Origin of the sequence: Streptomyces sp. WM6378 (assembly GCF_001279695.1) — a bacterium.
GTDB lineage: Bacteria > Actinomycetota > Actinomycetes > Streptomycetales > Streptomycetaceae > Streptomyces.
The window spans coordinates 1-42,376 of sequence record NZ_LGDD01000329.1; the positions used below are offsets into that span (position 1 = coordinate 1).

General features: G+C 72.3%; 38 protein-coding genes. 24 read left to right on the plus strand and 14 right to left on the minus strand.

The window, feature by feature from the left end; genetic code table 11:
- The 7 genes from ADK54_RS47010 to ADK54_RS36210 form a co-directional block, all read left to right on the plus strand.
- Nucleotides 1–1,783 (plus strand): hypothetical protein (locus ADK54_RS47010; RefSeq protein WP_199827108.1); only part of this gene is annotated, 1,783 nt, incomplete at its 5' end.
- Complete coding sequence (locus ADK54_RS44205) at nucleotides 1,767–2,660, plus strand: pentapeptide repeat-containing protein (RefSeq protein WP_234392351.1); 894 nt, start codon at nucleotides 1,767–1,769, stop codon at nucleotides 2,658–2,660. The genes ADK54_RS47010 and ADK54_RS44205, both read left to right, overlap by 17 nt.
- 64 nt (nucleotides 2,661–2,724) lie before the next feature.
- Complete coding sequence (locus ADK54_RS44210) at nucleotides 2,725–3,033, plus strand: hypothetical protein (RefSeq protein WP_078966891.1); 309 nt, start codon at nucleotides 2,725–2,727, stop codon at nucleotides 3,031–3,033.
- 13 nt (nucleotides 3,034–3,046) lie between these two features.
- Nucleotides 3,047–4,411, plus strand: coding sequence for a type VII secretion integral membrane protein EccD (gene eccD, locus ADK54_RS36195; protein ID WP_053730055.1), 1,365 nt, complete (start codon nucleotides 3,047–3,049; stop codon nucleotides 4,409–4,411).
- A 20-nt stretch (nucleotides 4,412–4,431) separates the two neighbouring features.
- Nucleotides 4,432–6,030, plus strand: coding sequence for a hypothetical protein (locus ADK54_RS48420; RefSeq protein WP_267887068.1), 1,599 nt, complete (start codon nucleotides 4,432–4,434; stop codon nucleotides 6,028–6,030).
- Nucleotides 6,027–10,034, plus strand: a complete 4,008-nt coding sequence (eccCa, locus tag ADK54_RS36205) for a type VII secretion protein EccCa (RefSeq protein WP_053730056.1) — start codon at nucleotides 6,027–6,029, stop codon at nucleotides 10,032–10,034. The genes ADK54_RS48420 and eccCa overlap by 4 nt, the downstream gene beginning before the upstream one ends.
- Nucleotides 10,031–11,449: a DUF6177 family protein gene (locus ADK54_RS36210; RefSeq protein ID WP_053730057.1), complete on the plus strand. Its 1,419-nt coding sequence runs from the start codon at nucleotides 10,031–10,033 to the stop codon at nucleotides 11,447–11,449. Before eccCa ends, ADK54_RS36210 begins: the two co-directional genes overlap by 4 nt.
- Nucleotides 11,450–11,490: 41 nt before the next feature.
- Here ADK54_RS36210 and ADK54_RS36215 read toward each other — a convergent pair whose 3' ends face one another.
- Complete coding sequence (locus ADK54_RS36215) at nucleotides 11,491–12,489, minus strand: PP2C family protein-serine/threonine phosphatase (protein ID WP_053730087.1); 999 nt, start codon at nucleotides 12,487–12,489, stop codon at nucleotides 11,491–11,493.
- A gap of 190 nt (nucleotides 12,490–12,679) precedes the next feature.
- Nucleotides 12,680–13,735, minus strand: coding sequence for a Ku protein (locus ADK54_RS36220; protein ID WP_053730058.1), 1,056 nt, complete (start codon nucleotides 13,733–13,735; stop codon nucleotides 12,680–12,682).
- 59 nt (nucleotides 13,736–13,794) lie between these two features.
- Between ADK54_RS36220 and ligD the strand changes: the two genes are divergently transcribed.
- Nucleotides 13,795–14,679 carry a non-homologous end-joining DNA ligase gene (ligD, locus tag ADK54_RS36225; protein WP_053730059.1) on the plus strand — a complete coding sequence of 295 codons (885 nt, stop codon included), beginning with the start codon at nucleotides 13,795–13,797 and terminating at the stop codon, nucleotides 14,677–14,679.
- Nucleotides 14,676–15,581, plus strand: coding sequence for an ATP-dependent DNA ligase (locus ADK54_RS36230; protein ID WP_053730060.1), 906 nt, complete (start codon nucleotides 14,676–14,678; stop codon nucleotides 15,579–15,581). Before ligD ends, ADK54_RS36230 begins: the two co-directional genes overlap by 4 nt.
- Nucleotides 15,582–15,597: 16 nt before the next feature.
- Here ADK54_RS36230 and ADK54_RS36235 read toward each other — a convergent pair whose 3' ends face one another.
- Entirely contained in the window at nucleotides 15,598–16,401 is an 804-nt protein-coding gene (locus ADK54_RS36235; RefSeq protein ID WP_053730061.1) for a nuclease-related domain-containing protein, read from the minus strand.
- Nucleotides 16,402–16,554: 153 nt separating this feature from the next.
- On the opposite strand from ADK54_RS36235, the gene ADK54_RS36240 reads away from it, so the two are divergent.
- The 5 genes from ADK54_RS36240 (at nucleotide 16,555) to ADK54_RS36260 (ending at nucleotide 20,228) form a co-directional block, all read left to right on the plus strand.
- Nucleotides 16,555–16,857, plus strand: a complete 303-nt coding sequence (locus ADK54_RS36240; RefSeq protein ID WP_053730062.1) for a zinc-ribbon domain-containing protein — start codon at nucleotides 16,555–16,557, stop codon at nucleotides 16,855–16,857.
- Between the two features lie 98 nt (nucleotides 16,858–16,955).
- Nucleotides 16,956–17,600: a class F sortase gene (locus tag ADK54_RS36245; protein WP_053730063.1), complete on the plus strand. Its 645-nt coding sequence runs from the start codon at nucleotides 16,956–16,958 to the stop codon at nucleotides 17,598–17,600.
- 73 nt (nucleotides 17,601–17,673) lie between these two features.
- A complete protein-coding gene (locus ADK54_RS36250) occupies nucleotides 17,674–18,462 on the plus strand; it encodes a hypothetical protein (RefSeq protein ID WP_234392353.1) in 789 nt (262 codons plus the stop codon).
- On the plus strand, nucleotides 18,459–19,787 hold the full coding sequence (locus ADK54_RS36255) for a sensor histidine kinase (protein WP_053730065.1): 1,329 nt from the start codon (nucleotides 18,459–18,461) through the stop codon (nucleotides 19,785–19,787). The genes ADK54_RS36250 and ADK54_RS36255 overlap by 4 nt, the downstream gene beginning before the upstream one ends.
- 99 nt (nucleotides 19,788–19,886) lie before the next feature.
- On the plus strand, nucleotides 19,887–20,228 hold the full coding sequence (locus ADK54_RS36260; RefSeq protein WP_053730066.1) for an SH3 domain-containing protein: 342 nt from the start codon (nucleotides 19,887–19,889) through the stop codon (nucleotides 20,226–20,228).
- 9 nt (nucleotides 20,229–20,237) lie between these two features.
- On the opposite strand, the gene ADK54_RS36265 is transcribed toward ADK54_RS36260, so the two are convergent.
- Both ADK54_RS36265 and ADK54_RS36270 read right to left on the minus strand, forming a co-directional pair.
- Complete coding sequence (locus ADK54_RS36265) at nucleotides 20,238–20,495, minus strand: SHOCT domain-containing protein (protein ID WP_053730067.1); 258 nt, start codon at nucleotides 20,493–20,495, stop codon at nucleotides 20,238–20,240.
- 3 nt (nucleotides 20,496–20,498) lie between these two features.
- Nucleotides 20,499–20,948, minus strand: coding sequence for a DUF6325 family protein (locus ADK54_RS36270; RefSeq protein ID WP_053730068.1), 450 nt, complete (start codon nucleotides 20,946–20,948; stop codon nucleotides 20,499–20,501).
- Between the two features lie 95 nt (nucleotides 20,949–21,043).
- On the opposite strand from ADK54_RS36270, the gene ADK54_RS36275 reads away from it, so the two are divergent.
- The 3 genes from ADK54_RS36275 (at nucleotide 21,044) to ADK54_RS36285 (ending at nucleotide 24,435) form a co-directional block, all read left to right on the plus strand.
- On the plus strand, nucleotides 21,044–22,435 hold the full coding sequence (locus ADK54_RS36275) for an FtsW/RodA/SpoVE family cell cycle protein (protein WP_053730069.1): 1,392 nt from the start codon (nucleotides 21,044–21,046) through the stop codon (nucleotides 22,433–22,435).
- Complete coding sequence (locus ADK54_RS36280; RefSeq protein WP_053730070.1) at nucleotides 22,432–23,895, plus strand: penicillin-binding transpeptidase domain-containing protein; 1,464 nt, start codon at nucleotides 22,432–22,434, stop codon at nucleotides 23,893–23,895. Before ADK54_RS36275 ends, ADK54_RS36280 begins: the two co-directional genes overlap by 4 nt.
- Before the next feature lie 72 nt (nucleotides 23,896–23,967).
- Nucleotides 23,968–24,435, plus strand: coding sequence for a DUF3291 domain-containing protein (locus tag ADK54_RS36285; protein ID WP_053730071.1), 468 nt, complete (start codon nucleotides 23,968–23,970; stop codon nucleotides 24,433–24,435).
- 499 nt (nucleotides 24,436–24,934) lie between these two features.
- Here the strand turns inward: ADK54_RS36285 and ADK54_RS36295 are convergent, their stop codons facing one another.
- Nucleotides 24,935–26,038, minus strand: coding sequence for a ferritin-like domain-containing protein (locus ADK54_RS36295; RefSeq protein ID WP_053730088.1), 1,104 nt, complete (start codon nucleotides 26,036–26,038; stop codon nucleotides 24,935–24,937).
- Nucleotides 26,039–26,228: 190 nt separating this feature from the next.
- Here ADK54_RS36295 and ADK54_RS36300 point away from each other — a divergent pair, with 190 nt between their 5' ends.
- The 4 genes from ADK54_RS36300 to ADK54_RS36315 all read left to right on the plus strand — a co-directional run bounded on the left by ADK54_RS36300 (nucleotide 26,229) and on the right by ADK54_RS36315 (nucleotide 29,489).
- A complete protein-coding gene (locus tag ADK54_RS36300) occupies nucleotides 26,229–27,158 on the plus strand; it encodes an AurF N-oxygenase family protein (RefSeq protein WP_053730072.1) in 930 nt (309 codons plus the stop codon).
- A gap of 29 nt (nucleotides 27,159–27,187) precedes the next feature.
- Nucleotides 27,188–27,913 carry a TetR/AcrR family transcriptional regulator gene (locus ADK54_RS36305; RefSeq protein ID WP_053730073.1) on the plus strand — a complete coding sequence of 242 codons (726 nt, stop codon included), beginning with the start codon at nucleotides 27,188–27,190 and terminating at the stop codon, nucleotides 27,911–27,913.
- 10 nt (nucleotides 27,914–27,923) lie between these two features.
- Entirely contained in the window at nucleotides 27,924–28,223 is a 300-nt protein-coding gene (locus tag ADK54_RS36310; protein WP_053730074.1) for a hypothetical protein, read from the plus strand.
- Between the two features lie 105 nt (nucleotides 28,224–28,328).
- Complete coding sequence (locus tag ADK54_RS36315) at nucleotides 28,329–29,489, plus strand: C40 family peptidase (protein WP_053730075.1); 1,161 nt, start codon at nucleotides 28,329–28,331, stop codon at nucleotides 29,487–29,489.
- Here the strand turns inward: ADK54_RS36315 and ADK54_RS36320 are convergent.
- From ADK54_RS36320 to ADK54_RS36340, 5 genes are read right to left on the minus strand one after another with little or no spacing between them, the layout of a single operon-like run.
- Nucleotides 29,486–30,727, minus strand: coding sequence for a styrene monooxygenase/indole monooxygenase family protein (locus tag ADK54_RS36320; protein WP_053730076.1), 1,242 nt, complete (start codon nucleotides 30,725–30,727; stop codon nucleotides 29,486–29,488). The two genes, ADK54_RS36315 and ADK54_RS36320, sit on opposite strands and share 4 nt — an antisense overlap.
- Before the next feature lie 48 nt (nucleotides 30,728–30,775).
- Nucleotides 30,776–31,393: a GTP-binding protein gene (locus ADK54_RS36325; protein WP_053730077.1), complete on the minus strand. Its 618-nt coding sequence runs from the start codon at nucleotides 31,391–31,393 to the stop codon at nucleotides 30,776–30,778.
- Complete coding sequence (locus tag ADK54_RS36330; RefSeq protein ID WP_053730078.1) at nucleotides 31,374–31,772, minus strand: DUF742 domain-containing protein; 399 nt, start codon at nucleotides 31,770–31,772, stop codon at nucleotides 31,374–31,376. Before ADK54_RS36330 ends, ADK54_RS36325 begins: the two co-directional genes overlap by 20 nt.
- Complete coding sequence (locus tag ADK54_RS36335) at nucleotides 31,769–32,302, minus strand: roadblock/LC7 domain-containing protein (protein ID WP_078966894.1); 534 nt, start codon at nucleotides 32,300–32,302, stop codon at nucleotides 31,769–31,771. Before ADK54_RS36335 ends, ADK54_RS36330 begins: the two co-directional genes overlap by 4 nt.
- A complete protein-coding gene (locus ADK54_RS36340) occupies nucleotides 32,299–34,863 on the minus strand; it encodes a nitrate- and nitrite sensing domain-containing protein (RefSeq protein WP_078966895.1) in 2,565 nt (854 codons plus the stop codon). Before ADK54_RS36340 ends, ADK54_RS36335 begins: the two co-directional genes overlap by 4 nt.
- A gap of 340 nt (nucleotides 34,864–35,203) precedes the next feature.
- Between ADK54_RS36340 and ADK54_RS36345 the strand changes: the two genes are divergently transcribed.
- Nucleotides 35,204–35,989, plus strand: a complete 786-nt coding sequence (locus ADK54_RS36345) for a hypothetical protein (protein WP_053730080.1) — start codon at nucleotides 35,204–35,206, stop codon at nucleotides 35,987–35,989.
- Between the two features lie 26 nt (nucleotides 35,990–36,015).
- Here the strand turns inward: ADK54_RS36345 and ADK54_RS36350 are convergent, their stop codons facing one another.
- Nucleotides 36,016–36,468, minus strand: coding sequence for a MarR family winged helix-turn-helix transcriptional regulator (locus ADK54_RS36350; RefSeq protein WP_107090701.1), 453 nt, complete (start codon nucleotides 36,466–36,468; stop codon nucleotides 36,016–36,018).
- 309 nt (nucleotides 36,469–36,777) lie between these two features.
- Here ADK54_RS36350 and ADK54_RS36355 point away from each other — a divergent pair, with 309 nt between their 5' ends.
- Nucleotides 36,778–37,620: a lysozyme gene (locus ADK54_RS36355; protein WP_053730082.1), complete on the plus strand. Its 843-nt coding sequence runs from the start codon at nucleotides 36,778–36,780 to the stop codon at nucleotides 37,618–37,620.
- A 127-nt stretch (nucleotides 37,621–37,747) separates the two neighbouring features.
- Nucleotides 37,748–38,554: a trypsin-like serine peptidase gene (locus ADK54_RS36360; RefSeq protein ID WP_107090702.1), complete on the plus strand. Its 807-nt coding sequence runs from the start codon at nucleotides 37,748–37,750 to the stop codon at nucleotides 38,552–38,554.
- A 7-nt stretch (nucleotides 38,555–38,561) separates the two neighbouring features.
- Here the strand turns inward: ADK54_RS36360 and lon are convergent, their stop codons facing one another.
- Both lon and ADK54_RS36370 read right to left on the minus strand, forming a co-directional pair.
- Nucleotides 38,562–40,976: an endopeptidase La gene (lon, locus tag ADK54_RS36365; RefSeq protein ID WP_053730084.1), complete on the minus strand. Its 2,415-nt coding sequence runs from the start codon at nucleotides 40,974–40,976 to the stop codon at nucleotides 38,562–38,564.
- Between the two features lie 127 nt (nucleotides 40,977–41,103).
- Complete coding sequence (locus ADK54_RS36370) at nucleotides 41,104–42,288, minus strand: MFS transporter (RefSeq protein ID WP_234392352.1); 1,185 nt, start codon at nucleotides 42,286–42,288, stop codon at nucleotides 41,104–41,106.
- Between the last annotated feature and the right edge of the window lie 88 nt (nucleotides 42,289–42,376).

Genomic DNA, 42,376 nt, shown 5'->3' on the forward strand with positions numbered 1-42,376 from the left:
GAACACCGACGTCCCCGTCGTCAAGGGCAACTACATCGAATGGCCCGGCGGCAGCCGCCTCAACCTCGACGACGGCAAGGTCTACAAACCCGACGGCACCATATCGACGGCCAAGGTCGAACTCAGCGCCGACGACATCACCCGCCTCAAAAGCTCCCTCCCCCACGTCGACGAACCAGTAAAGATCGGCGCAGACGTCAAAGAACCGGCCATGGCCGGAGCACACGACCCAGCACACACACCGGGCGGCATGGCGCATGACCCGGTGCGCACGCCCGGCGGCACCGCCCACGACCTCAGGCCCTCTGCCAGTCACGAAACCCCGGCCGGGCCCTCGCACAATTCCGTACCGCCGACTCACAACTCCGTGCCGACGTCGCACGACCTCCCCGGTTCGGGAGGTTCGGGATCGCACGGCGACCTCCCCACCGGGGGTCACGGCGGCGGTACGCACCCGGGCGAGCCCGGGTCGGCCGGAGGCGCGGGTACGGGGGGTGGCGATGTCGGAGGTCCGCCCGGCACCGGCGGTTCGCATCTTCCGGACGGGCCCGGGGAGCCGCGGGGCAATCTGCCCGACGGGTCCTGGGAGGGGCCGCAGGGGCTGCACCTCGATCCGCACGCGAACGCTGCGGCCGACCAGTTCATGCACCGGGCCGAGTCGGCCGAGCCGGGCATCACCGACGCGGTGAAGTCCGCCGCCGACCGAGTGGACCACGGCAAGCTCAACGGCCTGGAGTACCGCCTCAAGGGCGAGGACTCGCTCAAGCGCAAGATCGCGACGGCGCTGCACGACGACCCGATGCTGCGGCCCGAGGACGCGCTCGGGAACATCAAGGACTCGCTGCGCTACACCGTCGAGCTGCCCTCCAAGGACTACGCGCACGGCGTGCAGCAGGCCGTCGACGACTTCCGGAGCCGCGGGTTCGAGAACGTCACGTTCAAGAACACCTGGGACAGCGCGGGCTACAAGGGCATCAACTCGACCTGGCGGGACCCGGTTTCGGGCCAGGTCTTCGAGGTGCAGTTCCACACCCCGGAGAGCTTCACGGCCAAGATGGACGGCCATGTGCTCTACGAGAAGGAACGCCTTCCCGGAATTTCCCACGACGACCTCGCGGCCATCCGGGCCGAGCAGAGCGACTTGTTCGGAAAGGTGCCGGTGCCGCACGGCGCCGGGGATCTGCATATCGATCTCGGTCACGAGTCGCACGGTTCGGCATTGCCCGAGGCTCCGCACGTCGACCACGGTCAGCACGGAACCGCCTCCGTGCACGGCAATGGGCCGCCGGCCGAGCTCTCTCCGGCCGAGCGCGCGGTGCACGATTCGCATCTCCAGGCGATCGAGAAGAAGTACGCCGACGATTTCGACGTCTTGAAGCAGGACCCCGATCACAAGGGGAAGGTCAAGCCGTCGGAGATGGACGAGGCGCGGATCGCTCTCGACATGCGCGAGAGCGGGAAGGTGCCGTCCGACATTCAGCGTCCGCCGGGTGCGAATCAGGGTGATCTGTACTCGCCGAGCATCGGGGAGTACTACGACATCAAGGGCGTACACTCCGACTGGCCTCCGCTCAATAACGTTCGCGACAAGTCGCTGCCGTTCAAGGGCGCGTACGACCCCGCGAACAACGGGAGCTGGGTGCGCAAACTGGAGGACCAGATCGTGAACAGGAAGCGCGTGGTCATTCTGGACATGCGCAATGCCGATCAGGCCGCTATTGACGATGTCAGGGCAATTGTCGAAGACCATGGGTGGAGTGATCGGGTTGTCTGGTATCCGTGACGAAGGCGAGCGGCGGATCGTCCGGGCCATGCCGAAGGACGCCGAGGCCGCGGCCGCGCTCCGCGAGTGGGTCGAGCAGCCGGGCTCGCTGCTCGGTGTCGACGGGCTCGACCTGACCGCTGCCGATCTGTCCGGTGCGGATCTCGGCGGCGGCATGCTGACCGGGACCGTGCTCAGGGACGCCGTGCTCGTGGGCACCGACTTCTACCGGTGCCACATGGAAGGCGCGGTGCTCGACGGCGCTGACCTGACCGACGCCGGCCTGATCAAGGCCGTACTGGACGAGGCCTCCCTGCGCGGCGCCAAGCTGGACCGCGCGGATCTGGGCAGCGCCGAGCTGGCCGACACCGATGTGCGGGGCGGCTCGCTGCGCGGCGCCCGGCTCAACGCCGCCGCGCTGCTCGGCACCCTGTTGCAGGGCGCCGACCTCACCGGCGCCTCAGTGAAGGAGACCTCGTTCGGCGTCGTCGTCGACGAACACACCGTCGTCCAGGGCCTGTCGGGCTCGGTGTACGGGCCGATGGTCGTGGAGAGCGGCGAGCAGCGCCGCGAAGTCGGCGGCCGCGAGCTGGAGTTGTGGCTGAACGGCCGGGGCGCCGATGTGCGGGTGATCGACCCCGCGTCGCGGGAGATCACGTACTTCGCGAAGATCGGCGACGGATATCCGCGGAGCAGCCCGCGCGGAATCGTCCGGCGGCGTTTTCTCCACGGGGTCGCCTACGACGAGGCTTTCACCCGGAATCTGCGCTGGGAGCCGACCGAATACCTCCGGCTCTACGAACTCGGCCACAACGAGGTCGACCATGTGGAGATCACCGAGGAGGAGGCGGACGCTTTTGTCGCGGCCGTCACCGCGAAGCTCCGCGAACGGCCTTGATTCCCCACGTCACGGTTTCACCGCCGTACGGCATTGAGCAGGATCCGAAGGAGATTGCCCGGGCATGACTGCCGCGCAGGACTATGACAGCCAATTGCTGGAGTCGGTTTCGGTACGGCGCCGGCGGCTTCGCGATGCCCTTCTGTTCGGGGGGCAGCGCGGGCGGCGGTCGGTCGACGAACGCCTCGGCAAGCTGTTCGCCGGAATTGTGATTGCGGCAGTGCTCTGCGCGGGTTGTGTGGGCTGGTCGTTCATTTCGCACAAGCTCATCGGCAAGACCCCGTACGGGACTTCGGTTCAGCCGACTTCGGCACCCTCTTCGCCCCCTTCTTCCCCCAGTTCTTCGCCCGCCGTGAAGTCTTCGGCCCGATGATAGGTTCGCACGCGTGATAGCTACGGGATCGGTGAGCCGTACGGCATTGAGCCGGGTCACTCTGGTCGGTGAACAGCGTCGGGTCGATCTCGTTCTGCCGTCCGAAGAGCCAATTGGGCTGCTGCTGCCCGAAATCATGCGGCTGCTCGGCGACGGTCCGGGCGGCCGCCCGATGCTGCGCCATCTGACGACGGCCGACGGATCGGCGCTCGCCCAGGATTCGACGCTGGCGTCGGCGGGCGTGCCCGACGGCGCGGTGCTGCGTCTGGTGCGGGTCGAGGACGCGCCTTCGGCGCCCGTCGTGCACGACGTCACCGACGAGGCCGCGGACGATCTCGACGTACGGGCCTGGCGCTGGCGGCCCGCCGCGCGGCGCGCGGTCGCGGGGCTCGCCACGGTCTGCTGGGCGCTGGCGGCCGGGGTGCTCGCGCGCGACGAGTTCGCGCTGTCCGCGGTCGGCACGGTGCTGCTCGCGGTGGCCGGGGTCTGCGCGATCGCCGGGCCGGTGATCGGCCGGGCCGGGCAGCGCGGGCCCGCGACCACGTTGATCGTCACGGCCGGAGTGCTCGCCGTGCTCGGCGCGTGGACGCTGGCCGACGCGTACGGCTGGCCGGGCGGCGCACGGCTCGGCGCGGTCGGCGCCGCCCTCGCGGTGGCGCTGCTGCTGCTCGGCATGTTCTCGCCGCTCGGGCGGGGCGGGCTCATCGGGGCCGGGGCGGTCGCCGGGGCCGGGGCGTGCTGGGAGGCCGTGATCGCGCTGCAGTCCGGGGCCGGCTCGGCGGTCGGGCAGGCGCGGGCCGGGGCGATCGTGGTGGTCGTGTCGGTGCTGCTGCTCGGGGTGCTGCCGCGTCTCGCCCTGATGGCGTCCGGGCTCTCGGGGCTCGACGACCGGCGCTCCGGCGGGACTTCCGTCAGCCGCTATCAGGTGTCGACCGCGCTCGCGGCCACCCACCGCGGGCTCGCCCTCGCCACCGTCGTCATGGCCGCCTGCGCGGCGGTCGCCGGGATCCTGGTGCTGCGTACGCCGACGGTGTGGACGGTGCCGCTCGCCTCGGTACTCGCTGTGGTGCTCGCCCTGCGCGCGCGTGCGTATCCGCTGGTCGCCGAGGTGGTCGGCCTTTTCGCGGCCGCGGCCGCGGTGGCCGGGCGGCTCGCCTGGGTCTGGTGGGAGCGCACCGGCGCGGTCGGCCCGCTGGCCCTGCTCGTGGTGCTCGCACTGGCCCCGGTCGCGGTGCTCGTCATCCAGCCCGCGGACCATGTGCGGGTCCGGCTGCGACGGTTCGGCGACGCGCTGGAATCGATCGGTGTGATCGCGCTGTTCCCGCTGGTGCTCGGGGTGTTCGGGGTGTACGGGCGTCTGCTCGGCACGTTCGCGTAGGTATGCGTAGAGGTCGGGATATGGCTGTGGGCGAGGACTGGCAGCGCGATGTGCTGCGCGAGCTGAACGGGGGTGACTCGGCATCGGGTGCACCGCGGGGTACGGGTGCCTTCGGCTCTGCGTCGGCCGCACCGCAGGGTGTGGGCCCGGCGGAAGGTTCCTTCGGCTCGGCCGCGTCGGCCGCACAGCCCGGTGCCAGCGACTCTGCCGCACAGTCTGATGCGGGCAACCCCGCGGCGCCGTCCGGCCGGCCGTACACCGGCCCGGCGGAGGGCACGTTCCGGATACGTCCGCTGGAACCCCGCCAGGCCGACGCCTCCCCGGACGGATCAACTACCGCTCCTTCGGCGGGAGTTGGGGCACTCAGTGCCGCGAACGCCGACGCCGGCCCCACTCCGGGCTCCCAGCACCCCAACCCCGGCAACGCCGGGTTCCCCACCTCCGGCCCTCGCCAAGCCTCCGCCGCTCCCCACCCCCACACCGCCGGGACCCTCGACGCCGTCGCCGCCGCCCGCGCCGCCGCCCAGTACGGATCCCCCGCCCCGGATGCCGCTTCCGCCGCCCCGCACGGAGCCGGAGCCCCGGAGCCCCAGCCCGCCGGGCTGCCCATGCCCACCCCCCACAACGCACCCGCCGACCGCCCCGCCACCCTCCCCGAGCTCCGCATCCCCGGCGGGCGGGACGCCGCGGTGCCCATGGCCACGCCCGAGTCCGTGCCCACCGTCGATCCCCGGCTCGCCGTGGCGCTCGGGCGGCCGGTGCACGGGGACTCCGTGGCCAAGCGGGCCGGGCGGTCCGTGCGCAAGCTCGGGTCGTCCGCCGCGCAGGACGTGGCCGAGGAGAGCCGGATCGGGCGGGAGTTGCAGCAGCCCGTGACGACCGGGCGGGTCATCGCGGTCACCTCGATCCGGGGCGGCGTGGGGAAGACCACCGTCGCAGCCCTGCTAGCGCGGAGCTTCAATCACTACCGGCACGATCCCGTGCTCGCCCTGGAGGCGGACGGTGCGCTCGGCACGCTCCCGGTCCGGCTCGGGGCCGAGTCGGTGCGCTGGTCCTGCGCGGACCTCGCCGACATCCTCACCCCCGCCATGCAGCTGACCGACGTCACCGGCTATCTCGTGCCGATCACGGACGGCGGCTGGCTGCTGCCCGCGAGCCAGGGCCGGCTCGGCGCGCCGCTGAGCATGCGGACGTACCGCACCGTGACGCTCGCGCTGCGGCGGTACTTCGCGGTGACCGTGGTCGACTGCGAGACGCTGCCCGGCGAGGTGGCGCGTACCGCGATGGACACCGCGCACGCCCGGATCGTGGTCGCCCCGATGACCGCGGAGGGCGTCGGCGGCACCCGGGTCGTCCTTGACTGGCTCGCCCATCTGCCGCACTCGGCGCTGGCCACCACCGTGGTGGCGCTCACCGCCAACTCACCCGACATGACACTGGACTTGAAGGCCGCCACCGCGCATCTGCGGGAGGCGGGCGTCACCGTGCTCCCGGTCCCCTACGACCGGCATCTGGCCCAGGGAGGCCCCATCCAGACCGCACTGCTCGGCCGGGCCACCCGGCAGGCCGCCGTCGCGCTGGCCGCCGAGGCGATGGAGCGGGCGGTGAGGGTGCGATGACGCTGCACCAGGTCCACCGCCCGGCCCGCTCGACCCGGCCGGCCGCCGCCGCGGCGCCGCGCGCCATCGAGCCGCCGCCGAACCTGCCCGAGGGCAAGACCGGCACGGCCGCGACCGCGCTGCTCCCGATGGCCGGCGTGATGAGCTCCGTGATCATGATGACGGTGATCCGCAACAGCCAGTTCGCGGGCCTCGGCGCCATCGTCCTGGTCGTGGCGCTGCTCGGCGCGGTCGCGCTGTTCCTTTCCCAGCGCGGCAAGGCGCAGCGCACCCGGCGCACCCAGCGCGAGCGCTACCTCGAATATCTGGAGGAGCAGCGCGAGGAACTCGGCGCCGTGGAGCGGGAGTCGAGGCTCCAGGCCCGGCTGCTCAACCCGCCGCCTCAGGCTCTGTACGACCTGCTGCGGGATCCCGCCCGGCTGTGGGAGCGGCGGCGCGGCGACGCGGACTTCCTGCGGGTGCGGGTGGGCACCGGCACCGTACCGACGCAGGATCTGTCGATCGGGCAGAACAGTGCGCAGGGCGTGCTCACCCCGCCGGACCCGTTCATGCTGAACGAGGCGCGGGCGCTGGTGGCCCGGTACGCCACGGCCACCGAGTCGCCGCTGACGGTGCCGCTCGACCGGGCCGCGAACGTGAGCGTGGTCGGCGACCGCGAGGGTGTGCTGCGGGTCGCCCGGGCACTGCTCGTGCAGGCGGCCGTCACGCACGCCCCGGACGATCTGGCGATCGCGCTCGGCGTGCCGGGCGACCGGCTCGACGACTGGGAGTGGGCCAAGTGGCTGCCCCATGTCCTGGACGCGCTGGAGAGCGACGGCCCGGTGGCCGCGCGCCGGATCGCGCCGAGCATGCCGCAGTTGGCCCGGCTGATGCGGACGGACCTGCGCCAGCGGGCCTCGTACGCGGCGGAGGTGCGCCGGGGCCTGTCGGACCGGAACGCGCTGATGATGATCGACCGGCTGCTCGTGGTGAGCGACGAGTACGGCGCCCCCGCCGAGGAACTGCCCCGTCCCGACACGGCGGTCGGTCTCACCGAGATGGGCGTGACGGTGCTGCACCTGCTTGAGCAGCAGGTGCACGAGCCGGACCACGTCACCGTCCGGATCAGCGTCGACGGCGACCGCGTCACGGTCGAGGACCTGCGCGATCCGGCGAACCCGGCGCCCCCGATGTCGTACGGACTGTCCGACGAGGTGAGCACGGCCGGGGCCGAGGGGCTCGCGCGCATGCTGGCGCCGCTGCGCCTTTCCGCCGAGTCCGTGGCCGAGGGCACCCCGGTGACCGGTCCGGTGGATTTCCCGCAGCTGCTCGGCATCGACGACCCGGCGGACCTGGACATCGACCGGCTGTGGGCGCCGCGCGGCGAGCGGGCGTTCCTGCGGGTGCCGATCGGGCTCGACGACCGGCACCAGCCAGTGCTTCTCGACCTGAAGGAGTCCTCCGAGCTGGGCATGGGCCCGCACGGGCTGTGCGTGGGCGCGACCGGTTCCGGCAAGTCCGAGCTGCTGCGCACCCTGGTGCTCGCCCTTGTCGCCGGGCACCCGCCGGAGGATCTGGCGCTGGTCCTGGTCGACTACAAGGGCGGCGCGACCTTCGCGCCGTTCGCCGAACTGCCGCACGTGGCCGGAGTGATCACCAACCTGGAGAACCAGGCGGGCCTCGTGGAGCGCGTGCACACCAGCCTGGCGGGCGAGGTCAAGCGGCGTCAGCAGGTCCTCAAGGACGCGGGCAACGTCGCCGACATCGGGCACTACGCGGCCCTGCGCGCCGAGCGGCCCGAGCTCGAACCGCTCCCCCATCTGTTCGTCGTGATCGACGAGTTCGGTGAACTCCTCACCGCCAAGCCGGACTTCATCGACCTGTTCCTGTCGATCGGCCGGATCGGCCGGTCCATCGGCGTCCACCTGCTCCTGTCCAGCCAGCGCATCGAGGGCGGCAAGCTCAAGGGCCTGGACACCTACCTCTCGTACCGGCTGGGCCTGCGGACGTTCTCCGCCGACGAGTCGCGCACGGTCCTGGACACGACGGACGCCTTCCACCTGCCGCCGCTGCCGGGCTTCGGCTATCTGAAGGTCGACACGTCGACGTACGAGCGCTTCAAGGCGGGGTACGTCTCCGGTGCCTACCGGGGTCCCGCCGTCCTGGAACAGCAGGACGACACGCCGCTCGCCTGGCCGTACCCGACCTTCAACTCCCCGTCTCAGGAAGAGAGTTCGGAAGCGTCGGCCGAGCCGCAGATGCGCGAGCGGGAGACCGGGCCGACCGTCATGTCGGCGATGGTCGACCAGCTGCGCGCGGCCGCCGAGCCGGTGCGCCGGATCTGGCTGCCCCCGCTGCCCCAGGCCATCAGCCTCGACGCGGCGGCGGGCCCGCTCCAGGTCTCCGAGCACGGGCTCCAGCTCGCTCACCGGCCGGGCCCGATGCGGGTGCCGCTCGGCCTGCTCGACGATCCGGGCCGGCAGTGGCAGGGGCCCTGGACCCTGGATCTGACGGTGGCGGGCGGGCACGTGGCCGTCATCGGCGGCCCCCAGTCCGGCAAGACGACCCTGCTGCGCACCCTCGCGCTCTCGCTCGCCCTGACCCACACACCGGCCCAAGTCGCCCTGTACGGGCTCGACCTGGTGGGCGGCGGCCTCGCGGCGCTGGCCGGGCTCCCGCACGTCGGCGGGATCGCCGGGCGCGCCGACCACGAGCGGGCCGCGCGCACCGTCGCCGAGGTGCGGGCCATGCTCGCCGCGCGCGAGGAGCTGTTCCGCGAGCACGGCATCGACTCGGTGGACGAGCTGCGCGGCCTGCGCGCGCAGGGCCGCCTTCCCGAGCTCGGCTCGACCGATGTGGTGCTGCTCGTGGACGGGTACGGCGCGCTGCGCGACGAGTTCGCCGCCCTGGACGACGACGTGGCCGACCTGCTCAAGCGGGGCAGCGGCTACGGCATCCACATCGTGGCGGGCATGCTGCGCTGGAACGACGTACGGATCGCGACGCAGTCGATGTTCGGCACCCAGCTGGAGCTGCGGCTCAACGACCCGTCCGACTCCTCGATCGACCGCAAGCTGTCCGAGACGCTCGCCCAGGACACCCCCGGGCGGGTCCTGACCAACGGCAAGCTGTTCGCGCAGGCCGCCCTTCCGCGCACCGACTCGGTCGCCTCGTCCGCCGACCTCGGGCCCGCCCTGGAGGACGCGGCGCGGACCATACGCGCCACCTGGCACGGTGAACTCGCTTCTCCCGTACGGGTGTTGCCGACCCGGCTGCCCGCACAGCGGCTTCCCTCGCCGGCCGCCGAGCCGAGGCGGATCCCGATCGCGGTCGACCAGGACGCGCTCGATCCCGTGCTCCTCGACCTGTTCGAGCACGACCAGCACCTGCTGATCCTGGGCGACAACGAGTGCGGCAAGACCAATCTGCTCAAGCTCATCGCCCAGCAGTTCACCGCCCGCTACAGCGACGAGGAGCTGGTCTTCGCCGTGTTCGACCCGCGCCGCGGTCTTCGCGGCGTGGTGCCCGAGCCGTACCGCGGGGGCTACGCGCACAACGCGAAGATCAGCGTGGGGCTCGCCTCGGGGATCGCCGCCGAGCTGGAGAAGCGGCTGCCGGACGAGACCGTCGACCACGACGCGCTGCCGGACGGGCCCTCGTTCAGCGGGCCGCGCATCGTCATCCTGGTCGACGACTACGACATCCTGACCACCGCGGGCCAGCAGCCCCTCGCACCGTTCCTGCCGTACATCTCCTCCGCGCAGGACATCGGGCTGCACTTCGTGGTGGCCCGTCGCGTCGCGGGCTCCTCGCGGGCGCTGTACGAACCGTTCCTGACCACCCTGCGCGAGACGGGCACCGCCGCGCTCGTGATGACCGGCGACCGCACGGAGGGCCAGCTGTTCCCGGGCCTGTACGCGTCCGCGCAGCCGCCGGGCCGCGGCTTCCTGGTGCGCCGCGGCCGCCGCCACCAGCTCGTCCAGACCGCCCTCGCCCACCAGCCGGAAGAAGCAGAGCACTCGTGACCAAGGACGTCATCGCCCTCACCCCGAAGATGCCGGACACCTGGGCCCTGCTCGCCGGCCTTTACGCGGGCGGGCCCGGGCTCTCCGTCGACACCGGCCACGACGGGGCGGTGGTCCAGCTCTGCGCGGCGGACGGCCGCCCGCTCGTGTCCCTGGAGGCGCCGCTGCTCGTCCAGGTGCCCGGCGAGGCCGAGCGCCTCCTGGGAGGTCAAGTCACCTCCCCCGAGGGCCCGTTCTGGTGGACGGAGGCGCGGGCCTCCACGGCCGCCCCCGAGGCCGAGCGGCTCGCCGGGTCGGTGGCCGGGCGGCTCACCACCCTGCTCGGCGGCACCGCGTGGCCGCCCGGCGCCGCGAGCACCGAGGTCGTCCCGGTGGCCGAGGACGCCGAGGTGAGCGCGCGGCCCGCGGCCGGCGGGGCGCACCCCACCGTGGACGTGCTCACCGAGTCGACCGCCGTCGTCATGTGCGACCGGCCGGTCATCGCGCTGACCGCGTGGCTCTCGCACATCCTGCGCGCCGCCGTCGAGAGCCGCCGCGCGCTCCAGATCGTGACCCCGCCCGGCGTGCGGCTCAGCCTTCCGCTGCGTACGGCACTGACGGGCGCGCCCAACCGCTGGGTGGTCAAGGACCCCGACTGCGGGTACTACGACGGGCTTTCCGGCGCGGTCCTGCGCTGGCAGGACGGCACGTTCGCGCCGGCCCGGGACGCTTCGGGCCAGGCGGTCGTGGCCGAGGCGTTCAGCGCGCCCGCGCTCACCTCCGAGCGGCAGCTGATCGTCGCGTTCCGCACGGTGCACAACGCGGACGAGAACCTGGTCCTTGGCCGCGCCCTGTCGGCCGCCTGGGAAGCGTTGACCGGCGCGGCCCCGTCAGGCTGGGGCACCGCGGAGCCCATCAACCTCCCTTGGTCCGCACGGAAGTTGACCGACCTCGCCCGCGACCGGGCACCCGAATCGACCCAGCTGCTCGCCGTCGGCGACCCGGCGCGGCCCGCGCTCGCGGGGCTCCGGGTGACGCGGGTGGAGCGGGGCGTGGCAGCGGACGCGACGCTGACGCTGGGGTACGGGGCGGATGAGGCGCCCCCGCTGGACGCGGTCGAGCCGCTGGCTCGCACCCTGGCCGGCTCGCACGGCCTGACCCACATGCTGGTCTCCCTGCGCCGGGGCCGCCGGGACCTGGCCGTCCCGGCCCATTTCGAGGCCCCGCCGATCCCGGTGTCGTACACGCTGGGGGCGGAGGGGGTGCGGGCCGCCGGCCTGGCCCACGCCCAGCGCCCCCCGCTGTCCCTGCGCCCCGTCCAACTCGGCCCGGACGCGGGGCTCGCGCTGTACTACCCGCTCGGGGACGGTACGGATGCGGGCACGTGGCCGATGCTGGAGAAGCTGACGACGCATTTGGAGGGCCCTCGGGCCTAGCTCAGCCATAGCCCCCTAAGGGGTGAACCAGCACTTCACGGCTACTCGCGATGGCGGAGAAGCAGCATCGCCGCGTCGTCGTGCAACGGTCCCTCCGTGTGGAGCATGAGGTCCCGCCGGAGGGCCTCAAGGGCCGCTTCCGGGTCGGGGTCCTTCAGGAGCGGGGTGCGGGCGCCCAGGGGGTAGAACTCGCCCGATCTGTCGCGGGCCTCGGTCACCCCGTCGGTGTAGAGCAGGAGCTGGTCGCCGGGGGCGAACGGGACCCGGAAGGGCTGTGGGCCGTCCCCCGAGCCGAGCCCCAGGCCGAGCGGCAGCGCGTACGACGCGGGTTCGGGGAAGGACACCGAGCCGTCGGACCGTACCAACAGGGGCGGCGGATGGCCGTAGTTGAGGAACACCGCCCCGTTCGCGGGGTCGAGCTCGGCGATGATCGCGGTGACGAACTTCTCGCCCTCCAGGGCCCGCCCGGCCGCCCGCTCCACCCGCGCGCCCACCCCCTTCAGGTCCGGCTCGTCGTGCGCGGCCTCCCGGAACGCGCCGAGCACCACGGCCGCCGTCTCCACCGATTCGAGCCCCTTGCCCTGGACGTCCCCGATGATCACGCGCACCCCTCCGGGCGCCGCCACCACCTCGTACAGGTCGCCGCCGATCCTCGCCTCCGCGACCGCCGAGGTGTACGAGACCGCCGCGCGCAGATGTCCCGCACTGCGCGGCACCGGCCGCAGCAGCACCCGCTGGGCGACCTCGGCGATGGAGCGCATGCCGGCGAGTTCGGCCTCGCGGCGCTGGCGCATCACGGATCCGGCCACGCCCACCGCGGTGACCCCCGCGACGGCGGCCAGCGAGGCGAAGCCCCGGCGCTCCTCGAAGAGCTCGCTGTAGATCCCGAGCCCGACCCCGGCGACCAGCGCGATCAGGCCCACGACGACGGTGCGCCGCCAGCCGCCGACCAGACCGGCGAAGGCGGGGCCGAGCGAGACCAGCGGCAGCAGCCCGACCGTGGGGCCCGCGATCAGGTTGGCCACGACGACCAGCGCCATCACCACGTACGGCAGAACCGAGAGCACGAGGGGGTCCGGCCTGCGCCGTCCCTCGGTACGGGTGTGGCCGTCGCCGCTTCTGCGCACCATGACCGCACCCCTTTCACACCCTTGGGCATCCATTCGCCATCGCGGACGCGCCGCAACCCTTCCGTTATCGAATCGAGGCCGCGGGCCGCGAGTACGGAGGTCAGGCGCTGGCCCGCTTCTTCGGGGCCGCCTTCTTCGCCGCGGTCTTCTTGGCGGTGGTGGCGGTGGACTTCTTCGCCCCGGTGGACTTGGGGCTCGACTCCGCGGTCTTCTTGGTGGCGGTGCTCTTCTTGGCCTGCGCGGTCTTGGTCTGCGCGGTCTTCTTCGCCGCAGGGGCCCTCTTCGCCGCCGTCTTCTTCGCCGGCGCGGACTTGCGGGGCTTGCGCGCGCTCAGCTCGGTGACCTCGGCGACCTCCCCCTCGTCCTCCTCGCCCTCCCCGCGCGCGGCCTTCGCGGCCTTGACGCTGCTCTCCAGTGCCGCCATCAGGTCGATGACCTTGCCTCCCTTGGCGGCGGGCGCCTCCTGCGCCTGGGGCAGCGCGCCGTCCGCCTTCGCGGCGATGAGCTCCTCGACGGCCGCCCGGTAGTCGTCGTGCAGGGTCGACATGTCCACTTCCCCGAGGGTGTCCATCAGGGCGTCGGCCAGGTCGAGTTCGGCCTCGCGGACGCTGACGTCGGCCTCGGGGGCGGCGTCCTCGGACGCCCGGATCTCGTCCGGCCACAGCAGCCCGTGCATCGCGATGACGTCGTCCACCACCCGCAGCATGCCGAGCCGCTCCCGCCCGCGCAGCGCGAACTTGGCGATGGCGACCTTCTGGCTGCGCTTGAGGGCCTCGCGCAGCAGGGTGTACGGCTTCGCGGCGGGCACCCCGTTCGCGGAGAGGTAGTACGCGGCGTCCATCTGGAGCGGGTCGATCGTGTCGGCGGGCACGAACGCCACGATCTCGATCGTCTTGGCGGTGGGCAGCGGCAGCGAGGACAGATCGGCGTCGGTGATCGGGATCATCGAGCCGTCGGCGTCCTCGTACGCCTTGCCGATCTCCTCGGTGCTGAGCTCCTCGCCGTCCAGCTCGCACACCTTGCGGTAGCGGACCCGGCCGCCGTCCGCCGTGTGGATCTGGCGGAACGAGATCGAGTGGTTCTCGGTGGCGTTCACGAGCTTGATCGGGATGCTGACCAGGCCGAACGAAATGGCACCGTTCCAGATGGATCGCACGTTCTCTCCTCTTCGTCCCCGAGGAGTGTGGTTCGCGTGGTTCGTGGGACTCTCATCGTATGACGCCGATCACGGAGGTGGAGGGGCGGCGGATCGCCCTGTCGAATCTGGAGAAGGTGCTTTACCCGGCGACCGGCACCACCAAGGGCGAGCTCCTGCACTACTGCGCCACGGTCTCGGGCCCGCTCCTGGCCCAGCTGGACAACCGCCCGGTGTCGTTCCTGCGCTTCCCGGACGGTCCCGGGGGCCAGCGCTTCTTCACCAAGAATCCGCCGCCGGGCACGCCCTCCTGGGTGAGGACGGCCGCGGTGCCGCGCTCCGAGGACAAGGCGGCCCGGCAGGTCGTGGTCGCCGATCTGGCCACCCTGATGTGGGCGGCGAACCTGGTCGTGGAGTTCCACCCCCCGCAGTGGCGGGGGGACGCCCCCGCCGAGGCCGACCGCCTTGTCCTCGACCTCGACCCGGGCGAGCCCGCGAGCGTGGTGGAGTGCTGCGCGGTGGCGGTGTGGCTGCGGGACAGACTCGCGGCGGACGGGCTGCACGCGTACGCCAAGACCTCCGGCGCCAAGGGGCTGCACCTGCTCTGCCCGCTGGAGCCGACCCCCTCCGATCAGGTCTCGGCGTACGCGAAGACGCTGGCCAGGGAGGCGGAGGCGGCCCTGCCCGAGCTGGTCACGCACAAGATGGCGAAGGCGCTGCGCCCCGGCAAGGTGTTCGTCGACTTCAGCCAGAACGCCGCCGCGAAGACCACCGCGACGCCCTACACCGTGCGCGCCAAGGAGCGCCCCACGGTGTCGGCCCCGGTGTCCTGGGCGGAGGTCGAGTCGTGCGGAGCCCCGGCCGACCTGACGTTCCTGATCGGCGACATCGGGCCCCGCCTGGACCGCGACGGCGACCTGCTCGCGCCGCTGGCCGACCCCGAGCGGGCGGGCCGGCTGCCATGAGTGCCCCGGCGCTGCGGCCCCCGCTCACCGTCGCCCTCGCCGAGGCGGTGGCCACGCTGCCGCGCGGGGCGGGCTGGGCGTACGAGCCGAAGTTCGACGGGCACCGGATGGTGGTGTTCCGGGAGGCGGAGCGGGTCGTGCTCCAGGCCCGCTCGGGGCGCATCATCACCGGCGCGTTCCCCGATCTGGCCGACGCGGCAAGGGAGTTGACGCCCGGGACGGTCCTGGACGGGGAGGTCGTGGTGTGGTCCGGCGGGCGCACCGACTTCGCGGCGGTCCAGCGCCGCGCCGCCGCCACCCCCGCCCGGGCCCCGCTCCTGGCCCGCCGCCTGCCCGCCTCGTACGCGGCCTTCGACCTGCTCGCGGACGCGGGCCTGGACCTGCGGGCCGAGCCGTACGAGCGCCGCCGGGCCCGGCTCCTGGAGGTGCTCGCCCCGCTCGGGCCGCCGCTCCAGGCCGTGCTTATGACGACCTCGGTGGACACCGCGCTGACCTGGTACGAGACGCTGCCCGCGAGCGGCATCGAGGGCCTGGTCGCCAAGCGTCTCGACGCCCCGTACCGGGCCGGGCGCCGCGCCTGGCGCAAGCTGCGGCACACCGACACCCGCGAGGCGGTGGTCGTCGGACACACCGGCAGCGCGGCCCGGCCGGCCGCGCTCGTCCTGGTGCTGCCCGGCGACGACGTGCCGGTGGTGTCGGGCCCGCTGTCCGCCGCCCTGCGCGCGGAGGCCGGCCGCGCGCTCGCCCCGCTCGCGGCCGAGGGCGGCGGCACGGCGGTCGCGGCCGGGCTCGGCGAAGTGGCGTACCGGGCGGTCGCGGAGGGCCTGCTCGCGGAGGTCGAGTGGGCGACCACGCGGCACGCGGGGGCGGTCGTGCTGCGGCTGCGGGACGCCGGGGGCTGACCGGACACAGGGGCCCTCAGACCCGCAGCCACGTCCTGCGGTCCCGGGCCGTCCAGTACAAGGACTCCACGTCGGCCGGTTTCAGGACGCCGCCGAGGCGCGCGAGGTCCGGGATCTCGCTGTCCTTCAGGACGCTCACGCCCCGGATCCCCGGCGGGCCGAGCTCGACCCGTTCCGCGCCGACCAGGACGAGGACGGGCCGGACCGCCGCCGCGAGGGCGAGCGAGGCGCGCTCGGCCTCGCGGCGGGCGTGGCGCAGATACGGCACGGAGGCGGCTCTGCCCACGGTGACCAGCGGGTCGGCGATCCGCACCCGGTGCCGCTGGGCAGCCAGCGAGTGCACGGTGAGGACGCCCGCGGGCCCGACGAGCAGATGGTCGATCCTGGCCTCCCCCGGCAGCGGAACCGAATGCAGGACCCGCCAGCCCGCGCCTTCGAGCCGCTCAAGGGCGGCCCCGGCGAGCTGCTGCGCGGCGAGCTCCCGGCGGCGCGGGTCGGCCCTGAACCGGTGCTGGGGCTCGTACCGCTCCAGCTCGGTCAGGAGCGCCTCGCCGGGCCGGTTGGGCGCGAGGTCGTCGTCGGGGTGCAGGGAGAGCCGGGCCAGGTCGGCGGGGGTCGGCACGGGCGGCGGGCCGACGAGCAGTTCCCCCACGGCGTACGGGCGCAGCGCGGCGAGCACCTCGTCCCTGCGGTCGTCGAGCAGCAGCGATACGCGTCCGGTGTCGCGGTCGTACCAGGCGACGCTGCGCCCGTCCGGGAGGCTGACGTACAGTCGCGCCTGTCCGTGCCGGTGTACCGGTGTGACCCGCAGTCCTGCCATGACCCATCACCCCACCACGCCCATGGGAACAGCCCGATGCCCGTGAGGGCAATAAGTCGTGTGGGCGTCGTCACAACGCGATGGACTCAGGACGGTCATGACCACGACACTTACGCGCGACACGACCCAGGAATCCGGGAGGGGAACCACTCAATGATCATCTTTGGCACCCGCGGCTATCTCTACCAGCTCGCGATGCTCACGCTGGTGTGCGGCAACTGCGGCAATCCTTCGGCGCACGGGCTGCGCAAGTACGTCACGAAGTTCACGCTGTTCTTCGTTCCGCTGTTCCCGATCTCGACGCGGTTCCGCATGCAGTGCACGTTCTGCGGTCTGGAGCAGCAGATCACCAAGGAGCAGGCCGAGGGCCTGCTGGCCCAGCCGGTGGCTCCGCAGCAGCAGTACGGCCAGCCGCAGCCGGGCCAGATGCAGGGCCAGAACCCGTACCAGCAGTAGGCCGGCCCGCCGCGCGTAACAGCACCGCCTGCTGAAGTACGGCGAGCTGTTACGTACGCGGGACAAAGCCGCAATGCCGGACATTTAGCGTCGTACGCATGACGACGCCCACCCCGCCCCGCACTGCCCGGACGCCCCGGACCGCCAGACTCGCGGCCGCCTCCGTGCTCGCCCTCACCGTCGGCGGCGGGCTCATGGCCTGCACCCCGGACCCGGTGGCCAAGGCCCCCGACGTCCGTGTGCAGAACGCCGCCGCCCCGCAGGCCAAGGCGACGGCCGGCCCGCTCAAGGCCTCCGAGCCGACCCGGGTCGTCATCCCCTCCGCGGGCGTCGACGCGAGCCCGGTGCTGCGGCTCGGGGTGGATTCCGCGCAGGAGCTGGAGGTGCCGCCGGTGGACCGGGCCGAGCAGGCCGGCTGGTACACCGGCAGCGTCACGCCGGGCGAGAAGGGGGCCTCGGTCCTGGTCGCGCACTACGACACCGCGAACGGCCCGGCGCTGCTGCGGAACGTGAAGGACATGAAGGTCGGCGACGTGATCGAGGTCGGCCGGGCGGACGGCTCGACCGCGGTGTTCAAGATCCGGGAGACCCAGCAGGTCGAGAAAAAGGACTTCCCGACGCATAAGGTTTACGGGATGACCAATCGCGCCGAGCTCCGCCTCATCACGTGTGGCGGTCCGATCGTGGACGGTCACCGCTCGGCCAACATCATCTTCTATGCCGACCTGGTCAAGGCCGAATAACGCACCGGGGCTCCGGCGAAGCCGCGGCAGACAGTGAAATAGCCTGGGGTTCCCGCACGACAGGAGCACCTTGATCCGCCACCGCCGCACAGCCCTCTTGGCACCCCTGCTGACCGCAGCGGGTGTCCTGCTGCTGTCCGGCTGCGGCGGGGCGGGCCACCTGGAGAGCTCGGGTGCGACGCCGCCGGCGATCGGCCCGATCCACCTGTGGCCGGATCTGCCCCCGGCGACGGCGACCCCGAACGACTACGGCGAGACCGACACGGAGCAGGTCCCCGGCATCAAGGTGACCGGCGGCGACGTCCGCAAGCTGAACCCGGTCGCCGTGGTGCAGGCCGAGGTGAAGGCGCACCCGAACACGTACAGCGGCGAGGACGGTCTCTACGACGAAACGGTTCGGCAGCTGGCCACCTGCAAGCAGAAGCCGGGCAGCTGCCCGGTGCTCAAGCCGTACTACCGGGACCTGACGGGGGACGGCAAAGACGAGCTGATCGTCGGCATCCGGATGCCCGACCAGCAGCTCGCGGTGCGCTGCTACATGCCGGCCAAGGACGGCGGCCTGATCCGCATCATGTCCACCGTCGACCAGATCATCAGCGTCGACCTGGCCGGCCGCGACGTGATCCTGCGGTCGGTGTCGGCGGGCATGCCCGGGTACGAGTACCGCACGGCGTGGTCCTGGGACGACCACCAGCAGGCGATGCTCCCCACCCGGGACGAGATCGTGCGCCGCAAGCCCGGCGGCGAGAACTCCGGCGGGAAGCACCCCGCACCGTCCGGCGCCGGGCAGCTCTCGCCGTCGCCGAAGAAGAAGCCGCCGACGGCGAAGCCGTCGGCCACCCCCACGGCGGACGCACCATGAGACTCCCCCGGATACCGAGGCCGCCCCGCCTGCCGCTGCCCCGCTGGACGGCGACGCTCACCTGGAAGTCGGCGGTGTTCATCACCGTGATGTGCTGCGCGCTCGCGACGCTGCTCGGCGCCCTGGTGCACGTGTCGGTGACCCGGCAGACGGTCGGCGAGGCGCGCGGCAAGGCGCTCGACCGGCTGACCGACGTCACCCGGATGTACGAGGCGGGCGAGCAGCTGCCGCCCGGCGCCGGTATCGACCCGCCGGAGCTGCCGGGTTCGCTGCGCGCGCTCGCCGTCTCCGGCAAGCGCGGCACCCTCGTCGACGACGACCACGGCCGCCCCACCATGTGGGCGGCGGGCCCGGCGGACGGCAAGGCGCTGGCCGCCGAGATCGACTACACCCAGAGCGCCCGCACCATCAACGGCCTGGACAAGGCCATCTTCGGCTCGTCCATCCTGGCCATCGGCGCGACGCTGCTCGTCGGCGTCTTCGCCGTCACCCGGATCACCCGGCGCCTGCACCTGACGGCGACGGTGGCCCGCCGGATCGGCGCGGGCGACCTGGACGCGCGGGTCAACGACCCCCGCACCAAGGACCCCTCGCGCCCGCAGGACGAGGTGGCGACCGTGGCCGGCGCCCTGGACACGATGGCCTCCACGCTCCAGGGCAAACTGCTCAGCGAACAGCGCTTCACCGCCGACGTGGCGCACGAGCTGCGCACCCCGCTGACCGGCCTGCACGCGGCCGCGGAGCTGCTGCCGGAGGGCCGCCCGGCCGAGCTCGTACGGGACCGGGTGCGGGCGATGCGCTCGCTCACCGAGGACCTCCTGGAGATCTCCCGCCTGGACGCGGGCAGCGAGACCGTCGACCTGGACATGCAGCAGCTCTCCCCGGTGGTGGAGCGGGTGGTGCGCGCCTCGATCGCCTCCGGGACCGCCGAGGCGGACACCACCCTCACGGTGCTGCGGGACGCCTGCGTGGAGACCGACAAGCGCCGCCTGGAGCGGGTGATCGGCAACCTCCTTGCCAACGCCCACAAGCACGGCAAGGCCCCGGTCGAGCTGACCGTGCACGGCCCGGTCGTCACCGTCCGCGATCACGGCACGGGCTATCCGGACTACCTCCTGGACCACGGACCGCAGCGCTTCCGCACCGACGCCGGAAACAAGGGGCACGGGCTCGGCCTGACCATCGCGGCGGGGCAGGCGGCCGTGATCGGCGCCGAGCTGCGCTTCGCCAACGCGGCCGACGGCGGCGCGGTGGCCCGGCTCGAACTCCCGGAGTACGTCAGCTTCGAGGCGCCCGACTCCGAGGAGAGCCCGCACGCCGAGTGACATCTCGTCACGCTTTGCGAACACCAATGAGCGAATTTACTGTGAGGCAGGCGAATTGAGGGTCGTTCACATGCGGCCCCGCCCCATCCAGGAGGCACCATGTCCCTGCGCTCACCCCTTGCCGCACTCGGCCTCTGTGTGGCCACCGGCGCCGTGGCCGTCCTCGCCACGGCGCGGACCGCCGCCGCAGACGAGCACGGGCACGACGACTACAAGGGCCGCGTCACCGCCAAGTCCGGCCTGCTCCTGCGCGACCGGCCCACCCGCAGCAGCCGGATCGTCGGCAAGGCGCCGTACGGCTCGATCGTGCACATCTTCTGCAGGACCGGCGGCGACCGGGTCAACGGGAACGACCACTGGTACCTGCTCACCGACGGCACCTGGGCGTGGGCATCGGCCTACTACATCGACAACATCGGGGCCGTACCGCGCTGGTGCTGACCCGGCCGCTCAGCCGCCGAGGAGTTTGGCCTTGGCGGCCGCGAACTCTTCGAGCGAGAGCAGTCCTTCGCTGACCATGTCACCCAGACGGGCCAGCCGGTCCGCGATGTCCGCGCCGCTCGCGGGCACGGGCGCGGGCGGCGCCGCGGCGTGCGCCGCCCGGTCGGCGGCGTAGCCCGGGCTGCCGGACAGCAGACCACGCAGCAGCGGCGCACCGGCCGGGCGCTCGACGGGACGGCCTTCGGGGCGGGCGGGTCGGACGTACATGGGTCAGGCCTCCGTTCCGGTGGACGGTGACGGCGCGGAGGCGGCCAGCGCGGCGAGCCCCGCCTTCACCTCGGCGAGCCGCTCCGACGGGATCCGTACGGAGCCGGCGATGCGACCGCCGGCCGCCCGCACCTCCTCGGCCGCCTCCGCCGCCCAGAGGTGTTCGACCAGGATGAGCAGCGCGCAGTTGCCGCGGTCCAGGAGCCCGGCCGATTCGGCGACGTCCTCGGGGCCGATGAGCCGGGCCGCGTCCCGGCCCCCGAGCATCCCCTGGAGCTCCTCGAACTCGTCGAGTTCGGCGGTGAGCACCTCGCCGCCCGCCGTCTTGGTGACGACCAGCGCGTCGATCAGGGCGACGGCGCCGGACCGGCGCAGCGCGCCGAGCGAGGCGACCGCCCGGACCCTCAACTGCTCCTCGGGAAAGGCGAGGACGATGAACTCCACGGGCCCCATGGCGCCGGCTCCTTTTTGACGGACCGTCATGCATTGCGTTCGGCACCTTATGACATACCGGGACATAAGGCCTGTGTCTTGCTACGTTGCCTGGCATGACCGCACCGTCGGCGGCGGACGCCTCCCCGCCCGAGCTCCGCCTCTCCAAACGGCGGGGCGTCGAACTCTCCCTGCTCGCCGGTGCCGTTCTCGTCGTGGTGCTCGGCTACGTCGCCGTCGGGCTCGCCAGGAACGGCACGGTGCCGCCCGACGCCGTGCGCCACGGGGCCGGGCTCGGCCTGCTCGCGCTCGTCACCCACCTCGTGGTCCGCTTCCGCGCGCCCTACGCCGACCCCGTGCTGCTGCCGATCGCGGTGCTGCTCAACGGGCTCGGCCTGGTGCTGATCTACCGGCTCGACCTCTCGACCCCGGGCAGCCGGGCGGCCCCCACGCAGCTGGTGTGGTCGACGCTCGGGGTCTGCCTGTTCCTAGCCGTCGTCCTCGTCCTGCGCGACCACCGCGTCCTGCAGCGCTACGCCTACCTCTCGATGGCCGCGGGCCTGGCGTCGATGCTCGTGCCGATCCTGTTCCCCGCGGTCAACGGCGCCAAGATCTGGATCAGGGTGGCCGGCTTCTCCTTCCAGCCCGCCGAGTTCGCCAAGATCCTGCTGGCCCTCTTCTTCGCGGCCTACCTCGCCGCCAACCGCAACGCGCTGGCGTACACCGGCCGCATGATCTGGCGGCTCCAGCTGCCCACCGGCCGGGTGCTCGGCCCGATCGTGGCGATCTGGCTGCTGAGCGTCGGCGTCCTCGTCCTCGAACGCGACCTCGGCACCTCGCTGCTGTTCTTCGGCCTGTTCGTGGTCATGCTGTACGTGGCGACCGGGCGCATCGGGTGGATCGCGGTGGGGCTGCTGCTCGCCTCGTTCGGCGCGGCCGCGGTCGCCCTGTTCGAACCCCATGTGCACGGCCGCGTCGCCGACTGGCTGAACCCGTACGCCACCATCGAGGCGGGCCGCGGCCCCAGCCAGCTCGCCCAGTCCCTGTTCGCCTTCGGGGCCGGCGGCACGCTCGGCTCGGGCCTGGGCCTCGGCCACTCCATCCTGATCGGCTTCGCCGCGAAGTCCGACTTCATCCTGGCCACGGCGGGCGAGGAGCTCGGCCTGTCCGGACTGACCGCGATCTTCCTCCTGTACGCCCTGCTCGTGGCCCGGGGCTACCGGGCCGGGCTCTGCCTGATCAGCCCGTTCGGGCGCCTTCTCGCCGTCGGGCTCGCCTCGATCCTGGCGCTCCAGGTGTTCGTGATCGCGGGCGGCGTGATGGGGCTCATCCCGCTCACCGGCATGGCCATGCCGTTCCTCGCGCAGGGCGGCTCGTCCGTCGTCACCAACTGGATCATCGTGGCGCTGCTCATCCAGATCAGTGATTCCGCCCGTCGGCCGCTTCCCGCCGTCGAACCCGGCGTCATCGCACGGCCCGAACCATCGGTGGAGGGGACAGCCAGGTGATCCGGTACATCCGGCGGGCGGCCGCGTTCTGCCTCGTCCTGCTCGTGGCGCTGCTCGTGAACGCGGCCCGCGTCCAGGTCTTCGAGGCCGACGCGCTCGACGCGAACCCCGCCAACCGCCGCCTGGCGATCGCCCGTTACCACCAGCCGCGCGGCGCCATCGTGGTCGGCGAGGAGAGCGTCACCGGATCGAAGGACAGCCGCCAGCAGCTGCGGTACGAGCGGACGTACAAGTACGGGCCGCTGTACGCGAGCGTCACCGGGTACGCCTCCCAGACCTACGGCACGACGCTCGTCGAGAACGCGGAGGACCCCGTCCTTTCGGGCACCTCCTCGCTCCTGTCGGTGTTCCCGCTGTGGAACGACCTCACCCGCAGCCGGCACTCCGGCGGGCGGGCCGTCACGACCATCAAGGCGTCGATGCAGCGGGCCGCGTACGACGGCCTGGGCGGCAAGAAGGGGGCCGTCGCGGCGATCGAGCCGTCGACGGGCAAGATCCTGGCGCTGGTCAGCAGCCCGTCGTACGACCCGGGCGTTCTCTCGGGTACGGGCAGGTCCGTGGCGAACGCCTGGCAGCGGCTGATCTCGGACCCGAGCCAGCCCATGCTGAACCGGGCGATCCGGCAGACGTATCCGCCCGGCTCTTCCTTCAAGATCGTGACGGCGGCGGCCGCGCTCGACGCGGGGTTGATCACGGACGTCGAAGCGCCGACCGACACGCCGGATCCGTACGTCCTGCCCAACTCGGGCACCACGCTCACCAACGAGCCGAGCGGCTGCGGCGGGGCCTCGCTGGCGTACGCGGTGACCGTCTCCTGCAACACGGTGATGGCGCGGGTCGGGCTGAAGGTGGGGCTGGCCGGAATGGTGGACGCGGTGCGGAAATTCGGCTTCAACGACGCGTTGCTGCGCATCCCGTCACGCGTCGCGAAATCCAACTTCGACACGAAGATGACCCCCGACCAACTGGCCCTTTCCTCGATCGGCCAGTTCGACACTACGGCGACGCCGCTCCAGATGGCGATGGTCTCGGCGGCGGTCGCCAACGGCGGGGAGCTCAAATACCCCTATCTGGTGGACCGTACGACGACCGCGAGCGGCGCGACCGTCTCCACGACCGCGCAGCGCACCTACCAGCGGGCGATGTATCCGGCGACCGCGATGCAGCTCCAGCAGATGATGATCGACGTGGTGCGGAACGGCACCGGCACCATCGCGGCGATCCCGGGGGCCACGGTCGGCGGCAAGACCGGCACCGCGCAGAACGGCGTCGGCAACATCGGCAGCCCGTACGCCTGGTTCATCTCCTGGGCCCGGGCGGACGGCGCGGACCGGCCCGCCGTGGCGGTCGCGGTCGTCGTCGAGGACGCGTCGGCGAAGCGGGGCGACATCAGCGGCGGCGGCGACGCGGCGCCGATCGCGAGGGCGGTGATGGAGGCGGCGCTGGCGGGCACCCCATAGCGTCTCCCCCGCAGCGTCTCGCTCCGCGAAATGCCCGGGCGCTCCGGCGATGCGGCTGCCTAGGGTGCGCCCATGACGGACGAATCAGCGCGGTACGAACTGGCCCAGGTGAACATAGCCCGCCTCAAATTCCCCCTGGACTCCCCCGAGTTGGCGGACTTCATGGCCGGGCTCGACCCGGTGAACGCGGTCGCGGACGCGGCCGACGGGTTCGTGTGGCGGCTCCAGAGCGACAGTGGCAACGCGACGGGCGTCTCCGTGTTCGGCGACGCGGCGATGATCGTGAACATGTCGGTGTGGCGCGACGCGGAGTCCCTGAAGGCCTTCATGTACGCGGGCCGGCACCGCGAGCTGCTGGCCCGCCGCTTCGAGTGGTTCGAGCGCATCGAGGAGGCACTGGTGGCCCTGTGGTGGGTCCCGGCGAGCCACCGCCCGACCGTCGAGGAGGCCGAGAAGCGCGTCCTGCACCTGCGGGCTCATGGGCCGACCCCGCATGCGTTCACCCTGAGGAAGACGTTTCCGGCCGGGCCGGGGGCGTAAGGGCTCGCTGCGCGAGCCGAGCGCTCCCGCAGACCGTTTGTCGACCGCGGGCCGTCGGGAGCCGGTCGCGCCGTTCCCCGTGCCCCCTGAAGAGGTGCCATATCCGGTCGGCGCTGACCGGTCAGCGTTGGCGGTTGAGCGCGGTCAGGTCGATCTCCAGATGCTCCGGTGCCTGGCTCAGAAGGGCGTACTCCAGAAGGCGCACCGTGCGCATGTGAAACACGTTCGGCGGACACCTGAAGACCAGGCTCCCGTCGATCAGTTCCGTGTGCGACGGGAGGTTCGGAAGCTGGTCCAGTCCTCCGAAATCCAACCGCCATCCGGCGGGCGCGCCCACTCGTACTGGTCGTCAAGGCCGTACTCGCGTGCGGCACTCGTGTTCGCTCCACGGGGCCGAGTGTGCCCGGCGGAGCAGCCCCGCCCAGGAGAAGCCGAGGCGGGCCGCACGATCGGGCGAGGCCGGGCCGCACCGTTGACGCGGCCCGGTTGAAGCGAACTCCTAAGCCGCCCCGTCCGCGATCGCCCCCTCCACCTCTGCCACCCGCGCCGTTTCCTCCGCCTCGAAGCGCTCCTTGTCCAGTTGCTCGGCGATCTCCTCGTCCTGAGCCATCAGCAGGTCCAGGTTGGAGTCGCCGAGGTCGAAGACGCCCATGTCGACGTACGCCTTCTGAAGGCGTTCGCCCCAGAGGCCGATGTCCTTCACGCAGGGGACGATGCGGCTGAACAGGAGCTTCCTGAACAGGTGCAGGTACTCGCTCTCCTCGCTCAGCTGCTCGGCCTCCTTCTTCGGGATGCCGAAGTTCTCCAGGACCTCGACCCCGCGCAGCCGGTCGCGCATCAAGTAGCAGCCCTCGATGACGAATTCCTCGCGTTCGCGCAGCTCCGCGTCCGAGAGCTCGGCGTAGTAGTCGCGCAGCGCCATGCGGCCGAAGGCGACGTGGCGGGCCTCGTCCTGCATGACGTACGCCAGGATCTGCTTCGGCAGGGGCTTGGTCGTGGTGTCCCGGATCATGCCGAAGGCGGCGAGCGCAAGGCCCTCGATCAGGACCTGCATGCCGAGGTAGGGCATGTCCCAGCGGGAGTCGCGCAGGGTGTCGCCGAGCAGCGACTGGAGGTTGTCGTTGATCGGGTAGAGCATGCCGAGCTTCGTGTGGAGGAAGCGGGCGTAGATCTCGGCGTGCCGGGCCTCGTCCATGGTCTGGGTCGCGGAGTAGAACTTGGCGTCCAGGTCGGGGACGGACTCCACGATGCGGGCGGCGCACACCATCGCGCCCTGCTCCCCGTGCAGGAACTGGCTGAACTGCCAGGACGTGTAGTGCCGCCGCAGATCACCCTTGTTCCGGTCGGTCATCTTGGCCCAGTACGGCGTGCCGTACAGCGTCATCGCCTCGTCCGGGGTGCCCAGCGGGTCGTACGGGTCGACCTCCAGGTCCCAGTCGATGCGCTTGGCGCCGTCCCACTGCTTGTCCTTGCCCTTCTGGTAGAGGGCGAGCAGACGGTCGCGCCCGTCGTCGTAGTCCCAGTTGAAGCGGGCGGCGCCGGAGGCCGGCACCTGCCAGAGGGGTTCTCGCGGGCCCGTCACATAGAGGTCGTGCGTCGACACGTGCGGCTCCTTCGCCTCGCGGACGTCGTCGTCCATCGGCTGAACTTCTGCACACTGCTGTGCAGTTGGCAGGTTCACACGGTGGTAGACGCGCGGTCAACAAGTGGCGCGCAAGGGATTGACGAGCTTGCTGACAGGCAGTCTCATAAGAGGCGACCGCAGGTAACCCAGCCACGAGGTGCCCCCAGCCATGACGACCATGACCGAACGCGATGCGCTCCGCGACGCACTCGGCCTGCTCAGGGACCGCGAGCAGGTCGCCGAGCGGCTGCTCGAATCGTCCGCGAAGCACTCCTTCGACCCCGACAAGGAGCTCGACTGGGAAGCCCCCGTCGAGGACGGCAAGTGGTTCTGGCCTCCGGAGCTGCTCTCGCTGTACGACACCCCGCTGTGGCGGAAGATGTCCGAGGAACAGCGCATGGACCTGGCCCGCCACGAGGCCGCCTCGCTCGCCTCGCTCGGCATCTGGTTCGAGATCATCCTGATGCAGCTGCTCGTGCGGCACATCTACGACAAGTCGCTCACCAGCAACCACGTCCGGTACGCGCTCACCGAGATCGCCGACGAGTGCCGCCACTCGATGATGTTCGCCCGCATGATCAAGAAGGGCGGGGCGCCGACGTACCGGGTGCCGCGCGTCTACCACAACCTCGCCCGCGTCCTGAAGACCGTGTCCACCACGCCGGGCTCCTTCGCGGCCACCCTGCTCGGCGAGGAGATCCTGGACTGGATGCAGCGCCTGACCTTCCCGGACGAGCGCGTCCAGACCATCGTGCGCGGCGTGACCCGCATCCACGTGGTCGAGGAGGCCCGCCATGTCCGGTACGCCCGCGAGGAGTTGCGGCGCCAGATGGTGTCCGCGCCGCGCTGGGAACGGGAGTTGACCCGGATCAGCTGCGGCGAGGCGGCCCGCGTCTTCGCCACCTGCTTCGTCAACCCGCAGGTGTACGAGAACGTCGGCCTGGACCGCCGCGAGGCCGTCGCCCAGGTGAAGGCGAGCGGCCACCGCCGCGAGGTCATGCAGAGCGGCGCGGGCCGCCTGACGGAATTTCTGGACGAGATAGGCGTCATGAATGGCTTGAGCCGACGGCTCTGGAAGTCCTCCGGGCTCCTGGCGTAAACCCCGATCGCGGGGATTACGCTGCTGGTATGAGTTCACCCGCCGCCACCCCCGCGTACCGCAGGCTCAGCGTCGAGGAGCGCCGCACCCAGCTTCTCGGCGCGGCCCTCTCGCTGTTCGCGCACCGGGCGCCGGAGGACGTGTCCCTCGACGACGTGGCCGAGGCCGCCGGGGTCTCGCGGCCGCTGGTCTACCGCTACTTCCCGGGCGGCAAGCAGCAGTTGTACGAGGCGGCCCTCAGGTCGGCCGCCGACGAGCTGGAGTTGTGCTTCGCCGAGGCGCAGACCGGGCCGCTCACCCAGCGCCTCACCCGCGCCCTTGACCGCTACCTCGCCTTCGTCGACGAGCACGACGCCGGGTTCTCGGCGCTGCTCCAGGGCGGCAGCATGGCCGAGACGTCCCGTACGACGGCGATCGTCGACGAGGTGCGGCGGGCCGCGGCGGAGCAGATCCTGGTGCACCTCAGGGTGGAGAAGCCGGGCCCGCGCCTTCGGATGATGGTGCGCACCTGGATCGCGGCGGTCGAGGCCGCCTCCCTCATCTGGCTGGACGAGGACAAGCAGCCCCCGCTGCCCGAGCTGCGCGACTGGCTGGTGGACCACCTGGTGGCGCTGCTCACCGCCACGGCGGCCACCGACGAGCAGACCGCCGCCGTGGTGCGGGGGGCGCTGGCCCACGAGGCGGCCGACGGCCCGGTCGGCCTCCTGGCCCGCCGGGTGATACCCGTGGTGAGCGAGGCGGCCCACCTGCTGTGAGACTTGGGGGGTGCGAAGCGAGAACACCCTCTTTGTGGGCGGCCCCCTCGACGGGCGCGTCCTGCCGGTACTGACCGGCCATACCGGCAAGCCGCCGCAGTGGTACGAGGTGCCCGTGCCGGATCCCGACGGCGGCCCGGCGACGGTGTACGCCTACCGCCTGGAGCCGGCCGCCCACAGCAAACGGCTCGGCCTGCCGCGCGGCTGGAAGTACACCTACGTGCCCGAGGGCCGCGAGCCGCGCCGCTGGCCATGGAGGAAGAAGGGCGGCGGCGCAAGCCCCCGCACCGGGTTGCCGCCGCACGAGTGAGGCGAAACCCCCGTTCACTCCTCCCACCGGGATTGTCGCGCCGGTGCGTGCCACGATCCGATCCGGTAGGGCCGGACGGACCGGTTCCGGACCGGAGGTGAGCACATGTCAGCTCGCGTGCGCTCGGTGTGCGCGGCGGCCGTCGCCGTGACTCTGGCGACGGCGGTGGTGGGCCCGCTCGCGATGGCCGCGCCCCAGCCGCCCGGCGAGTCCTCGGCCGTCCAGCCCGCGCAGCCGCCCGAGGCCTCGGCCACGGCTCTCCTCGCCCAGCTCCAGACGCTGTACCGGCAGACGGAGGAGGCGACCGAGGCGTACAAGAGCGCCGACGTCGAGCTGAAGCGCCGCGAGGCCGAGGAGCAGAAGCTCGCCGCCTCGCTGTCCAAGGCCCGCACCGCGCTCGCGCAGAGCCGCGGCGAAGCCGGGCGGCTGGCCCGCGAGCAGTACCAGGGGCGCAGCGAACTCTCCACGTACGTAAGGCTGTTGCTGGCCCGGGACCCGCAGAGCGCCCTCGACCAGCGCCACGTCCTGGACCGCGCGGCGCGCGAGCGGCAGGCCGCGGTGGCCCGGCTCGCCCGCGGCGAACGGCAGGCGGCCGACCTCGCGCGGGCCTCGCGCCGGGCCCTCGACGAGCAGCAGGCCCTCGCCCAGCAGCAACAGCAGGCCAAGGACGACGTCGAGCTCCGCCTCAAGGAGGTGGAGAAGCTGCTGGCCGGCCTCTCCCCCGCGCAGCTCGCCGAGCTCACCCGCTTGGAGCGGCAGGGCACGGACAAGGCCCAGCAGAGCCTGCTCGCCTCGGGCGCGCTGAACGGCACGCGGGCACCTTCGCCCGAGGGCGACCGGGCGCTCGCGTACGCCGTCGACCAGATCGGCAAACCGTATGTGTGGGGCGCGGAGGGCCCCGAGTCCTACGACTGCTCGGGGCTCACCTCGCAGGCGTGGGCGCACGCCGGCCGCGCGATCCCCCGCACCAGCCAGGAGCAGTGGGCCGAGCTGCCCCACGTCCCGCTGAACGAGCTGCGCCCCGGCGACCTGGTCGTCTACTTCCCCAAGGCCACCCATGTGGCGATGTACCTGGGCGACGGCCTGGTGGTGCAGGCACCCCGGCCCGGCGCCCTCGTCAAGGTCTCCCCCATCGCCGCGAACCCGCTGCTCGGCGCGGTCCGCCCGGACCCGGCGGCGGCCCCGCTGCCCTGGTACCACCCTCCGAAGCTCCCGGAAGGAGCGACGGAGGGGGCGGACACCGGGTACTCGGCGGACTCCAACTAGCCCTGGATGCCTGCCACTTGGGCGAGATAGGCGGCCGTCTTCTCCGGCTCGTAGAAGAAGTTCTCGAAGTCGGCCGGGTCGTCGAAGCCGTTCGCGAACCGGTCGGCGGCGGGCTGGAGCTGACCGGCCGCGCCGATCAGGTTCAGGACGTGCTCCGGGGGCACTCCGAGCATGGCGTTGGTCCACTTCGTCACGTGCTGGGCGGTGTCCCAGTACCGGTCGAAGGTGGCCGTCATCCACGCCTCGTCGAACTCCGCCTCGCCGTGCTCGACGATCGAGGCGAGGTAGGAAGCCGCGCACTTGGACGCCGAGTTGGAGCCCTGGCCGGTGATCGGGTCGTTCGCCACGACGACGTCCGCGACACCCAGGACCAGGCCGCCGCCGGGCAGCCGGCCGATCGGGTTGCGGACGGTCGGCGCGTAGCGGCCCGCCAGCGTGGCGCCCGCGTCGGTCAGCTCGACCTTGGTGGCCCGCGCGTACTCCCAGGGCAGGAACTTCTCCATCAGCTCCAGGGTGAGCGCGAGGTGCTCGGCCGGATCCTTCACGCCGTTGAACACGTCCAGCGGGCCACCGGGGACGCCCTCCCAGAACAGGATGTCCGCGCGGCCCGAGGTGGTCAGGGTCGGCATCACGAACAGCTCGCCCACCCCCGGCACCAGGTTGCAGCGCACCGCGTCGAACTCGGGGTGCTCCGGGCGCGGGCCGAGCCCGTGCACGTACGAGACGGCGAGCGCACGCTGCGGCTCGGCGTACGGGGAGCGCGACGCGTCGCGGCCGAACATCGAGACGAGCTCGCCCTTGCCCGCCGAGACCAGGACCAGGTCGTAGGTGCGCGCGAAGAAGTCGAGGTCGGAGACGGCCGCGCCGTGGATGACCAGCTGGCCGCCGCGCTGCGCGAACGTCTCCATCCAGCCGGCCATCTTGACCCGCTGGTCCACGGACTGCGCGTAGCCGTCGAGCTTGCCGACCCAGTCGATGGCCCGCGAAGAATCGGGGGCCGCGACCGAGACGCCGACGCCCTCGATGCGCGGGGCCTGGGACTCCCAGAAGTTCAGCGCGAGGTCGCGCTCGTGCTGGAGCGCGGTGTGGAACATGCACTGCGTGGACATGACCCGGCCGGACCGGATCTCGTCCGCCGTGCGGTTCGACATCAGGGTGACCTCGTACCCCTGCGCCTGCAGTCCGAGGGCCAGCTGAAGACCGGACTGTCCGGCTCCGACTATCAGTATTCTCCGCATGCGGGACCGTTCTCCGTTGAGTGCGTAGCGAGCCGTGGGGGGCGGGGTCTATTCGGGGCAGGCTTCCAGCGCGTGGCCGACCAGGCCGAGCAGGGACTCGATCACCGAGATCCGGCTGCGCGCGTCCATGATCACGACCGGGATGTGCGGCGGCACGGTGAGCGCCTCGCGCACGTCCTCGGCCTCGAAGGACTCGGTGCCCTCGAAGTGGTTCACGGCCACGATGTACGGGAGCCCGCAGCTCTCGAAGTAGTCGAGCGCGGGGAAGCAGTCCGACAGGCGGCGGGTGTCGGCGAGCACGACCGCGCCGATCGCGCCGCGCACGATGTCGTCCCACATGAACCAGAACCGCTGCTGCCCGGGCGTGCCGAACACGTACAGGACGAGGTCGTCGTCCAGGGTGATGCGGCCGAAGTCCATGGCGACGGTGGTGGTCACCTTGTCCGGGGTCGCCGACAGGTCGTCCGTGGCCTCGCTGGCCTGCGTCATCACCGCCTCGGTCTGGAGCGGAGTGATCTCGGAGACCGCCGAGACGAAGGTGGTCTTGCCCACACCGAAGCCGCCCGCGATCACGACCTTGGTCGCGATGGGGGCCCGGCTGCGGTCCTGCTGCCAGGGGAGCAACTCCTCGTCGGGGACGAGGAGTTCAGAGGCGGCGGAGTCCACTCAGCACCCTTTCGAGCAGCGCGCGGTTCGGCTGACCCGGGCCGTGCCCGGTCCCGTACACACGGATCCTTCCCTGGTCGGCCAGGTCGCTGAGCAGCACGCGCACCACGCCGAGCGGCATCTTCAGGAGCGCGGAGATCTCGGCGACCGTACGCATCGCGCGGCAGATCTCGACGATGGCCAGCATCTCCGGCATGACCCGGTGCGTGCTGCCGCCGAGCTCCTTGCGCTCCGGGGCCGCCTCGATCGCCGCGACGAACGTCTCGACGAGCAGGACGTGGCCGAAGCGGGTGCGGCCACCGGTGAGCGAGTACGGGCGCACCCGCGCGGGCTTCCGGTCGGAGCCGCGTATCGGCAGCTTCGGGGCTGGCGGGGTCACTGGGCGGCCTCCATCGACTGGCGCAGCTCGCTGCGGACTTCGGGGGTCAGGACGTGTCCGGCGCGGCCCACGAAGAGCGCCATGTGGTACGCCACCACGCTCATGTCGCAGTCCGGCGTGGCGTGCACGCCGAGCAGCGAGCCGTCGCTGATGGCCATGACGAAGACGCTGCCCTCCTCCATGGCGACCATCGTCTGCTTGACGTTGCCGCCGTCCATGAGGCGGGCGGCGCCGACGGTGAGGCTGCCGATGCCGGAGACGATGGTGGCGAGGTCGGCACTGGAGCCGCGCGGGCCCTGCCGGGCGACGGTGACCTGGCGCTGCTCCGGGTCGGAGGAGAGCAGCAGCAGCCCGTCCGAGGAGACGACCGCGACGGAGATGAGCCCTGGCACCTCCTCGACCAGGTTCCCGAGCAGCCACTGCAGATTGCGGGCCTCGGTGCTCGTGCCGATGGTGCCCGTTCCGGACGCGCCGCCGGTTCCGGACCCGCCGCTGCCGGGCCTGCCGGGCCCGGTGCCGGTCGCACTCATCTGCGTACCTCCTCGACTGTCTCCCCCGTGTCCGTGTCTGCCTGCTGGTCGGTCTCTTCGAGTTCCGCCGCCACGTCGCGGCGGCCTTCCTTGGCGCCCTGCTGGAAGCCGCCGAGCCTGCGCCGCAGCGCCTCGGCGGCGTCGGTGCCGCCCTTGCGTTCCTGGGACTTGGCGGGCCCGGCCTGCACGACCTTGGGCGTGCGCTTGGGGAGGCCCTTGTCGGTGACCTTCTGCGCGGGCTCGGGTTCGGGCTCAGGTTCGCGTTCGGGCTCCGGCTCGGCGGGCCGGGGCCCGGGGAGCCGCATCTCGAAGGTCGGCTCGTCGAGCGGGACTTCGGACGGCTCCGTGGGCTCGACCGGCTCGGCGGGCTCGGCGGGCTCCGGCGTGACGGGCCTGGCCACCTCCCCCGAGCGCTCCGTGCGCTCCGGCAGCACATTGGAGTTGGCCTCGGCGAGCGCGCCCGGCAGCGTGAAGCGCGGGGCTCCGCCCGGCACCGGCACCATGTGCGGCGCGGCCGCCGGCGGGGTGGTCGGCAGGATCGCCTCGGGCAGCACCACGACCGCCGCGACGCCGCCCTGCTTCTGCTCGCGCAGCTCGATGCGCACGCCGTGCCGGTGCGCCAGCAGCGCCGAGACGTGCAGGCCGAGGCCGCCCGCCTCGGTGCCGGGCTCGCCGGGTTCGTACGACGCGGGGTCGGCGAGTCGGCGGTTCAGCTCGGCGCGCCGCTCGGGGGGCACGCCGATGCCCTCGTCCTGGACCGAGAGCATGATCTCGCCACCCTCCAACTGCCAGCCGGAGAGCTGCACTTGGACGTCCGGCGGGGAGAAGGAGGTGGCGTTCTCCAGGAGCTCTGCGACCAGGTGGCTCAGGTCGTCGGCGGCGAAGCCGGCGACCTGGGCGTGCGGCGGCAGGGCCTGGATGACGACGCGTTCGTACCGCTCGATCTCGCTGACCGCGGCCCGCATGACGTCGACGAGCGGGACCGGGCCCGGGTGGTTGTGGTGGTGCTCGGTGCCGGCCAGGACCAGGAGGTTCTCGCCGTGGCGCCGGATGACGGTGGCCAGGTGGTCGAGCTTGAAGAGGACGGCGAGCTGGTCCGGGTCCTGCTCGCGCTCCTCCAGGCTCTCGATGACGGCGAGCTGACGCTCAATCAGACCGAGGCTGCGCAGCCCGAGGTTGACGAAGGCGTGCTGGACGGTGCCCTCGGCGCGCTCAAGGCGATCGGTCAACTCCCGCATTTGGGTGCGCAGTTCGTCCTTCTCGGCAGCGAGTCGGGCGAGCCGGCCGCGCTGCTTGGCGAGGTCCTCGTCAAGGCCGCCGGCCCGCGTGGACTGCTCGGCGAACTTGCCGTGCAGCTCGTTGAGGGACCGTACGACCTGGGCGAACTCGTCGTTGCGACCGGTGAAGCGCACCGGCTCCTCGGTCCCGGGCGCCTCCGCGAGCCGGGCGGAGCCGCGGCGCAGCACCGCCAGCGGGCGGGTCAGGCTACGGGCGGTGGCGGAGGAGACGCCGATGGCGAGCAGCAGCAGCGCGCCGATCAGGCCGATGCGGATCTCAAGCGCGGTGACGTCGTCGTCCCGCAGCTGCTCGAACCGCTTGACCTGCGAGGTGGCGAGCGCGGCCTCGGCGCCGCGCATCCGGTCGATCCGGGCGGACAGGGCGGCGTTCACCGCGTTCGGGTCGGTCTTGCGCTCGGACGCACTGAGCTGGGGCTGGTCGGTGAGGCGGGCGAGGAAGCCGTCGGCGGTGTCCACCTCGGGCCCGGTGACGGTGGTGGCGAACTTGTCGCGGGCATCCGCCCCGGCGGCCTGGTCGAAGTCGGCGAGCGCGGCCTGCTCGCGCACGTGCGCCTGCTGGGCGGCGGCGCTGAGCGCGTCCCGCGCCCGGCCCGCATCGCTGTCGTCCTTCTCCTTCTGTACGTACCTGCCGGTGACCGGGTCGAGCACCTTGGAGGTCTGCCCGGACGGCACCGAGAGCGCGCCGAGCAGCAGCCCCCGGGTGGCCGAGGCCTGCTCGACGGCCCGCCCGAGCGCACCCGGCGCCCGGACTGCCTCGGCGGCGCGCGGCGGCGTGCGGTCGGCGAGCTCGTCGGCGACGGCGAGCAGCGTGGCGATCACGTCGGAGTACGCCTTCTGCGCCTCCGGGGCCGTGCCCTTGCCGGTGAGCGCGGTGCGGCGCAGGGCGGGCACGGTGGCGAGGTCGCGCGCGAGGCTTGCGGGGGCGGTGGCGCGCAGCTCGTCGATCTGGCGGTCGACGCGGGCGGCGGGCTCCTTGAGCGCCGCGTCCTTGCCGCTGGGCCGGCCGGCCGCGACGTACTGCGTGACGCCGTCCCGCTCGTCGCCGAGCGCGTGGGCGAGGCTGATCGTCTGCTGGTCGAGCTGCGCGAGGGTGACCAGGTGCTGGGAGTCGTTAAGGTCCGCGGAGGCCGCGAACAGGGTGGGCGCACCGGCTCCGAGCACGATGAGGGAGACAACGGCGACGGAGACGACCAGGCGGCTGCGCACCCGTACGGTGCGTGCTGCGCGTGTGCCGTCGTTGCCCCGAGGCCGCTTGTTCTGCACCGGTGCTCTCAATCTTCACTCGTGTTGCCAGTCAGTCCACCAAGGAAGCCAAGGTGACGACTGGTCATGACGAGTAGTCACTGCTCGGCCACCTGAACGAGTGAACATCACTTCAGAGTTGACCATCAACTCCCGCGGAATGCCCGGCCCCGCTCGTGGCCGACGCCGGTTGGAACTTCCGCGCGGGCTTTGGCAGGATGCCCGCCCACAGCTCGACGGAGTGGCGGATTCCTCCCGAGATCACGCGGTTCTCCCCCTGGTACAGGCCAATTGACGGGCCGTCCGCCTCCCCCGCGCAGGGCATGAAGGCACCGTGAAGGCGTCGTGCAGACTGGCGGGCATGCGCATCCAGCTGGCCACCGTTCCCGGAGACCCCGCCCGCCCCAACGAGGACTGGGCCGCGACCGCCATGCCCGCCTCGGGCCTGGGCGGCCTGCTCGTCGTCCTCGACGGCGTGACGCCGCTGCCCGGCAACGGCGACTGCGTGCACGACGTGCCCTGGTTCACCGCGCGGCTCGGCGGCGCGCTGACCGAACTGTCGGCTTCACGCCGGGATATGACGCTGGCCGAGATCCTGGCCGAATCCATTCGGCGCACCGCCGATGCCCACCGCGACACGTGTGACCTTTCTCACCCGCGTACGCCTCAGGCGACGGTGGTGCTCGCGCGCTGGGACGCGACGGAGCTGGAGTACCTCGTCCTGTCGGACTCGGCGCTGCTCCTCGAATCGTCCGACGGCACGGTGCGGGCGGTCCTGGACGACCGGCTCGACCGGGTGCCGCGCGCCTGCCTGGTCAGCGACGCGGTGGCCGACTCCCTGGTCCGCAACAAGGAGGGCGGCTTCTTCACCGCGGCGGCGGACCCGACGGTCGCCGCCCGCGCCGTGGCCGGCCGCGAGCCGCTCGGCCCGCTGCGCTCCGTCCTCGCCCTGACGGACGGGGCGACCCGGTGGGTCGAGAAGTTCGGCGAGGGCTCGTGGGCGGACTGCGTCTCGCTGGTCCGGAAGGCGGGGCCGGAGGGGCTGGTCGAGCGGGTCCGGGAGTTGGAGGCGGGGGACGTGGAGCGGGTGTTCCTGCGGGGGAGCAAGCCGCATGACGATGCGACGGTCGTGGCGGTGGAGCTTTAGTTCCGCCGCGCCCGCGGGAGGGGCGGCTACCCCTCCGCCGCCGCGTTCAGCTGGTGCAGCAGCCTGGCCAGTTCCGAGATCTCCGCCCGGTCCCAGTCCGCCAGCTTGCGCACGTAGCGTTCGCGGCGGGCGTCGCGCACCCGGCCGAACCGCGCCGTGCCCTCTCCCGTGATGCGGACCAGGGAGGCGCGGCCGTCCGCCGGGTCGGGCTCTCGGGCCACCAGGCCCAGGTCCTCCAGGGCGTGCAGCTGGCGGCTCATCGTCGCCTTGCCCACGCCGAAGAAGCCGGCGAGTTCGGTGGCCCGCTGCGGGCCTGCCTCGTCCAGGCGCACCAGCAGTCCGTACGCCGCCGGTTCGAGATCGGGGTGGACCTCGCGGGCCATCTCGCCGGACGAGGCCCTGGCCCGCCGCAGGAAGACGGCCAGCTCGCGTTCGAGCGCGAGGAACTCCTGGTCCGGACCGTGCACATCGGCTCCCATGCCGTAGGTGTGTCGTGACGGCACAGTATTTCCCAGCATGCTGTGCGGCCGGCACGCCGAGGTGCCCGCCCCGGCCGGGAGCGGCCATGACGCCGGAGCCAACGCGGGATGAAAGTTTCTTCCAGGCCACGCCGTTCCCGCAGCGTGTCGCCACCACCATAGGTCTGAACCAACGGCATAACCTGAAGCCTCTTTCGCGCCAGCGGTCTACGTGCGTAGCGTCGTCTCTGACATGTCCACAGCGATACGTCGGCATGTCGACCCAGGCCGTCAAGTCCCAAGCCCCACCGAGCCTTTCGGAGGCACGCAATGCCCGTGCACAGATCCGGAACGGCCCGCCGCGGACCCATTGCCGCGGCCGGGATCCTCCTCTCCTCACTCGCCCTCGTCCTCGGCTCCACCGGAACGTCGGACGCCGCCGACACCCCGGCACGCGGCTCCGCGACCCTGGGCATGGGCGTCGCCAAGCACGACGGGGTGGGCGGTCTGCCCGGCGACACCCGCGACGTGCCCGCGGTGCAGGCCGTGCAGACGGAGGGCGTCGACACCAGCAGCCACAACGGCAGCGTCGCCTGGCCCACCCTGTGGAACAGCGGCGTGAAGTGGGCCTACGTCAAGGCCACCGAGGGCACGTACTACACCAACCCCGACTTCGCCCAGCAGTACAACGGCTCGTACAACGTCGGCATGATCCGCGGCTCCTACCACTTCGCCACCCCCGACACGACGGGCGGCGCCGCGCAGGCGGACTACTTCGTGGACCACGGCGGCGGCTGGTCCCGCGACGGGCGGACGCTGCCGGGCGCGCTCGACATCGAGTGGAACCCGTACGGCGACGCCTGTTACGGCAAGTCGGATGCCGAGATGGTCGGCTGGATCCACGACTTCGTCAACCGGTACAAGGCCCGCACCGGGCGCGACGCGGTGATCTACACCGCGGCCAGCTGGTGGAGCGAGTGCACCGGCAACTCCGCCGCCTTCGGCTCCACCAACCCGCTCTGGATCGCGCGCTACAACACCGACCCCGGCACCCTGCCGGCCGGCTGGGGCTACTACACGATGTGGCAGTACACCTCGTCCGGCCCGACGGTCGGCGACCACTCCAGGTTCAACGGGGCGTACGACCGGCTGCGGGCGCTCGCCACCGGCTGATCCGGTCCGCGTCGCACGAGCGGGGCCCCCGGCGCTGCGTAGCCGGGGGCCCTTCCTCGTGACCGTACGGAGCACGACTCGCACATCTGACCCCATCTCGCGCGCGGCATGCGTAAGGATGGGGGGCATGCGCAGGTTGGGAGTGGTGTTCCGGGCGGTGGCCCTGGCCGCGGTCGTCGCCGTCGGCGGTGCGGGGTGCGACAGGCCCGCGGCCTCGGAGCCGCAGCCGGAGAGTTCCCCGAGCGCCGCCCCGCAGGCCGCGCAGCCCGGCACCCAGACCAGCGCCGTCCCGGCCGCGAAGGTGGCGTCGGTCGGCGTGCTGGTCAACGGCGACGGCCACTCCTGCACGGCCAGCGTGGTGGACAGCCCGCGCGGCAACGTCATCGCCACCGCCGCGCACTGCACGGCCGGCGAGCCGCTCGACTCCCTGGAGTTCGCGCCGGGCTTCTCGGGGGCGGCGAAGGGGACGTACCCGTACGGGAAGTGGAAGGTGCGGGCCGTCCAGGTCGACGACGAGTGGACCTCGGAGCAGAGCGACGCGGTGGACTACGCCTTCCTCACGGTCGCGCCGGACGCACGGGGCCGCAGCGTACAGAGCGTGGTCGGCGCCTCGACGCCCGAGTGGGGCGCGGGCCCCGACCAGCGGGTCACCGTCGTCGGTTACCCGGAGGAGAACCACAACCCCGACAACCGGCCGGTCATGTGCACCACCGACGTCCACCGGGACCCCGACGAGCCCGCGATGATGCGCATGGAGTGCGGCGGCTTCTGGGTCGGCACGAGCGGCAGCCCCTGGCTGACCGGCTACCGGGGCCCGGACCAACCGGGCCGGATCATCGGCGTGTTGAGCGGCGGCGACACGGACGACCAGTCGACGGCGGCCCTGTTCGACGCGAAGGCCCGCTCGGTGTACGAGCGGGCCACCACGGCGTAGCCGGCACTCAGGCAGCAGCGGCTACCGCGACCTCCGCCGGGGAGAGCGCGATCTCCAGGACCTGGCGGACGTCCGTCACGGGGTGGACCTCCAGCTTCTCCAGAACCTCCGCCGGGACGTCGTCCAGGTCCGCCTCGTTCCGCTTGGGGATCACCACGGTCGTGATCCCGGCCCGGTGCGCGGCGAGCAGCTTCTGCTTGAGGCCTCCGATCGGCAGCACACGCCCGGTCAGCGACACCTCACCGGTCATCGCCACGTCGGTGCGGACCTGCCGCCCCGAGAGCAGTGAGGACAGCGCGGTGACCAGCGTGATGCCGGCGCTCGGGCCGTCCTTGGGGACCGCGCCCGCCGGGAAGTGGACGTGCACGCCCCGGTCCTTCAAGTCCCCCACGGGAAGCTCCAGTTCGGCCCCGTGCGAGCGCAGGAAGCTCAGCGCGATCTGCGCGGACTCCTTCATCACGTCGCCGAGCTGACCGGTGAGGGTCAGGCCCGCCGCGCCCGTCTCCGGGTCGGCGAGGGAGGCCTCGACGAACAGGACGTCGCCGCCGGCCCCGGTGACGGCGAGGCCGGTGGCCACGCCCGGCACCGCGGTGCGCCGCTCGGCCGGGTCCTGGGCGGACTCGGGCACGTGGTGCGGACGCCCGATCAGGCTCCGCAGCCCGTCCGGGGTGATGGTGAACGGGAGCTCCTGCTGGTCCAGTTCGTGCTGGGCGGCCACCTTGCGGAGCAGCCGGGCGATCGAGCGCTCCAGGTTCCGTACGCCCGCCTCCCGGGTGTACTCCCCCGCGAGCTTGCGCAGCGAGGCGTCTTCGAGGACGACCTCGCCGGGCTCCAGACCGGCCCGCTCCAGCTGGCGCGGCAGCAGGTGGTCCCGGGCGATGACGACCTTCTCGTCCTCGGTGTAGCCGTCGAGGCGGACCAGCTCCATGCGGTCGAGCAGCGCCTCGGGGATGGCTTCGAGGACGTTGGCGGTGGCGAGGAACACCACGTCGCTCAGGTCGAGCTCGACCTCCAGGTAGTGGTCGCGGAAGGTGTGGTTCTGCGCCGGGTCGAGGACTTCGAGCAGGGCGGCGGCCGGGTCGCCCCGGAAGTCGGAGCCCACCTTGTCGATCTCGTCGAGCAGCACGACCGGGTTCATGGACCCGGCCTCCTTGATGGCCCGTACGATCCGGCCGGGCAGGGCGCCGACGTAGGTGCGCCGGTGGCCGCGGATCTCGGCCTCGTCGCGTACGCCGCCGAGTGCGACGCGTACGAACTTGCGCCCCATGGCGTGGGCCACGGACTCGCCGAGCGAGGTCTTGCCGACGCCGGGCGGGCCGACGAGCGCCAGAACCGCGCCCCCGCGCCGCCCGCCGACCACTCCCAGGCCCCGGTCGGCGCGCCGCTTGCGCACGGCCAGGTATTCGGTGATGCGCTCCTTCACGTCCTTCAGGCCGGCGTGCTCGGCGTCGAGGATCGCGCGGGCGCCACGGATGTCGTAGACGTCCTCGGTGGTCTCGTTCCAGGGCAGTTCGAGGACGGTGTCGAGCCAGGTGCGGATCCAGGAGCCCTCGGGCGACTGGTCGCTGGAACGCTCCAGCTTGTCGACCTCCTTCAGGGCGGCCTCGCGGACCTTCTCGGGCAGGTCGGCGGCCTCGACGCGGGCACGGTAGTCGTCGCTCTCGTCCTCCTCGCCGCTCTCACCGTTGAGCTCGCGCAGCTCCTTGCGCACGGCATCGAGCTGGCGACGCAGCAGGAACTCGCGCTGCTGCTTGTCCACGCCTTCCTGTACGTCCTTGGCGATGGACTCGGCGACGTCCTGTTCGGCGAGGTGCTCGCGGAGCTGCTCGGTGGCGAGCTTGAGGCGGGCGACCGGGTCGCTCGTCTCCAGGAGCTCGACCTTCTGGGCGGTGGTGAGGAACGGCGAGTAGCCGGAGTTGTCGGCGAGCGTCGAGACGCCCTCGATCTGCTGGACCCGGTCGACGACCTGCCAGGCCCCGCGCTTCTTCAGCCAGTCGGTGGCGAGCGCCTTGTACTCCTTGACCAGCTCGGTCACCTGGCCCGGCAGCGGTTCGGGCAGCGTCTCCTCGATCCGTGTACCTTCCACCCACAGCGCGGCCCCGGGCCCGGTGGTGCCGGATCCGATCCGCACGCGGTGGCGGCCCCGGATGAGGGCACCGGGGTCGCCGTCGGAGAGCCGGCCGACCTGCTCGACGGTCCCGAGCACACCGGTCCCGGCGTACGTTCCGTCGATCCGCGGCACGAGCAGCACCTGCGGCTTCCCCTGCTCGGGCCGCGCGGCGGCCTGCGCGGCCTCGACGGCGGCCCGCACCTCGGCATCGGACAGGTCCAGCGGAACCACCATGCCGGGCAGCACGACCTCGTCGTCGAGCGGCAGCACGGGCAGGTCGGTCGGTGTGTACGCCGTGGACTCGGTAGCCATGATCTCCCCTTCGGCAGTCAAGTTGAGCTATGCCGACTCAATGCAGCTGAGTCGAGGAATGTTCCCCAAGCGGTGTTCGCTCTGAGCGATCACTCGGTACAGGCCCTGTGACCAGGCCCGGAACGCTTCAGCCGCCCAGGGCGACGGCCGCCGCGATCGCCGGGCCGAAGGCGCCGCCGAGCTGGTAGCAGAGGTTGAACAGGCCGATCGCGGTGGAGCGCTGGGCGGTCGGCGCGGCCGTGGTCGCGTACACCGAGAGGGTCGCCTGGCCGGTGCTGGTGGCGAGCAGCGCCAGCGTCGCGACCAGCAGGAGCAGCGGCGCCCAGGGGGTCAGCGCGGCGGTGAGCGGGGCGAGCGCGCCGACGGCGAGCAGGATGGTCAGGACGCGCCGACGGCTCATGCGGGCCGAGGCCGCGGCGAGCGCCATGGAGAGCGCGGACCCGGCGAGCAGGGCGACCAACTGGCCGGTCCCGATGGTGGCGGCCGACCAGTCGGTGCGGTCGCGCAGCAGCTGCGGAACGGTGAAGAGCAGCGCGAAGTACGAGGTCGCGAGCGTGCACGCGAGCACGGCGGAGAGGACGAAGGCGCGCGTGCGCAGCAGGGCGACCGGCACGAAACCGGTGGGGTGGGACCGGATGTGCAGGGCGAGCAGCGCGGCCGTCGCCAGCGAGGCGGCCACCGCCGGAAGCGGGTAGCGCGGCACGAGCACGAGGGCCGTCACCGCCAGGACGAGGAGGGCGGCGCCCCGGCCGTCGAAGGGGGTGCTCCGCGGCGGCGCGGACAGGTCGGCGCGGCGCACGACCGCGGGCAGGGCGAGGAGGGCGACGGCGCCGACGGCCAGCGAAAGGCGCCAGGAGGCGGCGTCCGCGATCACGGACCCGAGCAGCGGGCCGACCGCGCCCAGCGCGCCGAAGCCCGCCGCGATCACGCCCATCCGCCGGACCGAGCCCGCCAGGCTCATGGCCGCGGCGATGAGGCCCGCGGCGCCCGCGGCCTGGGCGGCCCGGCCGGCCATGGCCAGGGGCAGCCAGGGCGCTGCCGCGAGGACGGCGGTGCCGGCCGCGATCAGGGCGGCGCTCACCTTGAGCATGGCGCCGAGGCCGCGGCGCCGCAGCAGGCCCGCCATCAGCGGGGTGCCCACCGCCATGGCCCAGGCGAAGACGGTCACGAGCCAGGTCGCGCCGGCCGGCGAGACGCCCAGCGAGCGGGCCATGCCGGGGAGGATCAGGACGGGGCCGTTGGCGCTCGCGGCGGCCGGGGTGGCCATCAACGCCAGCCACAGAGCCGGGACTTGGCGCGGTGCGGGCGCCACGGAAGGAGCGGCGGGGGGGGTCGCCGGAATGGGGGGGCGGGGGGGGGTCGGGGGGGGGTCCAACATGGTGGGAGGCTGCCGGGACTGG

Coding starts and splice junctions, on each gene's coding strand:
- ADK54_RS36335 (WP_078966894.1), bottom strand. CDS start 32,302: ATGAGTGCGACCGGCACCGGGCCCGGCAGGCCCGGCAGCGGCGGGTCC.
- ADK54_RS36260 (WP_053730066.1), top strand. CDS start 19,887: ATGTCCCTGCGCTCACCCCTTGCCGCACTCGGCCTCTGTGTGGCCACC.
- ADK54_RS36355 (WP_053730082.1), top strand. CDS start 36,778: ATGCCCGTGCACAGATCCGGAACGGCCCGCCGCGGACCCATTGCCGCG.
- ADK54_RS48420 (WP_267887068.1), top strand. CDS start 4,432: ATGGCTGTGGGCGAGGACTGGCAGCGCGATGTGCTGCGCGAGCTGAAC.
- ADK54_RS36215 (WP_053730087.1), bottom strand. CDS start 12,489: ATGGCGCTGGTCGTCGTGGCCAACCTGATCGCGGGCCCCACGGTCGGG.
- ADK54_RS36345 (WP_053730080.1), top strand. CDS start 35,204: ATGCGCATCCAGCTGGCCACCGTTCCCGGAGACCCCGCCCGCCCCAAC.
- ADK54_RS36300 (WP_053730072.1), top strand. CDS start 26,229: ATGACGACCATGACCGAACGCGATGCGCTCCGCGACGCACTCGGCCTG.
- ADK54_RS36285 (WP_053730071.1), top strand. CDS start 23,968: ATGACGGACGAATCAGCGCGGTACGAACTGGCCCAGGTGAACATAGCC.
- ADK54_RS36235 (WP_053730061.1), bottom strand. CDS start 16,401: ATGGCAGGACTGCGGGTCACACCGGTACACCGGCACGGACAGGCGCGA.
- ADK54_RS36305 (WP_053730073.1), top strand. CDS start 27,188: ATGAGTTCACCCGCCGCCACCCCCGCGTACCGCAGGCTCAGCGTCGAG.
- lon (WP_053730084.1), bottom strand. CDS start 40,976: ATGGCTACCGAGTCCACGGCGTACACACCGACCGACCTGCCCGTGCTG.
- ADK54_RS36320 (WP_053730076.1), bottom strand. CDS start 30,727: ATGCGGAGAATACTGATAGTCGGAGCCGGACAGTCCGGTCTTCAGCTG.
- ADK54_RS36255 (WP_053730065.1), top strand. CDS start 18,459: ATGAGACTCCCCCGGATACCGAGGCCGCCCCGCCTGCCGCTGCCCCGC.
- ADK54_RS36315 (WP_053730075.1), top strand. CDS start 28,329: ATGTCAGCTCGCGTGCGCTCGGTGTGCGCGGCGGCCGTCGCCGTGACT.
- eccCa (WP_053730056.1), top strand. CDS start 6,027: ATGACGCTGCACCAGGTCCACCGCCCGGCCCGCTCGACCCGGCCGGCC.
- ADK54_RS44210 (WP_078966891.1), top strand. CDS start 2,725: ATGACTGCCGCGCAGGACTATGACAGCCAATTGCTGGAGTCGGTTTCG.
- ADK54_RS36240 (WP_053730062.1), top strand. CDS start 16,555: ATGATCATCTTTGGCACCCGCGGCTATCTCTACCAGCTCGCGATGCTC.
- ligD (WP_053730059.1), top strand. CDS start 13,795: ATGACGCCGATCACGGAGGTGGAGGGGCGGCGGATCGCCCTGTCGAAT.
- ADK54_RS36350 (WP_107090701.1), bottom strand. CDS start 36,468: ATGGGAGCCGATGTGCACGGTCCGGACCAGGAGTTCCTCGCGCTCGAA.
- ADK54_RS36230 (WP_053730060.1), top strand. CDS start 14,676: ATGAGTGCCCCGGCGCTGCGGCCCCCGCTCACCGTCGCCCTCGCCGAG.
- ADK54_RS36360 (WP_107090702.1), top strand. CDS start 37,748: ATGCGCAGGTTGGGAGTGGTGTTCCGGGCGGTGGCCCTGGCCGCGGTC.
- ADK54_RS36265 (WP_053730067.1), bottom strand. CDS start 20,495: ATGTACGTCCGACCCGCCCGCCCCGAAGGCCGTCCCGTCGAGCGCCCG.
- ADK54_RS36270 (WP_053730068.1), bottom strand. CDS start 20,948: ATGGGGCCCGTGGAGTTCATCGTCCTCGCCTTTCCCGAGGAGCAGTTG.
- ADK54_RS36275 (WP_053730069.1), top strand. CDS start 21,044: ATGACCGCACCGTCGGCGGCGGACGCCTCCCCGCCCGAGCTCCGCCTC.
- ADK54_RS36245 (WP_053730063.1), top strand. CDS start 16,956: ATGACGACGCCCACCCCGCCCCGCACTGCCCGGACGCCCCGGACCGCC.